The organism is Kitasatospora sp. GP82 (genome assembly GCF_029892105.1).
GTDB lineage: Bacteria > Actinomycetota > Actinomycetes > Streptomycetales > Streptomycetaceae > Kitasatospora.
In genome coordinates this window covers 1-57,671 of sequence record NZ_JARZAJ010000029.1, presented here as the reverse complement: position 1 = coordinate 57,671, position 57,671 = coordinate 1, and the positions used below count along the sequence as shown (strand labels likewise).

The 57,671-nt window shown below is 71.0% G+C and carries 42 protein-coding genes and 2 pseudogenes; 13 read left to right on the top strand and 31 right to left on the bottom strand.

Annotation, left to right across the window (positions count from 1 at the left end):
- Positions 1-345 precede the first annotated feature (345 nt).
- The 3 genes and pseudogenes from P3T39_RS26460 to P3T39_RS26450 form a co-directional block, all read right to left on the bottom strand.
- Positions 346-774 (bottom strand): annotated as a pseudogene (locus tag P3T39_RS26460) (class I SAM-dependent methyltransferase); the annotation flags it as partial.
- A 322-nt stretch (positions 775-1,096) separates the two neighbouring features.
- Positions 1,097-2,377, bottom strand: coding sequence for an MFS transporter (locus tag P3T39_RS26455; protein ID WP_280701459.1), 1,281 nt, complete (start codon positions 2,375-2,377; stop codon positions 1,097-1,099).
- A 38-nt stretch (positions 2,378-2,415) separates the two neighbouring features.
- Positions 2,416-3,498 (bottom strand): ParB N-terminal domain-containing protein, encoded by a 1,083-nt coding sequence (locus P3T39_RS26450; protein WP_280701458.1) that lies wholly within the window; start codon positions 3,496-3,498, stop codon positions 2,416-2,418.
- Positions 3,499-3,716: 218 nt separating this feature from the next.
- Here P3T39_RS26450 and P3T39_RS26445 point away from each other — a divergent pair, with 218 nt between their 5' ends.
- Positions 3,717-4,514 (top strand): SDR family oxidoreductase, encoded by a 798-nt coding sequence (locus P3T39_RS26445; RefSeq protein WP_280701457.1) that lies wholly within the window; start codon positions 3,717-3,719, stop codon positions 4,512-4,514.
- A gap of 7 nt (positions 4,515-4,521) precedes the next feature.
- Here the strand turns inward: P3T39_RS26445 and P3T39_RS26440 are convergent, their stop codons facing one another.
- On the bottom strand, positions 4,522-5,436 hold the full coding sequence (locus P3T39_RS26440; RefSeq protein WP_280701456.1) for a VOC family protein: 915 nt from the start codon (positions 5,434-5,436) through the stop codon (positions 4,522-4,524).
- A gap of 243 nt (positions 5,437-5,679) precedes the next feature.
- Here P3T39_RS26440 and P3T39_RS26435 point away from each other — a divergent pair, with 243 nt between their 5' ends.
- The 3 genes from P3T39_RS26435 to P3T39_RS26425 are packed head-to-tail and all read left to right on the top strand — an operon-like array spanning position 5,680 to position 9,655.
- A complete protein-coding gene (locus tag P3T39_RS26435; RefSeq protein WP_280701455.1) occupies positions 5,680-6,738 on the top strand; it encodes a ParB/RepB/Spo0J family partition protein in 1,059 nt (352 codons plus the stop codon).
- Positions 6,720-7,955 carry an NAD(P)/FAD-dependent oxidoreductase gene (locus tag P3T39_RS26430; protein WP_280701454.1) on the top strand — a complete coding sequence of 412 codons (1,236 nt, stop codon included), beginning with the start codon at positions 6,720-6,722 and terminating at the stop codon, positions 7,953-7,955. The genes P3T39_RS26435 and P3T39_RS26430 overlap by 19 nt, the downstream gene beginning before the upstream one ends.
- The gene (locus P3T39_RS26425; RefSeq protein WP_280701453.1) at positions 7,952-9,655 is read left to right on the top strand and encodes an AMP-binding protein; all 1,704 of its coding nucleotides are present in this window, start codon (positions 7,952-7,954) and stop codon (positions 9,653-9,655) included. Before P3T39_RS26430 ends, P3T39_RS26425 begins: the two co-directional genes overlap by 4 nt.
- Here P3T39_RS26425 and P3T39_RS26420 read toward each other — a convergent pair.
- Entirely contained in the window at positions 9,648-10,373 is a 726-nt protein-coding gene (locus P3T39_RS26420; protein ID WP_280701452.1) for an alpha/beta fold hydrolase, read from the bottom strand. The two genes, P3T39_RS26425 and P3T39_RS26420, sit on opposite strands and share 8 nt — an antisense overlap.
- 124 nt (positions 10,374-10,497) lie before the next feature.
- Here P3T39_RS26420 and P3T39_RS26415 point away from each other — a divergent pair, with 124 nt between their 5' ends.
- Positions 10,498-12,465 carry a KedN5 family methylcobalamin-dependent radical SAM C-methyltransferase gene (locus P3T39_RS26415; RefSeq protein ID WP_280701451.1) on the top strand — a complete coding sequence of 656 codons (1,968 nt, stop codon included), beginning with the start codon at positions 10,498-10,500 and terminating at the stop codon, positions 12,463-12,465.
- Between the two features lie 82 nt (positions 12,466-12,547).
- Here the strand turns inward: P3T39_RS26415 and P3T39_RS26410 are convergent, their stop codons facing one another.
- From P3T39_RS26410 to P3T39_RS26360, 11 genes are all read right to left on the bottom strand, one after another.
- Entirely contained in the window at positions 12,548-14,869 is a 2,322-nt protein-coding gene (locus tag P3T39_RS26410; protein ID WP_280701450.1) for an amino acid adenylation domain-containing protein, read from the bottom strand.
- Positions 14,866-15,159 (bottom strand): phosphopantetheine-binding protein, encoded by a 294-nt coding sequence (locus tag P3T39_RS26405; RefSeq protein WP_280701449.1) that lies wholly within the window; start codon positions 15,157-15,159, stop codon positions 14,866-14,868. Before P3T39_RS26405 ends, P3T39_RS26410 begins: the two co-directional genes overlap by 4 nt.
- Positions 15,110-21,553 (bottom strand): condensation domain-containing protein, encoded by a 6,444-nt coding sequence (locus tag P3T39_RS26400; protein ID WP_280701448.1) that lies wholly within the window; start codon positions 21,551-21,553, stop codon positions 15,110-15,112. Before P3T39_RS26400 ends, P3T39_RS26405 begins: the two co-directional genes overlap by 50 nt.
- A complete protein-coding gene (locus P3T39_RS26395) occupies positions 21,550-21,825 on the bottom strand; it encodes a hypothetical protein (RefSeq protein ID WP_280701447.1) in 276 nt (91 codons plus the stop codon). The genes P3T39_RS26400 and P3T39_RS26395 overlap by 4 nt, the downstream gene beginning before the upstream one ends.
- 42 nt (positions 21,826-21,867) lie before the next feature.
- The gene (gene mdlC, locus P3T39_RS26390) at positions 21,868-23,481 is read right to left on the bottom strand and encodes a benzoylformate decarboxylase (protein WP_280701446.1); all 1,614 of its coding nucleotides are present in this window, start codon (positions 23,479-23,481) and stop codon (positions 21,868-21,870) included.
- A gap of 61 nt (positions 23,482-23,542) precedes the next feature.
- Entirely contained in the window at positions 23,543-25,894 is a 2,352-nt protein-coding gene (locus P3T39_RS26385; RefSeq protein WP_280701445.1) for a xanthine dehydrogenase family protein molybdopterin-binding subunit, read from the bottom strand.
- The gene (locus P3T39_RS26380) at positions 25,891-26,364 is read right to left on the bottom strand and encodes a 2Fe-2S iron-sulfur cluster-binding protein (RefSeq protein ID WP_280701444.1); all 474 of its coding nucleotides are present in this window, start codon (positions 26,362-26,364) and stop codon (positions 25,891-25,893) included. Before P3T39_RS26380 ends, P3T39_RS26385 begins: the two co-directional genes overlap by 4 nt.
- On the bottom strand, positions 26,361-27,227 hold the full coding sequence (locus P3T39_RS26375) for a xanthine dehydrogenase family protein subunit M (protein ID WP_280701443.1): 867 nt from the start codon (positions 27,225-27,227) through the stop codon (positions 26,361-26,363). The genes P3T39_RS26380 and P3T39_RS26375 overlap by 4 nt, the downstream gene beginning before the upstream one ends.
- Positions 27,224-27,493, bottom strand: a complete 270-nt coding sequence (locus tag P3T39_RS26370) for a hypothetical protein (protein WP_280701442.1) — start codon at positions 27,491-27,493, stop codon at positions 27,224-27,226. The genes P3T39_RS26375 and P3T39_RS26370 overlap by 4 nt, the downstream gene beginning before the upstream one ends.
- A 24-nt stretch (positions 27,494-27,517) precedes the next feature.
- The gene (locus tag P3T39_RS26365) at positions 27,518-28,102 is read right to left on the bottom strand and encodes an aromatic-ring-hydroxylating dioxygenase subunit beta (protein WP_280701441.1); all 585 of its coding nucleotides are present in this window, start codon (positions 28,100-28,102) and stop codon (positions 27,518-27,520) included.
- A complete protein-coding gene (locus P3T39_RS26360; RefSeq protein ID WP_280701440.1) occupies positions 28,095-29,456 on the bottom strand; it encodes a Rieske 2Fe-2S domain-containing protein in 1,362 nt (453 codons plus the stop codon). Before P3T39_RS26360 ends, P3T39_RS26365 begins: the two co-directional genes overlap by 8 nt.
- 220 nt (positions 29,457-29,676) lie before the next feature.
- On the opposite strand from P3T39_RS26360, the gene P3T39_RS26355 reads away from it, so the two are divergent.
- Entirely contained in the window at positions 29,677-30,921 is a 1,245-nt protein-coding gene (locus P3T39_RS26355; RefSeq protein WP_280701439.1) for a cytochrome P450, read from the top strand.
- 47 nt (positions 30,922-30,968) lie between these two features.
- Positions 30,969-32,393 carry a gamma-aminobutyraldehyde dehydrogenase gene (locus tag P3T39_RS26350; protein ID WP_280701438.1) on the top strand — a complete coding sequence of 475 codons (1,425 nt, stop codon included), beginning with the start codon at positions 30,969-30,971 and terminating at the stop codon, positions 32,391-32,393.
- Positions 32,394-32,464: 71 nt separating this feature from the next.
- Here the strand turns inward: P3T39_RS26350 and P3T39_RS26345 are convergent, their stop codons facing one another.
- Both P3T39_RS26345 and P3T39_RS26340 read right to left on the bottom strand, forming a co-directional pair.
- Positions 32,465-33,250 (bottom strand): alpha/beta fold hydrolase, encoded by a 786-nt coding sequence (locus tag P3T39_RS26345; RefSeq protein WP_280701437.1) that lies wholly within the window; start codon positions 33,248-33,250, stop codon positions 32,465-32,467.
- 28 nt (positions 33,251-33,278) lie between these two features.
- Entirely contained in the window at positions 33,279-34,622 is a 1,344-nt protein-coding gene (locus P3T39_RS26340; RefSeq protein ID WP_280701436.1) for a condensation domain-containing protein, read from the bottom strand.
- A 220-nt stretch (positions 34,623-34,842) separates the two neighbouring features.
- On the opposite strand from P3T39_RS26340, the pseudogene P3T39_RS26335 reads away from it, so the two are divergent.
- Positions 34,843-35,466 (top strand): annotated as a pseudogene (locus P3T39_RS26335) (XdhC/CoxI family protein); the annotation flags it as partial.
- Positions 35,467-35,661: 195 nt separating this feature from the next.
- On the opposite strand, the gene P3T39_RS26330 reads toward P3T39_RS26335, so the two are convergent.
- Genes P3T39_RS26330 through P3T39_RS26315 form a run of 4 tightly spaced genes read right to left on the bottom strand, consistent with a single transcriptional unit; the run spans position 35,662 to position 42,298 of the window.
- Entirely contained in the window at positions 35,662-38,715 is a 3,054-nt protein-coding gene (locus P3T39_RS26330) for a condensation domain-containing protein (RefSeq protein ID WP_280701435.1), read from the bottom strand.
- Complete coding sequence (locus P3T39_RS26325; protein ID WP_280701434.1) at positions 38,712-40,406, bottom strand: condensation domain-containing protein; 1,695 nt, start codon at positions 40,404-40,406, stop codon at positions 38,712-38,714. Before P3T39_RS26325 ends, P3T39_RS26330 begins: the two co-directional genes overlap by 4 nt.
- Positions 40,403-41,449 (bottom strand): MupA/Atu3671 family FMN-dependent luciferase-like monooxygenase, encoded by a 1,047-nt coding sequence (locus P3T39_RS26320; RefSeq protein WP_280701433.1) that lies wholly within the window; start codon positions 41,447-41,449, stop codon positions 40,403-40,405. Before P3T39_RS26320 ends, P3T39_RS26325 begins: the two co-directional genes overlap by 4 nt.
- A 27-nt stretch (positions 41,450-41,476) precedes the next feature.
- Positions 41,477-42,298, bottom strand: coding sequence for an aminoacyl--tRNA ligase-related protein (locus tag P3T39_RS26315; protein WP_280701432.1), 822 nt, complete (start codon positions 42,296-42,298; stop codon positions 41,477-41,479).
- 272 nt (positions 42,299-42,570) lie between these two features.
- Between P3T39_RS26315 and P3T39_RS26310 the strand changes: the two genes are divergently transcribed.
- Together P3T39_RS26310 and P3T39_RS26305 are read left to right on the top strand one after the other, a co-directional pair.
- Positions 42,571-43,992, top strand: coding sequence for a condensation domain-containing protein (locus tag P3T39_RS26310; protein WP_280701431.1), 1,422 nt, complete (start codon positions 42,571-42,573; stop codon positions 43,990-43,992).
- 166 nt (positions 43,993-44,158) lie between these two features.
- The gene (locus P3T39_RS26305; RefSeq protein WP_280701430.1) at positions 44,159-44,299 is read left to right on the top strand and encodes a hypothetical protein; all 141 of its coding nucleotides are present in this window, start codon (positions 44,159-44,161) and stop codon (positions 44,297-44,299) included.
- A gap of 177 nt (positions 44,300-44,476) precedes the next feature.
- On the opposite strand, the gene P3T39_RS26300 is transcribed toward P3T39_RS26305, so the two are convergent.
- Positions 44,477-45,286 (bottom strand): LysR family transcriptional regulator, encoded by an 810-nt coding sequence (locus tag P3T39_RS26300; protein WP_280701429.1) that lies wholly within the window; start codon positions 45,284-45,286, stop codon positions 44,477-44,479.
- Positions 45,287-45,353: 67 nt separating this feature from the next.
- Here P3T39_RS26300 and P3T39_RS26295 point away from each other — a divergent pair, with 67 nt between their 5' ends.
- Together P3T39_RS26295 and P3T39_RS26290 are read left to right on the top strand one after the other, a co-directional pair.
- Positions 45,354-46,250: an NAD(P)H-binding protein gene (locus P3T39_RS26295; protein ID WP_280701428.1), complete on the top strand. Its 897-nt coding sequence runs from the start codon at positions 45,354-45,356 to the stop codon at positions 46,248-46,250.
- Positions 46,247-46,936, top strand: coding sequence for an SDR family NAD(P)-dependent oxidoreductase (locus P3T39_RS26290; protein ID WP_280701427.1), 690 nt, complete (start codon positions 46,247-46,249; stop codon positions 46,934-46,936). Before P3T39_RS26295 ends, P3T39_RS26290 begins: the two co-directional genes overlap by 4 nt.
- Positions 46,937-47,247: 311 nt before the next feature.
- Here P3T39_RS26290 and P3T39_RS26285 read toward each other — a convergent pair whose 3' ends face one another.
- The 5 genes from P3T39_RS26285 to P3T39_RS26265 form a co-directional block, all read right to left on the bottom strand.
- Positions 47,248-48,492 (bottom strand): wax ester/triacylglycerol synthase domain-containing protein, encoded by a 1,245-nt coding sequence (locus P3T39_RS26285; RefSeq protein WP_280701426.1) that lies wholly within the window; start codon positions 48,490-48,492, stop codon positions 47,248-47,250.
- A gap of 74 nt (positions 48,493-48,566) precedes the next feature.
- Positions 48,567-49,970: an SDR family NAD(P)-dependent oxidoreductase gene (locus P3T39_RS26280; protein ID WP_280701425.1), complete on the bottom strand. Its 1,404-nt coding sequence runs from the start codon at positions 49,968-49,970 to the stop codon at positions 48,567-48,569.
- Positions 49,967-51,577, bottom strand: a complete 1,611-nt coding sequence (locus P3T39_RS26275) for a terpene cyclase/mutase family protein (RefSeq protein ID WP_280701424.1) — start codon at positions 51,575-51,577, stop codon at positions 49,967-49,969. The genes P3T39_RS26280 and P3T39_RS26275 overlap by 4 nt, the downstream gene beginning before the upstream one ends.
- Before the next feature lie 52 nt (positions 51,578-51,629).
- Positions 51,630-52,583: a terpene synthase family protein gene (locus tag P3T39_RS26270; protein WP_280701423.1), complete on the bottom strand. Its 954-nt coding sequence runs from the start codon at positions 52,581-52,583 to the stop codon at positions 51,630-51,632.
- A 15-nt stretch (positions 52,584-52,598) separates the two neighbouring features.
- Positions 52,599-53,249, bottom strand: a complete 651-nt coding sequence (locus P3T39_RS26265; protein ID WP_280701422.1) for a hypothetical protein — start codon at positions 53,247-53,249, stop codon at positions 52,599-52,601.
- 504 nt (positions 53,250-53,753) lie between these two features.
- On the opposite strand from P3T39_RS26265, the gene gcvH reads away from it, so the two are divergent.
- Complete coding sequence (gene gcvH / locus P3T39_RS26260) at positions 53,754-54,134, top strand: glycine cleavage system protein GcvH (protein ID WP_280701421.1); 381 nt, start codon at positions 53,754-53,756, stop codon at positions 54,132-54,134.
- 523 nt (positions 54,135-54,657) lie between these two features.
- Here gcvH and P3T39_RS26255 read toward each other — a convergent pair.
- The 3 genes from P3T39_RS26255 to P3T39_RS26245 form a co-directional block, all read right to left on the bottom strand.
- Positions 54,658-55,386, bottom strand: a complete 729-nt coding sequence (locus P3T39_RS26255; protein WP_280701420.1) for a peptidase inhibitor family I36 protein — start codon at positions 55,384-55,386, stop codon at positions 54,658-54,660.
- A gap of 564 nt (positions 55,387-55,950) precedes the next feature.
- Positions 55,951-57,018 (bottom strand): hypothetical protein, encoded by a 1,068-nt coding sequence (locus tag P3T39_RS26250; RefSeq protein WP_280701419.1) that lies wholly within the window; start codon positions 57,016-57,018, stop codon positions 55,951-55,953.
- Between the two features lie 51 nt (positions 57,019-57,069).
- Positions 57,070-57,579, bottom strand: coding sequence for a hypothetical protein (locus P3T39_RS26245; RefSeq protein WP_280701418.1), 510 nt, complete (start codon positions 57,577-57,579; stop codon positions 57,070-57,072).
- Between the last annotated feature and the right edge of the window lie 92 nt (positions 57,580-57,671).

The following is a 57,671-nucleotide window of genomic DNA, read 5'->3' as shown; positions in this document are numbered from 1 at the left end:
GTTTGGGATGCCCTGGAGGCCGAACGGGGCGGGGTCGGCGTCGAGACGGTGGCCGATCCCGGTGAGCGTCATGCTCCCGCCGTCCTCCCAGGGCACGTCGTGGTCACCGGGCGGGCAGCCAAGGTGGAGCACCGCGTCATAGCGGAAGATCGTCATCTCGGTGGGCGCCGCGCCGCGCCGCGGTGCGGCCTCCACGCAGGACACCTGCGGAAAGAGCCGGGCCAGGCCGAGCACGTAGTCCGGGTCGAGGCTCAGCTCGCCGTCGCCGGTCAGCTCGCGGGCGACCCCGTCGCGGATCTGCCGCTCCGACAGCCGGTGGGCCGTGCCGAGGGCGTCGTGCTTCATCCAGGCGAACTGTTCCAGCAGACGGGAGTTGCGCAGATCTCCGAGGAAGATGTGCCCGCCGGGGGCCATCTGCGGGAGCAGTCCGGCCAGCACGGATTCCAGGTAGCCGGCGGAAGGGAAGTACTGCGCCACCGAGTTGATGACGGCGGTGTCGTAGCGGCCGCCGTCGGCGGGCGGCGGTACCGGTTCGTCCGCCGCGGCTCGGTGCACCGCCATGCGGATTCCCGGCCTGCCCTGCCGCAGTTGCCCGGCCAGGCGCCGCAGTATCGCCACCGACCGCTCCGAGAAGTCCGTCGCGGTGTACTCCTCGACCTGAAGCCGTTCGACGAGCGGCCTGACGAGCAGTCCGGTGCCCGCGCCGATCTCGATCACCCTTCGGGGAGCGAGTTGCGCGATCCGGACCACCGTGGTGTCCACCCACTCCGCCATGCCGTCGGCGTCGATGGGCCCGCCGGTGAAGCTGTCCGTCCAGCCGGTGATCGCCGCCGTCCACGCGCACTCGTCGGCGTCCGCGAGGTCGTAGCAGTCCTCGAACACCCACCGCCAGGACTCGACCTGCGTGTCGGGGCCGGCCCCGCCGGAGGGCGCCGTCCCGGCCAGAACCACGTAGGCGACCGGCCGCCCGTCTTCGGCGGTCGTGACCATCGCGGACTCGACCTCGGGCCGCGTGCGCAGAAATCCGGTGAACTCCTCGAGCATTCCGTCCCTCTGACGTGATGGAACCTTCGCGTCACGCGGTCGCGCGCGCGTGCTATGCCTCGGCCGAGACCGGCGTACCCTGCGAGCCTTCGGGTACGGCGGGAGCGGCGGGAGCTGCCACCGGCGCCGTGCGCACCGCCCGGTTCGCAGAGGTCACGACGGCCAGACCGACCATCCAGGCGCCGAGCACCAGAACCGTTCCCCGCGCGCCGAGCCAGGAGATCAGCGCACCGCTCGCGACGGTGCCGAGCGAGAGCGCGCCGGTGGTGAGCGTGGAAATCGCGCTCGACGTGCGGCCGCGAAGCTCGTCCGGGGTGATCGACAGCCGGTAGGCCGTCATGGCGACCATGTAGACGGGCGCCACCAGGGACTCGATCGCCGCCACGACGCCGATCAGGGTGACGTTCGGCGCCAGCGCGTACAGCGGGAAGCCGAGTGCCTCGATCCAGAGCATCGCCACGGCGATCCTACCCAGCGGATAGCGCTTGGTGACGCGGTCCGAGACGAGAGCTCCGAGCAGCGCGCCGACGGCGGCGGCGCTGAAGATGAGGCCGATCTGCACGCTGGAGGCCTTCGCCTGCTGGGCGAGCACGACGATGACCAGGTAGCCGGCGCCGTAGCGCACGTTGTCCGCCGCGTTGACCAACGTGAGGAAGCGGATCACGGGTTGGTGCCACAGCCAGCTGAGGCCCACCCGGATGTCGGTGGTCAGCTTCGGCCGGGCCTTGGCCCGCTCCTGCTTCTGGAACTCGGCGCGGATGAACCGCAGGGAGAGGCCGGACACGGCGAACGAGACGGCGTTCAGGGCGAACGGCACCACCCTGCCCAGCGCGTACAGCGCGCCGGCGGCCACCGCTCCGAAGATCCGTACGGCGTTGTAGAGCGTCTCGTTGTACCCGAGCGCGGTGGGCAGTTGGTCCGCCGGCACGACGTTCGGCAGCGCGGCACTGTTGGCGGACTGAAACAGCGTGCTCAGCACGCCGGTGAGGATCGCGAAGAGGTAGAGCTGGGCCACCGTCAGCCGCCCCCAGCACAGGGCGACAACCACGGTCGCGACCAGCACGGCACGCCCGATCTCGCACCAGATCATCGTGCGCTTGCGGTTCCACCGGTCCACCAGCGCCCCGGCCACCAGGCCGAACAGCAGGTACGACATGGTGCCTAGACCGCTGACCACACCCGCCTGGGTCGCCGATCCGGTCGCCGCCAGGGTGACCAGCGGCAGGGCGAAGAACTGCGCCTGGTCGCCCACAAAAGAGACCAGCCGTCCGCTGAGCAACAGCCAGAAGTCCCGGTTCAGCCGGACGTTCGCCGCCGGCCCACGCTTGGTCATGCCATGCCTTCCATCTGTCGGACTCGGGAGAGAAGCATTCAGAGCCGGTGCGGTTCGTTCAACCCGTTCAACCGGCGGCTCCCGGTCGGTTGAACGGCCTCCGGCTCGCCCGGCTGCCGGAGCTCCGTCGCGAAGGCCTCGAGGAGCCCGGCGAGTCCGCTGGCCATCTCGGCGGCCGCGACGGCGCAGTGCGGTGCGACACCCTCGACGATCTCGTGCTGCTGCCGGGCCGCGATCCGGCACACGTCGAACATGCGCAGCACGCTACGTCCCGTCTCGCTGAACCGAAGCGAGGGGTCCCGGCGCAGGGTGTCGAAGACCGACGCGAGTTCCGGCAGCGACCTGGGCCGCGGGGCGTTACGGTCCGCGGCCGAGGCGGCCTCGGCCCGATCGGCCTCCCGCTTCGCCTCGAGCTGCCCGAGCGGCACCGGGTCCTCGCCGCGGCGCAGCCGGTCGCGCACGTCGGCCGCCGTGGTGGGGGAGATTCCGGCGGCCCGCGCGATCTGCCGCAGCGACGCGGTGGGGTTGCTCCTGATCACCTCGCTGGCCCGCTCGCGTCCCTGCGACCAGTCGAGTGGCCTGCTGCGGCCATCGCGCCCGATCCGGCTGGAGAGCTGGGCGAGTTGGCCACCCAGGTCTCGTCGAAGCTCCGCGACCTTCCGCGAGGACAGCCCCACGATCGAGCCCACCATGCGGTCGGACCACTCTGGATGGTTCGAGAAGATCCGGTGGGCCGCGGCCGCCCGGTCCGCCGAGGAGAGCGGCAGGCCATGGCCGGTGTTGGCGGCGACGGACAGCAGGAAGACCTCGGTCTCGTCGCCGTCGAAGAACCGCACCTCGATGTGCTCCTGCCCGCGCAGCACCGCGGCACGTAACCGGTGCATTCCGTCGACCACCCGCATGGTCGGCCGGTGCACGAGGATCGGGGGCAGCGGTGCCTCCGCGTCCGCCAGGGCGGCGACGTGCTCGGCGTCCTCGCCGTTCAGCCGCGGGGAGTCCGCGTGCAGCAGGGAGCCGACCGGGACGGTCTGCGCCGGAGCGTGCCGAATCTGGTCCCGCCGCAACGAGATGCGTCGGGCCGGATCCTCCTGGGTGTGCGTCGGGTCGGCTGCGCGAGTCACTGCCTCTCCTTGCTAATCTGACGAACCGTCGCAAGCATTTTCACGATCTTCAGGTTCTTACCGCAAGCCTTTGCACATCGGGAGGACCGGCCGGCTCGGCACCGTCCAACTGCGTCCGCCCGCCAGTTGAACAGTCCTGCTCGCCGGTCTGGCCGGCCCTAGCGGGAAGTGGATATACGTACACCGCGCCCTGTCCGCCCCACCGTGATGGAGCCCTGATGGTCCAGCTATCGCCCGAGACGTCTCTCGGGAACACCGACAGTCCCCGAGTCGCCCTGGTCACCGGAGGGTCCTCCGGCATCGGACGGGCGGTGGTCGAGGATCTCGCCGCACACGGCCACCGGGTCGTGGTCCTGGATCGGTGCGCCCCGGCCGACCCGCTGCCGCCCGGCACCGATCTGGTGATCGGTGACGTCCGCAGCGCCGAGGACAACGACCGGGCGGTGTCCACCGCCCTGGACCGCCATGGCGCACTGCACGCCCTGGTGGGGAACGCCGGTGTGCACGACGGAGGGGTCGGGCTGCTCGACCGACCGGGAGAGGAACTCGCCGCGCTCGCACGACAGGTGCTGGATGTCGACGTGGTCGGCTACCTGCTCGCGGCCAGAGCCGCGGCGGACGCCCTGCTGGAGAGCCGGGGGGCCATGGTCTTCACGCTGTCGGACGCCTCGTTCGTGGTGCGCGGCAACGGCGCGGGCATCGCCTACGCGGCCGCCAAGCACGCGGCGTTGGGCGTCGTCCGGCATCTCGCGGCCGACCTGGCCCCCCGGGTCCGGGTGAATGCGGTGGCCCCCGGAGGCGTGGTGACCGGCCTGCGCTCGGTGGCCGGCCCCGACCCCCGGGAGGTCTTCGCGGACCCGGACGGGATCAGCGCCGTGATCCGCGAGTTCAACCCGCTCGGTGTCGTGCTGACGGCCACCCAGCTGGCCCCGCTGTACCGCTTCCTGGCGACGGACGCGGCCAGCGGGATGACCGGCGAGGTGCTCCGTCCCGATGGCGGACTCGCCGTCAGATAGTCGGCGGCTACACCGGCGGAGGCGACCAGAGACCCGGGTCCGGGCGGCCGATCAGCGTCGCGGAGACGGCCTCGTCCCGGGCGTTGGCCGTGCCCCAGACGTCCGTGGTCTGCGCGTCCGCCGGGTAGACCTTGGGAGTCCAGCCGTGTTCGTCGTCGATGAGCTGCGCGGCGGTGGTGTACTCGAGCACGAATCCCGAGGAGGGCTCCTGGAAGTAGGAGAACGTGTTCTGGCCCACTCCGTGCCGCCCGGGACCCCAGACCGGCGCGATGCCCGCGCGCATCAGCGATCCCGTCGCCCGCATGAATTCGTCCAGCCCGCGCATCTCGAACGCGACGTGGTTGAGCGAGGCGTGCGGAGCGCGGGTGAACGCGATGATGTGGTGCGCCCGACCGCTGCGCAGAAAGCACATGACGTCCTCCACCCAGTCGGTGACCATGAATCCGAGCACCGACTCGTAGAACTCACGAGCCCCTTGGAGATCGATTGTGTTGAGCACCACGTGGCCGATCGACTTCGGCCTCGTCTCGGCCTCCTCGACCGGCCGGAAAACGCGTCCCCGGACGTCGGCGGAGACTTCCACGGTGCGCCCGTCGCAATCCAGGAAACGTACCGCATAGCCCCCGCCGAGATCTTGCCGGACGCCGGGTTCCCCGATGAGCCGTCCGCGCGGATGGTGGGCCACCCGCTCGGCGATCCGGTCGACCTCCGACGGCGACTCGGCCGCGAAGGCGATGACGTCCACCCGGGCCTCCTCCGTCGCACGCAGCCGGAGCACGTGGCTCTCCGGGCATCCGGCGCCGAAGTACAGCCGGTCACCGTCGGCCTCGACCACCTCCAGCTTCCAGTAGTTCTCGTAGAAATTCCGGGCACTTCGCAGGTCCGGAACTCCCAGCCCGACATGTCGCACATGCAATACCATGACGCTCCTTTTGCATTCCGCAAAGGACGAACGGGAAATCGGCACAGCTCTCGGCTGCGCAATTCGTACCGCACGATACCCAGCCGGCATTCCCCACCAGAAGACCGCGCCCCGCTGTCGCGTCGGACAGCGGAGCTGCCACCCAATGCTCTTGACGGATCTTGAGGGCATCACGCATAGTTCCGCTGCCCACGGCCAAATCCCGACGCACCTTCAAATTTCATTCACAAACGGGGGAGAACGGTGGAACCCACCCCAAGCCAACGTTCCTCTGCCGACGGCGACCCAGCCTCGCTGCTCGCCCTCCGGCACGACCGCGCCCAGCGTTCCGCGGTCACCGTCGTACCCATCAGCTCACTGGTCGAGGCGGACTCCCCGCGGGTCGCGGGCGAGGACGAGGCGCACATCCGGCTCCTCGCCGACTCCGGTGCCACGCTGCCGCCGATACTCGTCCACCAGCCCTCGATGCGGGTTGTGGACGGCATGCACCGGCTGCGGGCCGCCGTACTGCGCGGCCAGACCGCAGTCCAGGTGCGCTTCTTCGACGGCAGCGAGGCCGACGTCTTCCTGCTGTCGGTCACGGCCAACACCGGTCACGGTCTCCCGCTCTCGTCCGCCGACCGGAGCGCCGCCGCCCTGCGGATCTTCGCCAGCCATCCCGAGTGGTCCGACCGTATGGTGGCCTCGGTGACGGGCCTGTCCGCGAAGAAGGTCGCGGAACTGCGCCGCCAGCAGCCGGCCCTCGTCCCGCAACTCGCCACCCGGGTCGGCCGGGACGGCCGGGCCCGTCCGCTGGACTGCTCCCAGGGGCGCCGACGGGCCAGTGAGCTGATCCGGAGCAACCCGCAGGCCTCCCTCCGGCAGATCGCGCGTGCGGCGGGGATCTCGCCGGCCACCGCCGCCGACGTACGGGACAGGCTGAAGCGCGGTGAGGACCCGTTGCCCGCCCCGCGGCGTACCCCGGCCGAACGGCCGGAGCGGCCCGGCGGCACCGAGACGGCCGTGGCCGACAGCCGCGCCCAGATCTCCTCGCCCCGCGACCTGGCTTCGGTACTCGACCAGCTCCGCAAGGACCCCTCGTTGCGCTTCAACGAGACCGGGCGGGCCCTGCTTCGCATGCTGGACGTCTGCCACACCGTGGTCCGCGAACAGCAGGAGATCACCCAGAACCTGCCAGCGCACTGCCTGGTGTCGGTGGTCGAGCTGAGCGCCGGCTGCGCGGACATCCTGCAGTCCTTCGCCGCCATGCTGCGCCGCGCCGGCACGTCCCAGACCGTCCAATCGTGGGAGAGCGTCAGTTGAACACCATGGCCCGGAACTCGGCGGACTACGACGTCATCGTGGTCGGGGCACGCTGTGCGGGCGCCCCCACCGCGATGCTGCTCGCGCGCCAAGGCCACTCCGTGCTGCTGCTGGAGCGCAACCGATTCCCGAGCGACACCCTCTCGACGCACTGGGTGCTGCGCCCCGGGGTCGAACGGCTGGCCCGCTGGGGCCTGTTGGACACCCTGACGGCCACCGGGTGTCCGGCGCTGGAGCGGATCAGCCTGGACTTCGACGGCCTCGCGCTCAGCGGGCAGCCGACCGGCGCGGACGGGCCGGCAATCACCTACGCCCCCCGGCGGACGGTGCTGGACGGGCTGCTCGCCGAGGCGGCCACCGCCGCCGGCGCGGAGCTCCGGGAGGGCACCGCCGTCCGCGGCGTCCTGTGGGAGGACGGAGCGGTGTGCGGCGTCGTCGGGCAGGCCGCCGACGGACGGGAGTTCACGGCCCGGGCGCGTCTCGTGATCGGCGCGGACGGCCGCAACTCCACCATCGCCCGTGCCGTGGGTGCCGCCGTACCGGTGGACCGCGGTCCGCTGGCCGCCACCGCCTACGCGTACTGGGAGGACCTGCCGGTCAGCGGCGTGGAGGCGTCCTTCCAGGTCGGTGCCGGCCTGTCCATGTGGCCCACGCACGGCGGCCGCACCGTGGTGTCGCTGACCCTGCGTCGCGAACGGCTGCGCGCCTGGGGCGGACAGCACGCCAGGGGCTACCGGGAGCAGCTCGAGGCGTTTCCGGCCGTCGCCGAGCGGCTGCGCTCGGCCCGGCCGGCCGGTCCGGTGCGGACCGCCGCCAACCTGCGGAACTTCTACCGGCAGTCGCACGGCCCCGGTTGGGCGCTCGCCGGGGACGCCGGACACCACAAGGACCCGATCGCCGCGCGCGGCATCAGCGACGCGTTCACCGACGCCGAGAACCTCTCCGGCGCGGTCCACGACGGGCTGCGCGGTGCCCTGCCGCTCGACCGGTCGCTCGCCCGCTACCAGGCGCGACGGGACACCGGGACGGCCGCGGCGTTCGCCTTCGCCTGTCGTCAGTCCGAACTGCGGTCCGTGGACCAGGACCTGGCGAGCCGGCTGCGCGCGGCGAGCGATGACCCGGCCGCGGTCGGCGCGCTGTTGGGCGTGTTCGCCGGAGCGCGCAGGCTGGAGGAGCTCTTCGCCGGGGCACCGCTCCGATCGGCCGACACCCGATGACCACGGGAACGCTGACCGGCTGGCTCACCCACCCGGACCCGCGGCGCGGCATCCGGTTCCTGGAACCCGCTGGCGGCTGGTCGTTCCACGCCTACCCGCAGCTGGCCGCTTCGGCGTTCGCGGTCGCGGAGCTGCTGCGCGAGCACGGCGTCGGGCCGGGCGATCCGGTGGTGCTCCTGCTCGGCTCCGGGCCGGAGTTCGTGGCGGGCTTCTTCGGAGCTCTGGCGGCCGGTGCCGTTCCCGCACCGATCGCTCCCCCGTTGGCCCTTCAGGACGATGCGGAGTACCGCCTACGGATGGCCCGTCAGGTGGCCGCGCTCGGACCGGCCGTGGTGCTGACCCGCCCCGCCTGGAGTCGTCTCCTCGAGGGCTCCGCCGGTGGCCGCGCCCGTGTGCTGCCCGTGACGGCAGCGGAGCTCGCCGCCCGCGCCGACGCACCGCGGTCCGTGTCGCCCCCGACCCGACGGGCCCTGGTCCAGTTCACCTCGGGCTCGACCGGGCAGCCCCGTGCCGTGGCCGTCTCCGCCGAAGCGCTGGCGGCGAACGTGTCGGCCATCGGCGAGTGGCTGCGCATGGCGCCGGACGACCCCACGGCCAGCTGGCTCCCGTTCCACCACGACATGGGGCTGGTCGGCTGTCTGCTCACCCCGGTCGTGCACGGTTCGGACCTCTGGGTGATGCGGCCCGAGGACTTCGTCCGCTCACCGGTGCAGTGGCTGCGCTGCTTCGGCGAGCAGGGCGCGCGACTGACCGCAGCGCCCTGCTTCGGCCTGGCGCATGTCCTGCGCCGGGTACGGCCGGAGGCGCTCGCCGGGCTCGACTTCAGCCGCTGGCGTGCAGTCATCACCGGTGCCGAGCGCATCGACCCCCGGGTGCTCGAGCGGTTCGTCGCACTGCTGGAACCGCACGGGTTCGACTCGCGGGCGCTGCTGCCGGCCTACGGCCTGGCCGAGGCCACGCTGGCGGTCACCGGTGTGGCGCTGCGCGAGGAACCGAGCACCGTGACGGTGGACCGGCGCACACTGCGCCCGGGACGGCCGGTCGGCCTGCGGGCAGAGGAGGTGCCGGAGGCCGACCGGCTCATCCTGGTGGGCTGTGGCCGAGCGCTGGTGGCGGGCAGCACGGTGGCGGTCGTCGACGCCGGCGGCCGGCCGCTTCCCGAGGACTACTGCGGCGAGATCGTGGTCAGCGGGCCCTCGGTCGCCAACGGCCGCCTCGGTACCGGCGCCCGGAACGGTCGAGCGGCCTTCGCCGGTGGATCCGTGCGCACCGGCGACTGCGGCTTCCTCCACGACGGACAGCTGTACGTCGTGGGCAGGCTGGGCGACAGCCTCAAACGCCGCGGGCGCACCGTGTTCGCGGAGGATCTGGAAGCGGAGCTGTCCCGGATCGCGGCGCTGCAACGTCGGCGCCCGGCGGTGCTGCTGGGCACGCTCGCCGGGGCCGACACCGCCGTGGTGGTGGTCGAAGGGCGCTCGGGCGGCTGGATCGCGGAGGTGGAGCAGCTGTTGCACCGTCGGCTCGACGGGATCGCTGTCGTGGTCGTCGTCGGTCCGCGGGGCACCGTGCGGCGGACCACCAGTGGCAAGCCCCGGCGGCGGCCGATGTGGGACGCCTTCGTCGCGGGCACGCTGGGCGGCACCGTGGTGGCGGGCGCGGCGCCACCAGCGCGGGTGCACGAGGACCACCAGCTCAGCTGAACACCGGCCGAACGGCCTCGGCCACCTCGGCCGAACGGTCCAGCAGCAAATTGTGGCCGCCCGGGATCAGCTCCAGTCGGAAGCCCGCCGTGGTCAACCGCGACCACGCCACCACGTCGTCCACCGCCACCGAGCGGTCCTGCGTGCCGGCCAGCGCCAGCACCGGGGCGCCGAGCGCATCCATGGCGCTGACATGGCACTCGATCGCCTGGTAGTCCGCGCGCAGGGCCGGCAGGACCAGCTCCCGCAGCTCCGGCTGGTCCAGGATCTCCCGCGGCAGGTAGCCGTCCCGGGCCACCTGCGCCAGGAACTCGTCCTCCGGCAGGCGCCAGGACTCGACCGGCGGGATCCGGTCGGGTGCCTGCTGGGCCGAGACGACGAGGTGACGCAGCGTCCGGGCCGGCAGCCGGCGCGCCGTCTCGTAGGCGATCACGCCGCCCCCGCAGTGCCCGTAGAGCACGATCCGCCGCTGCCCGGCATGGGCGGTGATCTGCTCGGCGAGGCGGTCGCAGAGCCGGGCCAGATCGGTGATCGGCTCCTCATCCATCCGCGACTCGCGCCCGGGGAGCCGGACCGCCACGGTCTGGCAGGAATCGCCGAGTGCCCGGCACAGCTTCTTCACCGCCGCGGCACCGGCCCCCGCGTGCGGAAAGGCATAGAGAACGTGTTCGGCGGCCGCAGATCCCGATATCTCGACCAGCCATCGATAATTCGGCATGCCTCGAATGATAGGCGATCGGGTGACTGCTGTCTGTACCGCCCGGAATCATCGCTTTACCTCTGCTGCGGCTCGTAGCAAGCTCTCTTCCGCTCCCGTCGACTACAGAGAATTGGAGAGCAGAATGGCTGCTCCGCAACTCAGGGTTACCCTGGTCCAGCAGGGGGTCTGGGACATGCCGCTGGAATCCATGCCGCTGGCCTCCGGATACCTCAAGGCGATGGTTCTGCAGGACCAGGAACTGTCCCGGAAAACCTCCGTCGAAATCTGCAACTTCCGCGGCCGGGTAACTCACGGGGAGATGGCCGGCAAGCTTTTCCATGGCGAGCTTCCGGACGTCCTGGCGTTCTCCGCCCTGGGCTGGAATGTCCGGGCGTTCGGCTCGCTGGCCGCCACCTACCGGCAGCTGCGGCCGCACGGTTGGGTGGTGTTCGGCGGCACCCACGCGAGCTGCCAGGCGGAACGCCTGTTCCGCCAGTACCCCGAGGTCGACATCATCGTCAACGGTGAGGGCGAGCTGACCTTCGCCGAACTGCTCAAGGCCCGGCTGGCGGGCCGCGCGAGCAGCGATCTCGACGACATTCCCGGGATATCCTTCAGGCGCGCCGACGGCACGATCGTCACCACCGAGGAACGGGCTCGCATCGAGAACCTGGACATCATCCCGTCACCGTTTCTCACCGGCGCGATCGAACTGCTCGACGAGAACGGCTGTTTCCGCTACGACGTCGCGCTCATCGAGACCAACCGCGGCTGCCCGTACAGGTGCTCCTTCTGTTACTGGGGCGGCGCGGTCGGGCAGCGCGTACGGGCGTTCTCCCGGGAGCGCCTGCGCGCCGAGCTCGAACTCTTCGCGAAGCTCGGCGTGCATTCGGTGGTCGCCTGCGACGCCAACTTCGGAATGCTGCCGATCGACCTGGAGCTGGTCGAGGACCTGATCGAGATCAACCGGACGTACGGTTTTCCCCGGGCGTTCGAGACCTCCTGGGCGAAGAACAAGTCGAAGGTGTTCTACGAAATCGTCCGCCGGATGAAGGACGCCGGGCTGCGCAGCTCGTTCACCCTGGCGCTGCAGTCGCTGAGCCCTGACGCACTCGACTCCATGCGGCGGCGCAACATGAAGGTGAACGACTGGCACGAGTTGGTGCAGTGGCTCAACCGGGAGGGCATGGACTGCTACGCCGAGCTCATCTGGGGGGCGCCGGGCGAGACGGTCGAGTCCTTTCTCCGAGGCTATGACGAGCTCTCGGAGCATGTCTCCCGCATCGCCGTCTACCCGATCATGCTGCTGCCCAACACGGAGTACTCCGAGCAGAAGGACCTGCACGGCATCATCGCGCTCCGCGGCGACCACGACGACTTCGAGTACGTGCTGGCGCACCGCACCATGTCCTTCGAGGACAACGCCGTGATGCAGCGCTTCCTCTTCTGGGCCCGGGTCGTCGCGGAGAACGCGGTACTGCGGCACTGCTGGCTGCCACTGCGGCGGCTGGCCGGCTGGTCGCAGTCCCGGGTGCTGACCAGTCTGGCCGACTGGGTGGACGGCACCTCGGCCCCAGAGGCCCAGCCGCTGCGCGAAGCGGCGGCCCGGGCCCACGGCGGAGGTGCGCCGGCCTACGCCGCGGCCATCGGTTACCTGTTCACCGAGCCGGCGGGACGCACGGCACTGGAACTGTGGTGGCAGGAGGCCGTCCGTCCGCTGCTGGACGACGAGGAGCGGGCGTTCCTGGACGAGGTGTTCCGCTACGACCTGCTGACCCAGCCGGTGTGCGCCGCCGAGGAGGGAGCCCACGGCCCGGCCGACGCTGTCGAACAGCTGCCGTTGGTGCAGCTCGACGGTGGTGCGTACTACTGTCGGGAGGGAGTGACGCTCAGTCACAACGTACCGGCCGCGCTCGCCCTGCTGCGGGCCGGGCACGAGGTGGACCTGACTGCCCAGCCGACCCGGATCGACCTCTACTTCCGATCCGGCGCGCTGAACGCCGTCCGCTCCACCAACCATGAGGAGATCGTGCACTTCATGGGGGAGCCGCGCCCCGCCGGCACCCCGTTCGACCTGACGCGCGACCTCACCGGGCGCACGTCCGGCTGAACCGGCCGGACAGACCGCCGGGGGAGGCCGCCCGAGCTCTCGGGCGGCCCCCCCCGGCACGACGCGGCGGCCTCTCCTCAGGTCACAGGGCGCCGACCAGAGCGGCCTTGTCGATCTTCCCGGTGTCCCGCAGCGGGAAGGCGTCCACGGCGACGATCCGGGCCGGGATCATGTGGGCCGGCAGCCGGGTGCGCAGGTGTTCCTGGACCTCCGCCGGAGACGGCGAGCCCTGCGGCGCGACGTAGAAGGCGACCAGGTCGCGGCCGCCGGGCAGATCGACCGCGACGACCACGGCCGCGCGCACCCCGGGGCACTGGTTCACCGCGTACTGGATCTCGCCGAGCTCGATGCGGTAGCCGCGGATCTTGACCTGGTCGTCCAGCCTGCCGAGGAACTCCAGGTTCCCGTCCTCGAGCCAGCGCGCGCGGTCGCCCGTCCGGTACATCCTCCCGCCCGGCCCCGGCGCCCACGGGTCCGGCCGGAAGGCGGCCGCGGTCAGGCCCGGCCGGCCCGCGTAGCCGAGTGCCAGGCATTCCCCCGCGATGTACAGGTCGCCCACCTGCCCGATCGGGCAGGGCTCCAGACCGGCGTCGAGCACATAGTAGCGGGCGTTGTCCATCGGACGGCCGTACGGAATGCTCGGCCACGCCGGATCGACGGTGCCCACCGGGTAGTGGTTGGACCAGACGGTGCATTCGGTCGCTCCGCCCAGTGCCACGACCTGAGCCGATGGAAAGGCGCCCTGAATCTCGGCGGGCAGCGACAGCGGCACCCAGTCGCCGCTGAGCAGGACCAGCCGCAGGCTGTCCCGCCCCCGGGCTGCGCGGAACGGCAGGAAGGGCGTGAGCATCGCCAGCGCGGCCGGGGCGGAGTCCCAGATCGTGACCGGCTCGCTCTCCAGCAGGTCGATCAGCGTCTCCGGTTCGGCGATCTCCGGCTGGCCCGCGACATGCACCGAACCGCCTGCCGCAAGGACCCCGAAGATGTCGTAGACGGACAGGTCGAAGCAGAACGACGCGACGGCCAGCAGCCGATCCTCCGGGCCCACCGCGTAGGTGCGGTTGACCCACTCGATCAGATTGACCACCGGACGGTGCTGGACCAGAACACCCTTGGGGCGGCCGGTCGAGCCGGAGGTGAAGATGGCGTACGCGATGTCGTCGGCACCGACCGCGGCGGGCAGCGGGGTGGCGGGCCGGGTCGCGATGTCGGCACCGGTTCGCACCCGGCCGCGCCGGTCCCGTGCGGAGGGCACACCGGTCTCCGTGACGTGCAACAACGCGTCGTAGCGGTGGGCCAGTTCGCCGGCGAAGGCGCTGGCGGGCCGACGCCGGACCTCGGCCCGGTCGATCCCGGGTAGTACCTCGGGCAGCCGGTCCAGCAGCGCGGGTGGGATGCGCAGCCCGGCGTGGTCCTCGATCCGCGGATCGATCAGGTCGGCCAACAGCACGGCACCGCCGGGCCGCAGCAGCGGCAGCAGCGAGTCGAGCGTCTCGAGGAAGTAGTCCATGTCAGGCAGGAACTGCACCGTGCTGGCCATGATCACCAGGTCGAACGGGCCCTGCACCCTGGTCCCGACCTCGTGCGCGAAGCAGACCTCGCCCTCGATCTCGAAGCCGGCGTCGGCGGCTGTCCGCAGGTTCCTGCCCACCGCGACGGCTGACGGGTCCACGGCGGTGTAACGGCGCGCGGTCGGGGCGAGCGCCTCCATGATCAGGCCCGAGCCGCAGCCCACCTCCAGGATGTCGGCCCCGTGGCCCACCCGTTCCAGGGCGAGCCGGGCCACGTGGTCCCGGTAGTCCGCCACGTCGGCGGGCCGGTAGGGGCGCTCCGAGCGGCGCAGGTTGAAGCCGGCGGCCTCCAGCGGATCCGGTTCGCCGGACAGGAAGTCGAAGAACTCCTCGACCATCTCCCGGTCCAGGATCTCCGCCCAGGTCTGCGTGGAGGGGAGGTCCGGGCAGACGACCTCGCGCACCGAGGGTGCCTCCCAGCGGAGTTCCTGCGCCGTCCTGAGCCGTGACCGCCCGGTCACCAGACAGCAGACCTTCAGGTCGTCGAGCAGCCCGAGCACCCGATCCTGGGGCCAGCCGGGGTCGATGGGCACGTAGGCGGCACCGGACTTGAGCACCGCCAGCAGGGCGGCGGCGGCCCAGGGCGTCCGGTCGCTGAACAGCGCCACGTACGATCCCCGGCCGATTCCGCGCTCGTGCAGCAGCCGGGCCAACCGGTCCGTCCACCGGTCGAGTTCGGCATGCGTCAGGACGGTGCCGTCGCTCGCCGACAGGGCTGGCCGGTCGGGATGCCGACGGGCCGCCTCCCGGACCAGCTCCGGTATGGTCGCCGACCGCCGGAACGGCAGGGCCGTGGCGTTCCACTCGGGCCTCGGCAGGCGGACGTCCGTCACAGCGCGTCCACCTCCCGCTCGCCGGGCCGGCCACCGGTACGGGCCTCGATCGCCCCTGTCAGCGCGGTGACGGTGGGGTGGTCAAAGAACAGTCGCAGCGGCAGCCGGGCGCCGACCTGCTGACCGAGTTGTGCCATGACGCGGGCCACCAGCAGCGAGTGACCGCCGACGGTGAAGAACTCGTCGTCGTTGCCGAAGTCGTCATGGCCCAACACCACGACCCATGCCCCGCGGACCAGTTCACGGACAACGACGGTGTCCGGTGCCGGGTCGGACGAACCGGATGACATTCCTACCTCCTGCGAGTTGATGAGCGTGGCCAGCCTCGATGTCGGCCACGATGGCCGACACACCGTCGAGTACCAGGCCTAGGAACTCTTCGATCTGCGACGGCCGGTACTCCGTGGCGCTGTGCCGCACCCGGAGCGACAGCCCGTCGTCGGCCAGCAGTGCGCTGACCTCCAGCGAGTAGGGCCGGCGGTTGGCCGGTCCGCGGTCGCCGGCGGCGTCCAGCGGCAGCGGCTCGAACAACTGCCCGTCGGGCACCGTCCGCGCACCGCCGTCGACGAGCCGGCCCATCCGGCCCAGGTAGTTGAAGTTCACCGTGGACTGCGGGAGCTCCGCCATGCGCTGGCGCATCGCGGGGTCACTCGAGGCGTAGCGGAGCAGCCCGTACCCCACGCCGCCGGAGGGCACCGCCCGCAGGGCCGCGCGCGCGGCCCGGTAGGCGCGGGCGGGATCATCGTCGGGCCCGAGGTCGAGCACCAGCGGGTGCATCGTGGTGAACCAGCCGACCGTCCGGGTGAGATCGACGCCGTCGATGAACTCCTCGCGACCGTGGCCCTCGACGTCCGCCCGCACCCGGCGCCGTCCGGTCCATCCGGCCAGCGCGTGCAGCACGGCCGCCAGCAGGACGTCCTGGATCCGGTGCCCGGGCTCCCGCCGGTCCGTGGCCGCAAGCAGCGCGGCCGTCCGCGCGGCCGGGAGCGTGGCCGAACCGGTGCGGCTGTCGCGCTCGGCCGAGGGCAGGGCCGGCGGCTCGTCAAGACCGGCGCAGGCGGTGGTCCAGTACCCGAGCTGTTCCGTCACCTCCGGCGAGTCGGCGTACCGGTGCAACAGCCGGGTCCACTCCGCGAACGGGGTGGCGGCGGGACGCAGCCGGGGCTGCTGTCCGGCCAGCAGCTGTTCGCAAGCCCGGGTCAGGTCCTCGATGACGATCTGCCAGGAGACGAAGTCCACGACGAGGTGGTGGGCCGCCAGTAGCACCCGGTGGCCGTCCGCCGAATCGTCCGCAAGGACGGCCGCGACGAGCACCGGGCCGGCCGCCAGCCCGGGCGCGGCGTGCACTGCGGCGAGCGCCTCCGGCAGTCCGCCCGGGTGGTCCAGGATCAGCACCGGCGCGGTGTCCGGGTCGACGCTCTGGTGCCAGCCCTGCGCCGTCCGGGTGTACCGGAAGCGGAACGCCGGGTGGTGGTCGGCCACCGCGCGCAGCGCCCGGTGCAGCGTGGCCCGGTCCAGACGTCGGTCGGCCCTGAGCAGCACCGCCTGGTTCCACCGGTCGCGCTGGGCGAGCTCCTGCTCCAGGAACCATCGCTGCACCGGCGCGAGCGGGACGTCGGCGGCCGCCCGGTCCGGCTCTGCCCGGGGTGGCTCGGCGGGCTCTGGCCGACGGGTCTCCTCGGCCACCGCGGCGAGTTCCCGCAGCGTCGGATGGGTGAAGACCTGACGAGGAGTGATCCTGATGCCGTGCTCGGCGGCCAGCGAGACGATCCGCATGCTGGTGATCGAGTCGCCGTCGAGGTCGAAGTAGTCGTCCTGCGGCCGGACGTGTGCGACGTCGAGGACCTCGGACCAGATCGCGGCGAGCCTGGCTTCCATCGGGGACAGCACCTCGGCGGGTGGCGCGATCCCGGGCTCGGCCGTCGCCGGGCCGGGCGCCGAAGCCGGCGGGCCGCTGCGGTCCGTCTTCCCGTTGCCGGCCGCCGGAAGGTGGCCGACCGGGACGATCTCGGCCGGCAGCTGGTACTCCGGCAGGACGGCCCGGAGTACCTCGCGCAGCTCGGCCGCCGTCGGAGCCGCCGCCGCGGGGTCCAGCGCGACATAGGCCACCAGCCTGCGGTCCTCCTCGCCCACCGTCATCGCGCGGGCGCCCACGACGGCGGGAAGGCGGAGCAGTTCCGCTTCCACGGCGGGCAGGGCGATCCGGTATCCGCGCAGCTCGACCACGTCGCCCACGCGCCCGGCCGCCACCACCTCACCGTCGGGCAGGTACCAGCCGAGGTCGCCGGTCCGGTAGAGCCGTGCTCCGGGGCGCTCGGCGTCGGGATCGGGGAACCAGTGTTCCGCGGTCCGGCCCGCACCGTGCAAGGGCCGGGCCAGCACGTCCGCGTCCACGCAGATCTCCCCGGGCACGCCCACCGGGGCGAGCCGGCCGGCCGCGTCCAGCACATAACGCACCGCCGCGCCGACCGGCCGCCCGCTGGACACCGGGCGCTCTGCGGCGAGCTGCTGGGGCACCTCGTGGGCGGAGACCGCGAGGGCGGTGTCGGCCCCGCCGTAGCTGTGCACCACGCGCGCCGGACCGGCCAGTTGCCGCCATCGCCGTACCAGGTCACCGGGCAGCGCGTCGCCGGACACCAGCAGGGTGTCCACCGAAGGTCGGCGGCCCGCCTCGGCCAGCGCGGCGAGCAGACCGGCCAGTTCGGCGGCGGTCACCTCGACCAGGCCCAGCCGGCGACCGCCTGTGAGCAGTCGGACGAGGCCCGCGGGGTCGGCCCCGGCGTCGGTCAGAACGGCGGTGCCGCCTCCGGCCAGTGCGCCGAGCAGCCGGGCCAGCATCCGGTCGGGCCGAAGGCCGCCGTGCACCAGCGATCCGCCCGGCCCGGTCCGGAGCCCGGCGAGCCAGGTCGCCCAGGTGGTGAGGGCCCGGTGCGTGTGCACGTACGCGGTCGGCCGACCGGTCACGCCCGAGCTGCGCAGGACGAGGGCGCCGTCCTCGGGTCCGACGGCCGCGGCGGGAGCGTCCTGCGCCGCGGCCGGCACGTATTCGCCGAGTCGGAGCACCGCACGGTCCACCGCGCCGACCCGGCTCTGGCCGGAGGCGGTGGTGACCAGCACCCGGACGTCGTCCTCGGCCAGTACCGCCCGCAGCTCCCGCACATCGGTGTCGAACGGCAGTGCGTCGCAGACTCCCCCGGCCACGAGGACGGCGAGCCCCGCCACGGCCAGCTCCGAGGAGCACGGCAGCCAGAGCACCGCCCGGTCGCCTGCGCGCAGCCCGGCGGCCCGCAGCGCGGCCGCCAGCCGGGCCGCCCGCTCCCACACCTGCCGGTAGGTCAGTTCGGCGTCCTGCGCGACCACCGCCATCCGGTCCGGCCGTAGGCCGGCCTCTCGGCGGATCACCTGGACGAGGGTGTCCGCCGGGTGGGCCGCAGCGCTGCCGCGTGAGGCGTCAAGCAGGGTGCGGCGGATCTCGCCGCCGACGGCCTCAATCCCGCCGACCGGGTGCCCCGGACGCTCCAGGAGCCGCGACAGCAGGTCTCCGTACTGGTCCGCCATCCGCTCGACGGTCGACGGCCGGAACAGGTCGGAGTTGTACTCCCAGGCGATCGAGACCGAGTCCGCCGCCTCGTACACCGCGCCGGAGAAGTCGTACACCACGCCTCGCTGGTGCAGCTCGATCGACTCCATGACCAGGGCGCCGAGCCGGAGTTCGTGACCGCTGCCGCCGGTCAGGAAGCGGCTCAGTGCGAGCAGCCCGGCGTCCTGGGCCTTGTTCTGTCCGAAGGCGACCTCGACCAGCGGGGCACGGCTGCGGTCGCGTTTGAGGTCGAGCCGCTCGACGAGCGTCTCGAACGGCAGCAGCTGGTGGTCCAGCCCCTGGTGCAGCTCGTGCCGTACGGTCTCCAGCAGCTCGGTGAACGACCGCTCCGGATCGAGCTGGGTCCGGCAGACCACCGGATTGACGAAGTAGCCGAGCACGTCGCGGAATTCGGAACGCTGGCGATTGGTCGTGATGGCGGCCACCGCGATGTCCCGCTCCGCGGTCATGCCGTGCAGGAACACCTGGAATACGGCCAGCAGCACCGTGTAGACGGTGCAGCCCCGGGCCCGGGCGAACTCCTGGAGGGCCTGCACCCGGGCGGTGCCCAGCTCCTGGAAGAAGGTCGAGCCGCGCTGGGACTGCACCACGGGGCGCGGTCCGTCCACCGGCAGTTCGAGCGCCGGCGGCCGCGGGGAGAGCCTGGTGCGCCAGTACTCCCAGTCCCGCCGCCCGGCAGGTCCGGCCACGGCCTCGGCCTGCCAGCGGACGTAGTCGGTGTACGCGTGGCGGGGCGCGGGGCGGTAGAGCTCCGCGCCGGCCGCCTCGGCGGCGTGGACGGCCTCCAGCTCCCGCAGCATGGCCACCATCGACCAGAAGTCGGTGGCAATGTGGTGCAGCGTGACCAAGAGGACCGGGCCGTCCGCCGCACCGAGGTACAGGCGGACCCGCAGCGGCGGTTCCTGCGTCAGGTCGAACGGCCGGAAGGCCTCCGCGCTCAGCTCCGCCGAGCGGTCCGCCCACTTCTCCGGCACCTCCACCACGGCGAAGTCGACCGCTCCCGGGCCGGCGACCCGTTGGAAGGGGCCGCCGGCCCGCACGCCGAAGGTGGTGCGCAGCACCGGATGCCGGTCCACCAGGGCCTGGAAGCTGCGGCGCAGGACCTGCGGATCACACCGGGAGGTGATCCGGGCGGCGAAGCTCTGGTTGTAAGCAGCGTTCTCCGGTGCGATCTGGTCCGCGTGCCAGATGGACAACTGATTGTGGGAGAGCGGGAATTCGCCGGTCAAAACGCCCTGGGCGACGAGCGGTTCCACCGCCTCCTCGGGCTCCTGGGCCAGTCGGCGGGCCAGCGAACCCGCGGATGCCGCTCCGAGCAGCTCGGGGAGCCCGACCACGCGCCGCAGGTCGTCCTGGACGGCCATCTTCAGCCGCAGCGCACCGAGGGAGTCCAGGCCCTGTGAGCGCAGGGGAAGCTCGGGATCGACCGCGCCGGGTGCGCAGCCGAGGATCTCCGCTGTACGCCAGAGCAGCTGATCGGTGATCAGCCGTTCCCGTGCCGCGGGATCGGCCACGTCCCACACCTCCGGGGGACGGACCGGGCCCGGCCCCGGTGGCGCCAGGTCTGCCAGCCGGGACGCCAGCTCGGCTCGGCGGATCTTGCCCAGCGCCGTGCGGGGCAGGTCGTCGGCGAACTCGAACCGGCTCGGCACCTTGTGCTCGGCCAGCCGCTCGCGGCAGTAGGCCCGCAGTCGCTCGGCGTCCGGCTCGCCCGCCGGAACGACCACGGCCACCAGGAGGTCTCCGCCGCCGTCGACGGGAACCCCGACGACAGCGGCGGAGCGGACGTCGGGGTGGCTCTCCAGGAGCTCCTCGACCTCCACCGGATTGACCTTGTGCCCGCCGGTGTCCACCAGGATCCGCTTACGGCCGGTCAGGTACAGCCGGCCGTCCTCACCTAGCCGGCCGAGGTCGCCGGTGAGATAGCGGCCGTCCGCCCGGACCAGTTCCCCGTCGGGCGCGGCCTCGCCCAGCATCACCGAGCCACCGGTCACGGCGATCTCGCCGACGCTTCCGGCCGGCAGTGCCTCGCCGTTCTCGTCCAGGATCTCGACCGTCACTCCGGCCAGCGGGCGCCCGACGGACTCCGGTACCACCTCGTCGGGGTCGCAGTCCCACGCCACGCTTCCGGCCTCGGAGCTGCCGTAGGTCTGCCGGACCGGCACCGCGAAGCGATCCTGGAACCGCTCGCGAACCGTCTGTGGCAGGAAGTTGCTGCCGGAGAGGCACAGCCGCACCGAGGAGAGGTCGGCGGCCCGGTCGGCCGGCCAGTCGGCGAGCGCGCCCAGGATGTAGGGCACGGATGGGAAGACCGTGACCCGGTGCTCCTCGATCAGCGACAGCACGGCCTCGGGGTCGAGCCGGCCGGCGCCCTCCCGGGCGTCCTCGTCCCGCGGTTCCAGCAGCACCAGCGTCGCCCCGGCCAGGACGGACACGATGAGGCAACAGAACTGCCCGAGTGCATGGAAGAGCGGCACGGGGCACAGCACCACGTCGTCCGTAGTGATCGCCGCGCTGGTGATGATCTGGGTGGCCTCCGCCACCTGGTTGGCCTGGCTGCGGCAGATCCGCCGCGGCTCGCCGGTGGAGCCCGAGGAGTAGGTGTGGACCCAGGGATCGTCGGCCTGTGCCGGGTGCATGGGCACCGGCGTCCCGTCCCGGACGAGGTCGTCGAAGGCGTGGTGGGAGCCGGACCCGCCACCCACCACGACCACTTCGGGTGCCGGCTCCAGCGCGCCGGCCAGCCGTGCCAGGACCGGCGCCAGGCCGGCGGTGGTGACGACGGCGGCCGGCCGGCCGCCGGCCAGGCGGGAGCGGAGCTCGTGCTCCGTCGACCGCGGGTCCACGGCCAGCACTGCGGCACCGAGCCCGGCGGTGGCGAAGTACGTGATCACGAACTCCGGGCAGTTGGGCAGGGCCAGCAGGACGAGATCACCCGGTGCCACGCCGATGCCGTGCAGGCCGGTGCGCAGTCCGGCGATCCGCCGGCCGAGCTCCCGGTAGCCGATCCGCACGTCGCCACAGACGATCGCGGTCCGTTCTGGATGCCGTGCCAGGACGGCGCCGAGATGCCGCTCGATCACGCGGCTCCCCCGTCCACGGCCCGCAGCTGGCCGACGACGTAGTCCTGGACATCGCTGACGCAGCGGATGCGCCGGGCGATCTCCTGGTCGATCGCCGGCAGGCCGTACTCGTCCTCCAGGGCGAACGCTAGCTCCAGCAGCGCGAGCGAGTGGTAGCCGAGATCCTCCACCAGGGCCGGGTCCGCCTCGGCGGCCCCGCCCGGGTCGGGCGCCATGGCGACCACGATCTCTCGGATGTCCTCGCGGGTCTCTTGCTCGGTTCGCTGGCTCATACGACTCTTCCTGTGAATGGTTGTCCGGCAGTGCAGCGCCGGTCAGCTCTCGACGGCGATCTCAAGCAGATAGGGATGGGGCGAGGCCAGGGCGATGCGCAGCGCGCTGGCCAGCCCGCCCGGCAGGTCCACGCGGGCGGCCGCGCAGCCCTGGCCGCGGGCCAGAGCGACGAAGTCGAGCCCCCCGAGCGCGGTGCCCACCGGCTTGTCGATGCCGAAGCGGCGGGCGAAACGGTCCACGGTGCCGTACCCGCGGTTGTTCACCACCAGGACGGTGAGCGGGAGTTCGAGGTGCGCCGCAGACCACAGCGCCTGGACGGAGTACATGGCCGAGCCGTCGCCGACCACGGCGATCACCCGCTCGGCGGGCCTGGCAAGAGCCATGCCCACGGCTGCCGGGAGGGAGTGTCCCAACGAGCCGCTGGCGCAGGTGTAGAAGCTCTCCGAGTGCTCGTTGGGCAGGTACTCGCACATCACCGGGCGGCTGCTGGGCGCCTCCTCCACGATGACGCTGCGCGCCGGGCGCAGCCGCGCCAGGGTCTGCATCAGGTACTGCTGGGTGATGAGACCGGAAGGCTCGACGCGCGCCGGCGCCGGGCGGACGGGCGGCGCCGGGCGGACGGTGACGGGCTGGTACGCCAGCAGGTCGCGTACCCCGAGGCGGATGCTGGTGAGCACCGCGTCGCCGACCGGGGTCCAGGCCGCCGTCGCCGGGTCGTCGGTCAGCTGGTACAGGGCTGTCGCCTCGGGCAGGTAGGGGCCCGTCCCGGCGACGTGGTAGGTGAACACCGGCGCGCCCAGGGAGAGCAGCACGTCGTGATCGCGCAGCCGTTGGACGATCTCCTCGCGCACCGGCGGGAGGAACCCGGCGAACAGCGGATGGGACTCGGGGAAGCTGCACCGCGAGGACATCGGCGCGGCCCACACCCGGGCCTGGTGCAGCTCCGCGAGCGCGACCACCTCGTCGACGGCCAGGTCCTGGTCGACTGCCGCGCCCACCACGAAGGCCGGGCGTTCGGCGCGGGCGAGGGCCGTCCCGACCCGTTCGAGCGCGTCGGGAGCGGCCCGGAGCGCGGTACTCACCGTGCGCGGCGCCACCGGCTCGGCGGGCTGGTCCCAGTCGTCGGCCGGAACGCTGACCAGTGTCGGGCCCTGAGGCGGCGTCATCGCCAGGTGGTAGGCGCGGGCGATGGCCGCGGGGACGTCCTGGGGCCGGGCGGGTTCCCGGCTCCACTTGACGTACGGCTTGGGCATCTCGGCCGCCTGGTCGGAGAACAGATACGGCTCGCCGCCGAGCAGCGACCGTGCCTGCTGGCCCGCCACGATCACCAGCGGCGTGCGGTTGCGGTAGGCGGTGAACAGGCTGCCCATGGCGTGGCCAACCCCGGCCGCGGAGTGCAGGTTCACCAGCGCGGCGTGGTGCCGGCCCTGGGCGTAGCCGTCCGCCATCGCCAGGACGACGGACTCCTGCAGGCCGAGCACGTACCGGAAGTCCGCCGGGAAGTCGCGGAACATCGGCAGTTCGGTGGAACCCGGATTGCCGAACACCGTGGTCATCCCCAGCGATCGCAGCAGGGCGAAGGTCGCTTCGCGCACGCTCGCCCCGCCGGCCGCCGGCCGGTCGGCCAGCTCGGCGTTGTGCAGTCGGTCGGACACCCTCGTGGTCCTCCATCCTCAGAGCTTCGTGCGGTGTGTGTGCGGTGCTGCGGGCCGGAGTTCAGGCCCGGCCCGCCTCGGTGGCGGACAGCGCGTCCCAGACCCGGGCGGGTGACAACGGGGTCGCCGTCAGACATTCGGCGATGTCGGGAACCGCCGCCGCGACGGCGTTGGCCACCGTGGCCGGCCCCGGGATGACCCCGCCCTCGCCCAGTCCTTTGAAACCGCCTGGGATGACGGCGCTCGGTGTGCTGCGGTGCTCCACGGTCACCGGCGGGACGTCGGCGCTCGCGGGCAGGATGTACTCGGTGAAGCCGGTGGTCAGCGAGTGCCCGGTGACCGGGTCGTGGACGACCTCCTCGGTCAGCGCGATCCCCAGCCCCTGGGCGACCCCGCCGATGATCTGTCCCTCGGCGATCAGTGGGTTCACCAGCACCCCGCTGTCGTTGACGGTCCAGTAGTCCTCGACGGCGATCTCGCCGGTCTCCAGGTCGACGGAGACCGCCGCGCCGTGCGCGGAGTAGGAGAAGGTGATCGCGGGCGGATCGAAGTCCGCCGTCTCCTCCAGCCGGATGCGGCCGGGCTCGCTCCTGCCCCAGCCCTTCCAACCCCGGCTGGTCACCTCCTGCCAGGCCAGCGAGGTCCGGCCGGCCGGCCACCGGAACTCAGCCCCCTCCAGGACCACTTCCTCGCGGGGCGCCTTGAGGTGGTACGCCGCCAGCTCGAACATCCGCTCCCGCATCCGGTCGGCCGCCTGCATCAGCGCGGCGCCGGCGAGCGTCAGCGAACGGCTGGCCTGGGAGGTGAGGTCCGAGTACGGCGCGGTGTCGGTGTCCCCGAGCTCGACCGCGACCCAGTCGATGGGCACGCCGAGCCGGTCCGCGACGATCTGGGCGAGCGTGGTCTCGATGCCCTGGCCGATCGCGATGACGCCGGCGAAGACGGTGACGGTGCCGTCCTGGCTGACCCGAACCCGGACGCTCTCCCAGCCACTCCAGTCGATCTGGAACATCTCGAGCAGCGCGGACGGCGCGAACCCGGTGATCTCCACGCTCGGAGTCACCGCCACGCCGCGCCGGACCGAGTCACCGGAGGGCCGCGCCCGCTCCTCGGCCAGCGCCGCGGCCCGCCGCAGCGCGGCCGGATAGTCGCCGGAGTCGTAGCCGAGCCCGGTGCGGGTGGTGTAGGGCAGTTCCTCCGCCTGGATGAGGTTCAGCAGCCGGAGCTCGAGCGGGTCCCGCCCGGTCTCGCGGGCCGCCTCCTCGATCAGCCGCTCGCGGATCCAGGCGGCCTCCTGCATGCCGTATCCGCGGTAGGCGCCGGTTGGCACGGTGTTGGTGTGGACGGCGGTCACCGTGGCACCCGCCCGCTCGAAACGGTAGGGGCCCTCCAAGGCGAGACCGGTCACCTGGAACGGCCCGGTGCCGGCCTGGATCGGGAAGGCTCCGAGGTCACCGGTGATGTGCGCGGACAGAGCGAGGAAGCGCCCCGAGCCGTCCAGCGCGAGGCGCGCCCGGGCCCGCTGGCCGCGGCCCTGGTAGCTCGCCGTCAGGTTCTCGGTGCGGTCCTCGATCCACTTCACCCGGCGGCCGAGCGACACCGCGGCCAGGCAGACCATCACCTCGTCCGCGTAGGTCGTCACCTTGCCGCCGAAGGAGCCGCCGATATCCGGTGCCACCACCCGTACCTGGTCCACACGCAGGCGCAGCGCGGTGGCGAGCTCCTGACGGACCACGTGCGGCGACTGGGTGCTGCTCCACACGGTGAGCCGTCGCGTCGCGGGGATCCACTCGGCCAGCAGGCCGCGCGGCTCCATCGGGCTGTGGCAGACCCGCTGGATCGTCAACTCGCGCTCGACGACGTGCGCGGCCGAGGCCATTACCCGTTCCAGCTCCTGGGGTGCGTCGCCGAAGTGGATCTCGCCGACCACGTTGGTGCCGTCCTCCGGGTAGAGCAGCGGAGCTCCCTCGGCCAGTGCCGCGTCCAGCCCGAGCACCGCCGGCAGCGGCTCGATGTCGATCCGCACCAGCTCGGCGAGGCCCTCGGCCTCGGCCCGGCTGGAGGCCACCACCAGGCCGACAGGCTGGCCCACGTAGCGGACGGTCCGGGCGGCGACCGCAACGGTGCGCGCGCGCTGGCCGGGAATCCGCCACGCGGTGGGCAGCTCGTCGGTCAGCAGTTCCAGGTCGTCCGGTCCCAGCACGAGCAGCGCCCGGCCGCAGGCCAGCGCCGCGGCGCAGTCGACGGCCACGATGTGCCCGTGCGGGACGGGGCTGCGCAGGACGACGGCGTGCAGGGCGCCGGAGTCGTCGATGTCGTCGACGAACCTCCCGTGGCCGACCAGCAGCCTGGGGTCGTGGATGCGCGGCATGGAGCGCCCGATGAACGGCCCTGCGTGGTCGGTGCGGCTCACCCCGCGGCCTCCTCGGTCTTCCAGTGGCGCTCGATCGCCCGGCGGATCCCGACGTAGCCGGTGCACCGGCACAGATGTCCGGCGAGCACCTCGGAGACGGTCTCCTCGGCGGTGAGCCGGGCCCGCTCGGCGTAGGCGAGGCTCATCAGCACACCGGGGGTGCAGAATCCGCACTGCAAGCCGTGCTCGGCCATCAACGCCTGCTGCATCGGGGCGAGGGCGCCCTCGGTGGCGAGGCCCTCCACCGTCTCGATCCGGCAGCCGTCGGCCTGGACTGCGAGCATCAGGCAGGAGCGCACCGGCTCGCCGTCGACCAGCACCGTGCACGCACCGCAGACGCCCTGCTCACAGCCGACATGGGTGCCGGTCAGACGAAGCCGGTGACGCAGCACGTCGCACAGCGGTGTACGGTCCTCCGTCTCGGCCGTGTAGGGCCGTCCGTTGACGACGAGGCTGACAGCTCTGGTCATGGGGCACTCCCCTCGGTGGCCAGCCGGGCGGCGGCCCGGCGGATCACGGTGCGCAACAGGTGGCTGCGGTACTCGGCACTGCCGTGCAGGTCCGACGACGGGTCCGCTTCGGCCGAGGCCGCGTCGAGCACCTCGGCCAGGTCGCCGTCGAGACGGCGTCCGGTCAGCGCGCGCTCCGCCTCCCACAGCCGCCGTGGCCGGTCGGCGATGCCCGAGGCGGCGAGCCGGGCGTCCGTCACCACGGACCCGGCCAGGCTCACCGCGAGACAGAGGCCGATCAACGGGAAGCCGGCCCGGCCACGCCGGGTGACCGCCTCGAAGCGGCAGTGACGGCCGGGGGTGCGCGGGAACTCCACCCGTACCAACAGCTCGTTCCGACGCCGCGCGGTCGTCCGGGCGCCCGCGAAGAAGTCCTGGGCGAGCACGCTCCGCTCGGCCCGCGCCGAGCGCAGCCACAGCCGGGCCTCCAGCGCCACCGCCACCGCGGGCAGCTGCGCCGTCGGATCGGCATGGCACAACGAGCCGCCCAGGGTGCTGCGATGGCGAATCTGCCGGTTCGCCACCTGCGCCGCGGTCTCCGGCAGGACCGGCAGGGCGGCGCGCAGCGGCGCACTCTCCACCAGCGCCCGCAGCCGGGTCAGCGCGCCGATCCGCACCACCTCGTCGGTGATCTCGACACCGGCCAGCCCTGGCACCCGGTTGAGGTCGAGCACGGTGGCCGGGCGCACCTGACGCAGGGCGAGCAGCGGCAGCAGGCTCTGGCCGCCGGCCAGTGGCACAACGTTGGCTCCCGGCTTGCCGAGCAGGGCCAACGTCTCCTCCAGCGTGGCCGGGGCCCGGTACTCGAACGGGACGGACTTCACCGGGCCGGCTCCCGGTCGAGGCCGGCCCGGCCGCCCTCGGTCCGCTCGCGCACCAGCTCCGCCGCGCGCGACGGGGTCAGGTGGCACAGCGCCTCCAGCACCGTCGCGTCGAGCAGCGCGACGGCACCGGATCGCTCCGAGACCAGCTTGAGCCGCAGTCCGTTGCCGGTGGGGTACGTCGAGACCGTGACGGCCGCCGATTCACAAAAGATCCTGCAGAGTTCGGTTTCCTGCCGCTGCGCCGCGGTCCAGGCCAGCCCGCTCATGCGATTGCCCCACTTCCCGGATTGCTAGAAGATGACGGAGAGTTGCTCGTGGGTCGCGACCTCGGCGTCGAGCAACACCCGGCGCCGCAGCAGGCGGTAGCCGCCGCGACCGGAGCAGTGGACGAGGTCCTGGCGGCCCGCCGTGACGACGACGGCCTCGTCCCGCCCTCTACTCCAGGTGACCAGGACGTTGCAGTCGACCCGCCAGGTGTCGGGCTCCGCGGCCGAGAAAACCCGGACGGCTCCGAGGAAGTGGCGCATCACGCCGCTCGGCCGGTCGGACCAGGCGTACTGCAGCCCGACCCGGCCCAGCTTCATGGCCAGCACCTGCTTGGTCGCCTCGAAGAGCAGCGCCCGGTCGCTGTGCCGGGGCAGGCTCGGGTCCTCGCGCAGCAGCGGTACCGGCAGCTGGTAGATGAACCGCTCGTCCAGCAGGTCCAGCCAGTCCTGGTACCGGCATTCGTCCAGGGCGGCGGACTCCTCGGTGAGAAAGGCCGCGAACGAGTTGTCCAGTTCGGTCCTCCGAGCGCCGCGGGCCGGGAACGGCCGCAGCTCGTACGGGAGGTCGGTCGGGTCCAGACGCGCTGTCAGCGCGGCGGCGTCAGTCACGGGTCCCCTCCTCCATAAGTTCGGCCCAACGGCGGTAGAACGCCCGCTGGTTGTGTTCCGACAGGGTGAGGTACTCGGCCCGGCCCGGCCCGGGGAAGTCGGGTACGGGTGTTCCCAGCCCCAGCCCGAGCGACAGGTCAAGTGGGGCCGTATCGGCCACGGTGCCGCTGATCGCCGCATCGATCCGGGCGAAATTCTCGAAGTCGTCCATCTCGAAGAGGATTCCGCCGGCCGACTGCGACCTGGCCTGGAAGGCGTAGGAGCGCCGCTTCCAGTCCTCGTCGAGCTGCCGGGGCACCAGGGTCCAGTAGGTGCACTCGGTGCGGCGGGCGTCGATCGGGTTGTGCACCCGCCAGACGACGTACTTGGTCAGCGGGTCGTTCTCCCGGCCGATGGCCCGGTCGTGCGAGACGCTGAGGAACGCAGCGTTGGGGAAGACCACACCGTGCACGACCTCGCAGTGCGAGTTGAAACGGACCTGCTCCGGCGTCTGCGCCGCGGTGAACTGCTCCCACACCTCGCGCGGGTAGCCGATGTAGGCCGGGTCGGTCACCGTGCTCGGCAGCGTGCGCCGCCCCTTCTGCACCACGTAGCCGGCCCGTACCGCGTGTCCCTGCGGGGTGCCGATGTTGATGCCGATGAGCTCCAGCTCGCCCTTGCCCAGGGTGCCGTCGGCCAGGCTGTCGCCGTAGATCCCCTGCTCGAAGGCAGCCTGGTGGGTGGTGCCCATGTGGTAGCCGTCGCCGGCGAAGTTGTCGGTGACGACCTTCCAGTTGCCCTTCATCACCGAGCGCTGCGGGGGCCCGTAGACCTCCCACTCGCCGCCGGCCAGGTCCAGCATGGCGTCGAGGTACCAGCGGAAGTCCCCGAGGTGCTCCTCCAGCGGCGGAGCCTGGTCGCTCCAGGTGGCGAAGATGAAACCGCGGTAGCAGGTGACCCGGGCCCGGGGCAGGTCGTGGTCCTGCTTGCGGAAGTCCTTCGGGTAGTTGCTGCGAATGCTGGGCACGCCCACCAGGCGTCCGTCGTTGGCGAAGGTCCAGCCGTGGTAGCTGCAGCGGAAGTGCGCGGCGTTGCCGAAGGTGGCGCGGCACAGCTGGGTGCCGCGGTGGCTGCAGGAGTTCAGCAGCACGCTGAACCCGCCCTGCTCGTCCCGGGCCACGATCACGCTGTCGTTGCCGAGCCGGCGTACCAGGTAGTCGCCGGGGTCGGGCAGCTCGGAGGCGAAGCCGAGCAGCTGCCAGGACTCCTTGAAGACCTGACGGAATTCCCGGTCCAGAACCACGTCGTCGAAAAAGGCTCGGCGATCGAGCGGAAAACCCGGCAGGGATTCCTGCCGGCGCAGTGCTTCGGCCATTCAGTGCTCCGCGGGAAAGAGGAGTGGCGATCCCATCAACGAAAGGGAGGCTAGGTGCCCACGGCCCCGTCTGACCAGTGTTCGGGCAGCGGAGGTCGGACACCCCCGCAAACCTGCGCACTCCCGATCCGAGGCGTTCAGCGACTGCGCCTTGTCGATACTCCCGGGCCTTTGCTCTAGTAAGCGCATCCACTCCGTGAAACCCATTGGGGGTAATTCCGTGCCCACTCGCGAGCTCGCCGCCGAAGATTTCTCCCACAACGACTTCGAGTACATTCCCAATCCGTTTTCGTTCTACGCGAAGATGCGGGCGGACAGCCCGGCCTACCGGTCCGAGCGGATCTTCGGCGGCGCCTGGCTGTTCTTCGGGTACCAGGACTGCCTCGCCCTCATGAAGGACGAGCGGCTCTCCAACGCCCGGGCCGCGGTGCCGCTGTGGTTCCTGCCCGAGGAGCAGCGCACCGAGTACGCCGAGATGATCAGGGTCTACGAGCGCTGGCTGGCCTTCCACGACGGCAAGCAGCACACCAAGAACCGTCGTCAGGCCAACCGCAGCTACACCCCGTTCAGCGACGAGGTGCTGGAGCCGCGGATCCAGGGCCTGGTCGACGGGCTGCTGGACGCGGTGAACCCGGCCGGGTTCGACCTGATGACCGAGTTCGCCTTCCCGCTGCCCGCCATGGTCATCGCCGACATCCTCGGCGTCCCCACCGAAGCGCACGCCGAACTGAGCCGCTGGACCGACGACATCGCCTACCTCTTCGGCTCGACCCAGGTGACCGTTGAGCACCTCAAGCGGACCCAGGTCAGCACCCGTGAACTGACGGACTTCCTGTCCTCGCCGGAGTGCATGCGGATGTCCGAGAAGCAGGGCGGGCTGCTGCACCAGCTCCGCACCACCGAGGTGCACGGCCACCGGTTCTCCGACGAGGACGTGGTGGCGCAGGCCGCCCTGCTGCTCTTCGCCGGCGTCGCCTCGATCCGCTACCTGATCGGCAACAGCGTGCAGGTGCTGGACCAGCGGCCGGCCGGCGAGCGCGGGCTGCTGCTCGACCCGCAGACCGTCGCGCCCGCGGTGGAGGAGCTACTGCGGTTCTGCACCCCGGTGCAGTTCGTCGGCCGGGTGGCCCGGGAGGACTTCGCGTACACCACGGCCGCCGGTGAGCAGATCGTGCTGCCCGCCAACCGCCCGCTGATGCTGTACGTCGCCTCTGCCAACCGCGATCCCGAGCAGTTCTCCCAGGCCGACGAACTCGTGCTGACCCGGCCGCTGCCGAACCGGCACCTGACCTTCGGCGCCGGGCGGCACCTCTGCTTCGGCGATCCGCTGGTGCGTCAGACCCTGCGGATCGCGCTGGCCACGCTCTACCGCCGGATGCCGGGCCTGCGGGTGCAGGAGCACAGCCTGAACTGGAACAACAACCTCGGCTTCCACGGCTTCACCTCGCTGCCAGTGTCCGACTGAGGTCCGGCAGCGGGCCGTCCACGTCGAACACCCACCTTGGAGTCCTGATGACCGATCCACGACTGACCAACTTCATCGACGGCAAGCGCGTCGCCCCGCTCGACGGCGGCTACACCGAGCTCCTCGACCCGTGCACCGGCGCCGGGTACCAGCACGCCCCCGACAGCGGCCCGCGGGACGTCGACCTCGCGATGCAGGCGGCCGCCACCGCCTTCGAGGAGTGGCGGTGGACCACGCCGACACAGCGGCAGCAGGCACTGCTGCGGATGGCGGACGCGCTGGAATCACGCATCCCGGAGTTCGCGGCGGCGGAGGCGCTCAGCACCGGAAGCGCGGCGGCGGCGGGCGAGGCACCGTTGATGGTGGACCAGCTGCGGTTCTTCGCGGGTGCGGCACGGATCCTGGAGGGTCGGTCCGCCGGGGAGTACTCCCCCGGGCACACCTCCTACGTGCGCCGGGAACCGCTGGGGGTCTGTGCGCAACTGGCACCCTGGAACTTCCCGCTGCTGATGGCGGTGCTGAAGAGCGCGCCCGCGCTGGCCGCGGGCAACACGGTGGTGCTCAAGCCCGCCGAGACCACGCCGCAGACGGCGCTGCTGTTCGCCGAGCTGGCGGCCGAGTTCCTGCCACCGGGCGTGCTCAACGTGGTCTGCGGAGGGCGCGCCACGGGCCGGCTGATGGTGGAGCACCCGGTGCCCGCCATGGTCTCGCTCACCGGCTCGGTGGCCGCCGGCATGGACGTCGCCCGGGTGGCGTCCGCCGGCCTCAAACGGCTCCACCTGGAACTGGGCGGCAAGACCCCGGTCATCGTGTGCGCCGACGCCGACCTGTCCGACGCGGCCGCCAAGATCGTGGAGGCGGCCTACGGCAACGCGGGCCAGGACTGCACCGCGGCCACCCGGGTGCTGGCCGCCCGGGAGATCCACGACGAGCTGGTGGCGGCCCTGGCCACGGCGGCCCGCTCGGCCCGCCCCGGTCCGCCGCGGGACGCGGGCGCGCTGTACGGCCCGCTCAACAACGCGGACCAGCTGGAGCGGGTCGACGGGTTCGTCCGGCGGCTGCCGTCGCATGCCACGGTGGTCACCGGCGGCCGGCGGGTCGGCGACGAGGGCTACTTCTACGCGCCGACAGTCATCACCGGGGTCCGGCACGACGACGAGATCTCCCAGCAGGAGGTCTTCGGCCCGGTGATCACCGTCCAGTCGTTCGCCGACGAGGACGAGGCCGTCCGACTGGCCAACGGCGTGCCGCAGGGGCTGGCCTCGGCGGTGTGGACCACCGACCACGCCCGCGCCATGCGGCTGACCCGGCGCCTGGACTTCGGCTGTGTCTGGGTCAACACGCACCTCGGTTTCCCCACCGAGATGCCGCACGGCGGCTTCAAGCACTCCGGCTACGGCAAGGACCTGTCACTGTACGGCTTCGAGGACTACACGCGGATCAAGCACGTGATGCATCACGTCGGCGAGTAGCGCCGGAAAACGCCGCGGTGCGGAGCGTTCCAACGCTCCGCACCGCGGCGCTTTCCGGCCCACTCGGGCGCTCAGGCGACCAGGTGGGTGCTCAGGGCTCGCGCGATCAGCGAGCGGACCCGGTCGCCCTCGGTGACCACGAACAGATGGCCGCCCGGAAGGTCGACGGCGCGGAACGCGCCGGCGGTACGGCTCTCCCAGGCCAGCAGGTCCGATCGGCTCACCAGTGGATCGTCGGTGCCGCCCAGTGCGTCCAGCGGACAGCGGAGCGGTCCGGCCCGGAGGTCGAGATGGGTCTCGCCGGCGGCGAAGTCCGTCCGCAGCGTGGGGAGCAGCAGCTCCGCCAGCTCGTCGCCGTCCAGGGCGCTCTCATGCTCCGGCTGCAACCTCCGGACGGCGACGAGGAATTCGGCAGTCGGCAGTCGGTGCAGAGCGGGCCCGCGCAGCGGGCGGTGGGGCGCCCGGGAGCCGGACACCACCACTCGTACGGGCTCGGCGCCGAGCTCGCCGAGCCGGCAGGCCGCCTGATGGGCGACCAACGCGCCCATGCTGTGGCCGTAAAGGGCGTACGGGCGGTCGATGTCCGCGAACAGCAAGGGCACCAGGGCGTCCGCGATCGCGGAGACGCTCCCCAGCGGCGGCTCGTTCAGGCGCCGCTCGCGGCCCGGCAGGGCCACCGGGACCACTTCGATCTCCGGCCCGAACGCCTCGGGCCAGGAGCGGAAGACGCCGACTCCCGCACCGGCCCAGGGCAGGCAGTACAGCCGCATCCGGGCCTCCGGGCGGGGCCGCGGCACTGCCAGCCAGCCGCCCCCGCGCATCACCGGGCCTCGAACGCTCCGGGTTTCCGATCCCACTGCCGACTCCGTCTCCCGTTCCGGCCGATCAACTGCTGCCACGGCCCGGTTGGACACCACCGCTGGCCCGTGGCAGCAGCTGCGCCACCGCGCGTTCCGGTGCGCGCACCGCCGCGGTGGCCAGCTCGGTGAAGTCGGCCACCAGCCTGGACACCCACTGCGGGTCGAACCGGCGCCGGTCGTACCAGACCTGGCCGAGGACGTCGTCCGCCCCGGGCATCAGCACGAACTCCAGGTCGAAGCGGCTGACCATCCCACCCGGCGGGCTGATCTGGGTGACCTCGAGGCCGGTGAGCCGTAGCGCGTACTCGGGGCCCGCGGCGACCTGGAACAGGATGTTCTCGAGCCCGGCGCCACGCTCGCCCTGGGCCTGCGGGACGAGGTGGTAGGGGACCTCCTGGAAGTCCAGCGCGTCCAGCACCGAGTCGCGGGCCGCGGCCAGGACGTCGAGGTAGCTGGCCTCCTCGTCCAGGCCCAGGCGCAGGACCAGCAGGTTCGCCAGGAAGCCGACCGTACCGGCCAGTTCGGGGCGGGTCCGGTTGGCGAACATCGACGCGAAGGCGAGATCGGTTTCCCCGGTGCGGGTGTGCAGCACGGAGGCGAAGAGCGCAAGCGTGGCAACGAAGGTGGTGACCCGCTGCCGCTGGCACAGCGCCTGGAGGTCGGACATCAGCCCGGGGCCGAGGGTGAACTCCGCCAGGCCCGGTTCCTGCCCGACACCCGCGCGGATCGCCGAAGTGCCGGGCAGGGCGGGCGGCTGGGCACCCTCGAGCCGCCGGCGCCAGAACCGCTGGCTCTCCGCCAGCACACCGTTTCCAAAGCGCTCCTGCTGCCACTGGCTGAAGTCTGCGAACTGCCAGGCCGGCGAGGCGGCTCCGACGGCACCCGGGCCGGCCGCCGAGGACGGCCGGTACAGGCCGCCGAGTTCCTGCGAGATCACCCCGCCGGACCAGCCGTCGGTGGACAGGTGATGGATGTTGAGGATCAGCACGAACTCCTCCGGGCCGACCTCCAGCAGGGCCGCATGGAGCGGTGAGACGCCCAGGTCGTGCCGGGTCCGGGCATGACGCAGCATGGCGTCCGCCAGCTCGGCCGGATCGCCGTCGGCGATCCTCTCCTCGGCAAGCGCGACCGGGCCCGGCGAGTGCACGTGCTGCAGCAGCCGGCGTGCGGTGAACTCGTACGAGGTGCGCAACGCCTCGTGGCGAACGACCAGTTCCTCCAACGCGGCCCGCAGGGCCGCCCGGTCGAGCGGGCCGCGCAGCCGGTAGCACGCGTTGACGTTCAGCGGCGCGTCCGCGCCCCGGTAGTGCTCCATGAGCCAGAGCAGCCGCTGTCCGGCGGTTGCTTCGACGGTCCGTATGACGGTCATGTCCGGTCCTTGTCGGCGAGGTGGGATGGCCCGCACGGGCCAGGCACCGACAGGACCCTAGTCAGCGGCATTCGATCGCGACAGGCGCCGCCCGCCGTGCCCTGACAGCCGCCCGACAGCTCTCCGGGTGCCGGCGCGCCGCGGTTGCCAGCCGGCCGGCCGGCCGCCGACGATCATCGTCCGACCACCGAACCGCCCCCACCCGCAGAGGAGTTCCTCCGTGCAGGACATCGCCGACCAGCTGCGGAGCTGGAGCGCCGCCGGACGCGCGTTCGCGCTCGCGAGTGTGGTGTCCGTTCAGGGCAGCGCGCCGCGCCGGGCGGGGGCCGCCCTCGCCGTGGACTCCGACGGCGAGGTGGTGGGCAGCGTCTCGGGCGGCTGCGTGGAGGCCGCCGTGTACGAGCTCTGCCAGGAGGTGCTGCGCGCCTGGCGACCCAACCGGGTCACGGTCTGCGACGCCCGGCCGGTCTTCGCGACGGCCCGCCGCTTCCCCGCCGCCCACGAAGTGGTGGTCGACTGGGCGCATCGCTATCTGGACGCGGAGGAGGCCGCCGGCCGCCTCGACGCCCGGACGGTGCTGTGCTGTGCTGTGCTGTCTGACCCACGACCCGAAGTTCGACATCCCCTGCTGGAGCGGGCCCTTCGGCTGCCGGTCGGCTACGTCGGCGCCATGGGGTCGCGGCACGTGCATCGCGAGCGCCTGGAGCGGCTGCGCGAGGCCGGCCTCGCCCGGCAGCGCTCGCCCATCGGCCTGGACCTGTGCGCCGGCACCCCGGAGGAGACCGCCGTCTCCATCGCCGCGGAAATCGTGGGCCTGCAGCGCGGCGGCACCTTCCGTCCGCTCGGCGCGACCAGCACATCGATCCGCCACGGCGGTGCCCGGGCCGACCGGCGGGCGGCCGCACCACCCCGCCCGCCGAGCCGGACTCCGCCCTCGCCCACCGCGGGGGACGAGGGCGAAGGAGCCGTCCACGACGGCCTGAACCGCCGCCCGCGGCAAGAGCCGTCGTCCGGTCCGGCAGGGCCGAACCGGACGGGCTCAGTCGTCCAGGCCTCGGGCAGCGCGCAGGAGCCCGGCCACGGTCGGAGTCTCGAACAGCGCTTCCAGCGGCACCTCGACGCCCAGGGCGTCACTCGCCTGCGCGATCATCCGTAGCGCGTCCAGCGACCGGCCACCCAGGTCGAAGAACGAGTCGTGCAGGCCGACCGGCGACACCCCCAGAACCTCGGCGAAGATCCCGGCGAGCACGATCTCGTCCTCGGTGCTCGGCAGTCCGGCGGCAGCGTCGCCCCGGTCCTGGACGTCCGTCGCGGCAAGCGCGGCGAAGTCCACCCGCCCGGACGGGGTGACGGGGAGCCGGTCGACGGCGGCGAAGCGGACCGGCACGCCGGAGACCGGCACCAGCGGACCGACGCAGGCCCGCAACTCCTCCTCCCAGGCGTCGCCGACCGGGCCGTTCCCGGCGTCCAGGACGACGTGGGCGGCCAGACCGTCCCGTCCGCCAAACGTGCGGGCCTCCACCACCGCGTCGGTGACCAGCGGGTGCGAACGAAGCCGGGCGGCGATGTCCGCCAGGCCGACCGGACGGCCGCCGAGCACGACATGGTCGGCGGTGCGCCCCATCAGCGTGATCGTGCCGTCGGGCGTGCACCGGCCGAAATCGCCCGTCCAGTACAGCCGTGCTCCGGGCACCTGCTCGTCCGGATCAGCGGTGCGGCGGACCTCCGCATCGGCGGGCTCTGCGGACCATGTCGAGGCCAGCCCCACGCCCCCGACGTACACCGCGCCGACGCCGTCGACCGGTACCGGATTCAGGTCCCGGTCGAGGATCAGGAGACGATCCCCGGCAGGTGCCGAGACCGCGCCGCGCCGCCGTTCGGCCGGTCGTACCGACCAGGCCGAGGGCAAGTAGCGGTCCACGACCCGCGTGTGCGGGCCGAACAGCGTGGCCACGCCGTCGGCGTCCCGGTCATCCAGGCCGTCGCCGTCGCAGACCACGGCCCGCACCGCGCCGAAGGGCCGCGGCGGCAGGCTGCCACCGGACCATCTGCGCAGGTCATGCGGGGTCATGCCAAGCACGCAGGTGACCCCGCGACGCTCGAGAGCCTCGAAGACCGCCCGGCTGTCGACCCGTTCCTCCGGGGGAAAGAACGCGACCGTCGCTCCGGCGGCCAGACTGCCCAGGACGTACCCTGTCGACACGGCGGAGGACAGCGGGGCGAGCATCAGGACCACGTCGGCAGCGGTCAGCCCACAGGTCTCGACCACATCCGCGGCGGACTGCGCCACCGCGCGGCGGGTGGCGACGACGGTGTCCGCCACCGGGCCGGACGAGACCGGCCAGACGCAGGCGGGATCGTCGGGGCGCACCTTCACGTCCGGCGGTGTCGTCGGCTGCCCGGCGAACACCACCGGGTCCATGAGACGCAGCACCGGCACGTCCGCCGGGCGGGTGCCCGAGCCGGCGGACTCGGGGGCGACGAACGCGAGCGGGTGCCCGGACCTGAGCACTCCGAGCACAGCGACAACGGTGTCCGCGGAGCACGACAGGCCCACCGCGACCGGCTCCCGAGCCGGGACGTCGCGCGCCGACAGCCACTGGGCGACCTGGTTGGCGCGGGCGTCGAGTTGCCCGTAGGTGAGCTGCCGGTGCCGACAGGTCACGGCCGGCCGGCCGGGGTCGTGCTCGGCCGTCGGCACATCCGACAAGGTGTCGTTCTGCTCACTGGTCGCCGTGAGGGAGCCCGCGGACAGCAGGATCGCCCGCTCCGACGCCGGGACGGTGGCCAGCTCGGCCAGCTTGCGGTCCGGACCCTCCGTCACCGTGTCGAGTGTGTGGACGACGTGCCCCAGCAGTCGCCGGGCGAAGTCGTCGGCGTACCTCTCGCGATCGTGCGAGAGCACGAACTCCAGGCCGGGCCCCTCGACCGCCATGAGGGCGAGGGGGTCGTTGGTGCGCTGGAAGTATTCGATGTGCTCGATCGCGATCGACGGGCGCTGCCAGCCGGACTGGTCGATCGGGTAGTTCTGCACCACCACCGATGTCTCGAACAGTGCCTGTCCCCCTGCCACGCCCGTGGTGGCGAGCGCGGCGGACAGCGGCAGGTAGCCGTACTGCTGGAGCTCGAGCTGCCCGGAGTGGACCTCGGACAGCCAGCTCCGGACGTCCTGCTCGGGGTCGGTGCGGATGCGTGTGGGCAAGGTGTTGAGCAGCACTCCGACCATCTTGTCCACTCCGGCCAGTTGCGGCGGGCGCACGGCCAGCGTGGTTCCGAAGACGACGTCGCGACTGCCGCTGAACCGGCTGACGGTCAGGCCCCAGGCGGCCTGCACAAGGGTGTTGATCGTGACCCTGGCTCGCTGTGCGGCCGTCCGCCATTCGTCCGTGTGCTGCGGAGAGACGGCGAGCCGCTGGTTCACGTGCCGTTCCGGTGCGGCGTGGACGGTGCTGCGGACAAGATCCGGCAGCACCGTGGCCGCCCGCACGTCACCCAGCCGGTACTGAAAGCACTCCTCCGCTTCGGCCCGATCCTGCCGGCTCAACCACGCCACGTAGTCCCGGTACGGCCGACGGCGGGTCAGGTGCACGCGGCGCCCCCGGCTTGCCGCGTCGTAGGCGTCGAGCAGGTCGTTCAGGACTAGGTGCGTGCTCCACCCGTCCAGCAGCAGATGGTGGAACGTCCAGACCAGAACATCGCGTTGCCCGGGCAGTCTCAGGTGCGCGAACCGGGTGAGCGGTGGCCGCTTAAGGTCGAAACCCCGTCGGCGGTCAGCCCGGACCAACTCGGTCAGAGCCGCCTCGGGGTTCTCGTGCCTCGAGAGATCGTACGAGCTCGTCGGTACGGGTACGCCCCGGTGCACCACCTGCAGCGGATTGTCGGCCACGCCGGTGTGGACCGAGCCGCGCAGGACGGGATGGGCGTCGAGCACGGCCGCGCAGGCCTGCCGGAGGGCGGCGTGGTCGAGCCTGGCGGAGAACCTGCACACCAGCTGGTTGACGAAGAGCTCGGGATCCTGGTCGCGCAGGTAGTGCAGCAGCACGCCTTCCTGCAGGGAAGTCAGGCGGTAGACGTCTTCGACAGCGGGTTTCATCGTTGCGTCGTGTCCTCGTCGGTGGTCAGGCCGCTGAGCAGCTTGGTGAGCTGTTCCGGGCCGAGGCCGGACAGCGGGAAGTCGTCCGGCGTGTACGTGTGCGCCGCACCACGCTCCAACTCGTCGACGGCCTGCCCGATCCGGGCCACGATCGCGTCCGCGAGCTCGCCGACGAGCTCGCCGGCCGCCGAGTCGCAGCGGCCGCTGACGGATACCCGCAGGTGTCCGGAGTCGATCCGCCCGGTCACGGTGAGCACATGCCGGTCCGGCGACTCTTCGGTCGTGACCTCGTCGAACAGCGAGGGCGGTGTCGACCGGAAGCGCACACAGATCTCCGCCGCGGGTTCCGCCGCCAACTGCTCGCGAACAGCCGGGTCGAGGCTGAGCCAGCGCAGCGCACCGTAGCCCGCTCCGCCCTGCGGCACCGCGCGCCGGGCGGCCCGCACCGCCCACACCTGCTCGGCCGGGGAGTCGGCGCCGCTCAGGTCGGCGACGAAGGGGAACAGCGTCGTGCAGGCACCGGCCGTCGCCGAGAAGTCGTGGTCCGCCGCCGACCCTCGCCGACCGTCGCACTCCAGGTCCACGAGGGCCCGGCTGCCGCCGGTCCACGTCCCGGCCGCGCCCGCGACACCCGCGAGCAGGACGTCCAGGACGTCGATCAACGGCTGGCCCGCGAGCGTGTCGAGCAACGCGGACGTGCGTTCCTCGCTCAGGTCGGCCCGCGCGGTCAGGTGTGCCTCCGGTTGCGGATCCGCCGACGAGGACGGGCTGGTGCCCCACGGCTCGCCGTCCGCCCGTGGCAGTCCCAGCCAGTGGGAGAGTTCGCGGCCGGCCTCGTCGCTGCCCAGCCAGTCGTTCAGATGCGTGCTCCAGCGGCTGAACGGGGCGGCGGGCTGCGGGAGGGTGAGGCCGACGCCGTCCTCGAGTTGCTCGTAGGCGAGCGAGATCTCGTCGATGAGCAGTTCCAGGGCGTGGCGATCGGCGACCAGCGGATGAGCGGCCACGAGGAGGTGACCGGCTTCGTCGGTGTCGAGCAGCGCCGCGACGAGGGTGGGGCCGGATGTGATGTCCAGGCTCTCCGCAAGGGACTCCCGGAGGCGGCGTACGGATCCGCCGGACGCTCGCGCCGCCGAGCCACGCAGGTCGTGATGGGCGAAGGTGCTCGATCCGTCGGGCTCGGCGACGGTCTGGATCCACCCCGCGGGCCCGCGGACGACCCGCAGTCGCAGCGACTCGTGGCGCTCGGACACGGCGGCGAGCGCGGCCTGGAGCAGATCGGGCTCGAGCCTGCGCACCGCACGCAGCTCGATCATGTGCGGACCCGACCGCCGTTCGAGGAACCCGCGCTGGAACGGCGAGAGCGGGACGGTGCTTCCCGCGGCCCACGCGCCGACCGACAGGCCGGGGTTGGCTTCGAGCAGGGCGGTGCTCAACATGCGGATCGTCGGGTTGTCGAACAGCAGACGGGTCGTCATGGGGACACCGAGATCCCTGGCCCGGCCACCTATGATCACGTTGGTGATGGAGTTCCCGCCGAGGTCGAAGAAGTGATCGTCCAGGCCGATCGAGGCGGCGCCGAGGGCATCCCGCCAGATCTCCGTCAGCAACGACCGGAGTTCTTCGGTCTGCCGGCTCCTGCTGTCGCGCGCGGTTCCGTCCGGAACGGTCATGGCGTCTCCGTAGCTCGTCACTGAGACTCTTTCAGGCGGTCGAGGTGTTCGAGTCCGGCCAGCACCTTGTCCGTGGGCACACCGAAGTCGATGAAGCAGGCCAACTCGTCGACGCCCGCTGTCCGTGCCTGCTCCACGATCGCGCCGGCCTGCTCCACCGTGCCGAAGAGTCCGCTGGTGCGGTAGTACCGGTCGAACGAACGGCGGACCAGGAAGTCCACGTGGGCGTCGCTGAGTTTGCCGAGATCCAGGCCCTTCAGGGTGTCCGGGGCCGACCTGGTGATCAGGTTGAAGGAACTCTTGAGATAGGCGATGAAGGGTTCACGTACGGTTTCGAGCACGACGTCCGGGTCTTCTCCCACGAAGGCGTGCAGCATGAGGGCGACATGGCCGGGCCACCCGTCGTGATCAGGCCGCTCGGCGAGCGCCTTGCGGTAGACGGCGGTCTTCTCGGCCAGTTCGTCCATGGACTGCCCGAGCAGATGGGTGAGCACGCCCGCACCGGCTTCGCCGGCCGCGCGGAAGGTGTCCGGACTCCCGGCGCTGGTCAGCCAGACCGGGAGTTCCGGCTGCACCGGTCCCGGATAGACCCGTACGTCGACCTGGTCTCCGTTGCCGTCGAGCGCCTGCATGCGGTCACCTCGCCACAGGCCGCGCACCTGCCGCATCGCCTCGAGCACAGCGTTTCGGCGGTCGGCGTACGCCTCCGGGCTCAGTACGAAGTCCACCGGATCCCATCCGGAGGCGAAGGAGATCCCGGCCCGGCCGTTGGACAGGTTGTCGACGACCGACCACTCCTCGGCGATGCGCAACGGGTGGTGCAGGGCGGGCACGACGCTGCCCGCCCGGATGGCGATGCGCTCGGTGACCGCCGCCACAGCGGCACCGGTGACCGACGGATTGGGGTACAGGGCGCCGATCCGGTGGAAGTGACGCTCGGGCGTCCACACCGCGGCGAAACCATGCCGGTCGGCGTACTTCGCGCCCTCGAGGAGGAGTTCGTAACCTCCCCGCGCCCCGGTCTCGAATTCGTTGTCGGCGAAGTAGAAGAGGCTGAATTCCATTCCGATCCCCAGTCCGGCTCGGGCCGATCAGAGCGCGAGGTTCGCCCGCACCGCTAGCGGCCAGTCAGAGGTATCCACGCCGTGCGCGTGCCGGAGGGCCAGAGTGATGCGGTCCAAACCGAATGCGAGGCAGGCGCTGTGCGTTTCGGAACCGTCGGTGTTGGTTATTTCGAACGCCTCACCGAAGTATTCCTTGTGGTAATTGGCCGAGGCGATGGCCTGCGACAGGTCCTCGGTCAGCTCCGCAGTGATCTCCCACTTGAGCTGCTGCTCCCGCTGGGTGCGGGCCAGAAAGTCGCCGGTGCGCCCGAAGAACGGGTCGCTGGCCTGGACGACCCGGGTGGACAGCCCCAGGCCGGAGAGCCACTGGTCGGCGGAGCGCAGCGCACGGTCCCGCCATTGCTCGACCGCGCCCGCCTGACCGAACCGGACCACCTCGTACATGCGGAACGAGCGCAGTCGTCCCGTCTCGTAGGTCTTCTCTCCCCGATAGCAGGTGGCCTCGACGCTCAGGCAGGTCGGGGCGCCCAGCACCTTGCCGGCCAGCAGCGGGTAGAGGTGATGGCACGCCGCCGACGTCAGCACCAGGTCGGTGGCGGTCGGCTCGTCGCCGTCCTGGGAACCGTGGACGGCGCCCAGGAGCTGAGGAAAGGTCGTGGGGTAGCCCGCACGCTCCGACGTCCGCCGGGAGATCACCGGCGTCGCGACGAAGTGCTCCTCCCGATCTCCGGCGAACAGCGCGCCGATCCCGCGACGCAGTCCGTCAACGATCTTCTCGTTCGCACTGGAGGAAAGTACGACACCCCGAATTTCGGAGGTGCCGTCCTCCAGCCCGCGAATGTGCGACAAGGCTGCCATCATCGCCTCCAAAACAATTTCCGATCATCTGCCGCAGGTCACCGTAGGGGCCATCGACGGTGTCTGACCAGCCGTGTCAATGGGGAGGTTCGATACACGGCCGGCCGTGCGATGTTCAACTGATGCCGATCCGCAGTTGAGCACCACTGCGCCCGATTACCGCTTGTTCCCAGGATTGCCGTCGGTTAGCTTTACGTCGGCTGTGTCATCCGCTGGTCGCCTGCCACCACCAGCGCTCAACGGGATGTGAAAGGCGATATGGCGTGACTGATTCCTCCACCTTTCACGACGTGCGTTTTTCCGGGCTCCGGTCCAGGACGTCCGGCCTGAGCTGGGGGCAGCGGTGGATCTGGGAGGAGGCGCAGTGGTTCGCTCCGCGGCACGAACACCTCAATGTGCCGCTGGTCGTCGACGTGCCTCGAGGCACCACGCTGGCCGGGGTGCTCGCCTGCGTACGGACCCTGGTGGAGACGCGTGAATCCCTCCGCACGACCTACCGGACGTTCGAGACGGGCACGCCGTGGCAGAGTGTCGCCGCGGACGGCAGGATCACGGTGGAGGTGCGGTCGGCGGCCGTCGGCGACAGCCGTGCGGCCGCTGAGGCGCTTGCCGCGGACCTGCGCGGCGTGCCGTTCGCTGCGGAGGAACTACCCGTCAGGGTGGGTGTCGTGGGGGACGGGACCGGGCCGCGCCACCTCGTTGTGGTCGTCTTCCACCTGTCGGCCGATGGCTGGGACATCGCCAATCTCTCCACGGAGACGTACCGGCTTCTCGCCGGACCCGACCGGCATCCGATGCCGACGCCCGACGACCGGCTGCACCCGTCGGACCAGGCGGAGTGGGAGCGCGGCCCGCAGGGCACGCGGACGTCCGAGCGATCGATCCGGTACTGGGAGAGGCAGCTCGCCCGGGCTCCCGTCGTGATGCTTCCCGACCGCGCCGGCGTTCCCGAGACACCGCGGTTCCAGGAGGTGGTGTGCGAGTCGGAGGCCATGGCGGTCGCGCTGCACGCGCTCACGCAGCGCTTTCAGGTCAGCCAGACGGCGATCTTCCTGGCCATCGCCGCGATGCTGCTCGGCCGGCGCTCCAGCCACTCCACCTGCTGCTTCACCGTGTGCTGCCGCAACCGCATCGGCCCGGACGAGGAGGCGGCCACGGGCACCTTCGTCCAGGACGTACCCGTGACGATCGAGGTCGGCCGGGCGACGTTCGCGGAGCTCGTGCAGAGGACGTGGCGGGCGCTCCTTCCCGCGTACGCGGCGGGGAAGTACGACCCGGTCCAGGCCGCCGCGGCGGTCGAGGAGGCCGTCCGCGGGCGCGGAACGGACATCGACCTCTCGTGCACCGTCAACGTCATGCTCGATGCGAGCGGTGCGGGCTCCGGCTCCGGCTCCGGCTCCGGCTCCGGCTCCGGCGAGTCGGCCGTCACGGCCACGCGGGATGTCGTCGAGGCGTTGCGGCCGAGGACCCGGATCAGCCGGAAGCCCGGCCGCGCCCAGGACCGCTTCGGGCGGAAGTTCTACCTCAGAGCCCACAACTTCTCCGGCGACGTGCTGATGTCGCTCAGGGTCGACACGCTGGCCATGTCCGCAACGGACGCTGCTTCGTTCCTGGAGACCATGGAACAGATCGCGGTCGACGCGCTGGCGGACGACAGTCGATCAGACGCAGAGACCGGTCCGTGACGACCGTTCGCCCGGGTCTACCGCGCGTCCGTCAGGACGCCGGGTTCGGCATCCGCCACGCCGCCATCTGCTCGCGGAACCTGGGGCAGCCGACGATGTCTTCTCTGCTGCACTGAACGTGGCCGCCTGCCGCCGGGCCCAGGCCCGCTTCTCGCTAACCATGCGGATGAACCCGCACCTGGCGGCCGCGATTGCGGCCATCGCCGAGGTCGCTGAGACCGCCTATGCCGCCTTCACCGGCCGCACGAAGACGGAGCAGGTCACCGCGCGAAACGCAGGAATCGTCGACTGCATGCCCACACGCTAATCACGCCCAATGGCCGCCCACCCGGAGGGGCGTGTGGAGGGCCTGGTCTTCGATCGCGCCGACGGCACGCCGCTACGGCCGCAGGGGGTCCTCGACCAGCTCCGCAAGCGCACCGCCGAGGCCGGCCTGCCCAGGAAGTCGTCGCCGCCGCTGGCCGTGGCCTCGCGCACTGACCGCTCAGGCGTGCCGCAGTGTCGCGGTGGCGATCTCCAGGAAGTCGCGCAGTAGCTTGTCGCGCCGGTCCGCGGCAACGGCCAGGCAGGTCTCGATCTCCGGGGCGTCTGTGACGGCGATGTTGGCGAGGTCGGGGCGGGAGTAGGAGCGCGCGACGCTCAGCGGGATGAGCGCAATGCCGTGGCCGGAGGCGATGAGCTCGAACTTCTCTTCAAGCGACGACGTCCGCCGATTTGGCACGTCGAGCATCCGCTCGCCGTCGAGGTCTGCGGAGGTGAGCTCCTGACGACACGCCAGGGGGTGCGCCGCTGGCATGCAGGCAACCCTGGGGTCGTGGCCGATGGGAATGATGCGAAGGCCCGATTCGTCGAACGGCCTTCGCAGGTAACCGACTTGGGCGCGACCGTCCCGTAGCGGCTGGTCCTGCTCCCACCAGCGCGCCGGGACGACGTCGATCTCGACGTCCGCGTGGCGCGACGTGAACGCCCGGATCGCTTCCGAGACAGGCAGCCCCGGGGAGAATGCGACCACGAGCCGTTGGACGCCCTGATCGACGTCGTGGACGCGCCGGACCGCCGCGGCGATCGACGGGAGGATCTGCTGGGCCTCCTCGTAGAGCTGTTTGCCGGCGGCGGTCAGCTCCACGCTGCGGGTGGTCCGCACGAGCAGCGCGCACCCCAACTCCTGCTCTAATGACTTGATTTGACGGCTGAGCACCGGCTGGGCGATGTAGAGCCGTTCCGCCGCCCGGCCGAAGTTCCGGTGCTCGGCCACCGCGGCGAAGTAGCGGAGCTTGCGCAGATCGAGATCCATGCCCTGAAGGTATCAATGGTCGGGAAGGGTATTGGACGCCGCGGACGGCCGGCCCGAGACTCGACGCATGATCGTCATCACCACTCCCACCGGCCAGATCGGCGGCCGGCTCCTGGAGATCCTCCTCGACGAGACCCGCACGCGCGGCGAAGAGCTGCGCGTCATCGTGCGTGACCCCGGGAGACTCCCCGACAGGGTCGGCGCCCGCGTCGACGTCGTCACCGGCTCGCACGGCGACGCCGAGGTCGTCGACCGGGCCTTCGACGGCGCGGACGCCGTCTTCTGGCTGGCTCCGTCAAACACCCAGGAACCGAGCCTGGACGCCATGTACTCCGGCTTCACCCGCGCCGCCGCGAAGGCGTTCACGACCCATGGAGTCGGACACGTCGTCGGCGTCTCGGCGCTCGGCCGCGGCACCCCCGTCGCCAGCCGCGCCGGGCATGTGACGGCGTCGCTGGCCATGGACGACCTCATCGCGAGTACAGGGGTGGCCTACCGGGCGCTCGCCAACCCGACGTTCTTCGACAATCTGCTGTGGCAGGTGGCTTCGATCCGCAACGACGGCGTGTTCACCGACACCGTCGCCGCCGACCGCAAGGCGCCGACAGCCGCCACCCGGGACATCGCCGCGGCCGCCGCCGGCCTACTGCTCGACCGCTCGTGGACGGGGACAGGCGAGGTCCCGGTGCTGGGCCCCGAGGACCTTTCGCCGAACGACCTGGCGCGCATCATGTCCGAGGTGCTCGGCCGCCCGATCCGCTACGAACGGCAGACGCTCGACGAGTTCCGCATCGCACTCGCCGGACACGGCGTCGGGGACGCGCTCGCGCAGGGCTACCTCGACATGATGCGCGCCAAGGACGACGGCCTCGACGACGGGGTGCGGCGCACCCCGCGGACCGCGAGCCCGACGACCTTCCGCGAGTGGTGTGAGCAGGTCCTCAAGCCGGCGGTCCAGGCATGAGCGCCGGGACCGCTCTCATCGTCGGGGCGTCCCGGGCCCTCGGGCTCGGCCTGGCCACCGAGTACGCGGACCGGGGTTGGGACGTCATCGGGACCGTCCGGGGCGATCGGCGCACCGGTCTCCACGAGCTGGCCGAGGCATCCGGTGGTCGCGTCACCGTCGAGTCGCTGGACATGACGAAGCCGGAGGAGATCGATGCGCTGCGCGAACGCCTGGCGGAGCGCACCCTCGACCTGCTGTTCGTCAACGCCGCCGTCACGAGGGGCAACATTCCCGTCGGCGAGGTCCCGACGGAGATGTTCGTCGAGGTCATGGTCACCAATGCGCTCAGCCCGATGCGCGTGATCGAGTCCTTCCGCTCGCTGGTCGCGCCGACCGGGACCATCGGCGTCATGTCCTCGCGCCAAGGCAGCCTGGCCTTGAACACCCGCGGCGGTCAGGACGTCTACCGAGCCAGCAAGTCCGCCCTGAACCAGCTGATGCGCAGCTACGCCGCCCGGTACGCCGACACCTCGCACACGCTGCTGCTCATGTGCCCCGGCCATGTCCGCACCGAACTCGGCGGACCGGACGCACCGTTGACCATCGACCAGTCCATCCCGGGCGTGGCGGACACGATCGACCGCCACGGCGGCGAACCGGGCCTGAAGTTCCTCAACTACCAGGGCCAGCCCGTGCCCTGGTAGCAGTCGTCGGAGTGACGTCCCCAGCCAGGAGACGACCACAGCCCGGTGTTCCGTTCCGGCTGGACGACGAGGAGGCGGGCGGCGTACACGAGGCGTCTACGGCATGGGCATGATCAGGCATCTGCTCCCCGGGCCGGCGTCGGAGCGGATGCCGTGCTGGTTTCGCCGGCCGTGCCGGCGGATACCAGGTGTCGTCAGGCCTGGCTGAGTATCAGCCGCTGCTCCCCCGATCGGCCGCGAGATGCCCCGCGTTTCATATCCGCAGGAGGAGGGCCCCGGCATGGTGATCGACCATGAGCGCCTCAGAACGCTTACACGTCCTCACGGTTCGGGTGGCAGAGCTTGGCGGCGGCTTGGCTCCACAGCGCTGGAAGTTGGTGGAGTTCTGGCAGGGAGGCATCGGTGACGAAGCAAACGCTGGTGGTGTCGTTGTAGCTGCATGCGATGACTGATGCAGGCTGATTGTGTGGGAGCCAGTTGAAGACCTGGACGTGGCTGACGGGGTTGCCCTGGTGGCTCAGGGGTTGGCGGATAGCCACGCAGGAAGTGGTGATGACCGCTCGCGCGGGGGTGGTGAGTCGTGTGGCCAGTGCGGAGAAGGGCCGCGCGGGGGTGAGGTCCATCAGAACTCGCATGGCGTGGCGCCGTGCTGGGTTCTTGGCGCCTCGGGTGATGGCGGTGATCTCTTCGAGATGGCTGGCAGGGTTCGGCTGATGGCACGGGAGGGGGACGGGGATGAACGAGCAGTGGTTGCCGGGCAGGTCGGCTTCCTCGGTTCGGCGCAGGTCCACCATGGCTACTGCGGGCAGTGGCCTGTTGGCTCCCTGGGGCCAGTGGACGGAGCTCCAGGTCCGCAGGGCTCCGGTCAGTGCGGCCAGGAATGCGTCGTTGGTGCTGCCGCCGCGGTTCGCGGCTGTGGTGCGTAGGTGGTCGGTGGGGATGTCGGCCCAGTTGGTGATGCGAGCGCCCGTCAGTGGTCGTTTGGGGTCGTTCCAGACGTTGTTGACAGCGCAGGCGTCGAGCGTTGCGCGCAGGGTGCTGGCGTAGGCGCCGATCTTCGCTGTGGGGGCTGGTCCTGTGGTGGGGAGCGTGGGGGCGGTGCCGAAGAGGTGGTGGAGGGTGTTGAGGAAGCCGCCGCCGTCCTGCGTGCTGTGGTGCGCTCGGTAGCAGATGACGTAGCGGTTGGGGGCGTGGCCGTGTAGGAGCCACATGTCCCAGAGCGGGCCTTGGTCGGGGAGCGGGTGTTTCACGAGGTCTTGCAGGGCTGCGTGAAGGTGGTCGTCTCCGGGTTGGAGGCGGCGTTCCCGAACGCGCGTTTCCAGGTCGGGGGTTGGGTCGTGGGCCCAGTGCGCTTTGAGGCCCGGGCCGTGGAGGTAGTGGGTGAGGCGGGGCTCGTGGTCCAGGTGGGAGGCGAGGTGGCCGCGGAGTTCGTCCAGGGGCGGAGCGGCTCCGTCCAGGTGGAGGAAGGCCCCGATCGTCTGGGAGATCGATGGCTGGATCTGGGCCATCCTGTGCATGGTCAGGTCCATGGGGGTGGGGCGTAGGCGGACGGTCACGGCCTCTTCTCCGGGCAGGGTGGTGGGGCAGAGCGGCTTCGGGCTCAGGTCGGGTGACCTGCTGGGGGTTCAGCTCATTGGGGTGAGCTCAACCGAGGGCGGTCAGAGCGCGTGAGGCGGAAGATCCGCAGGTGGCGTCCCGAGCGCTGGGCGAAGGACTCGTAGGGCGGCCAGACTTCCACCAGGTGGTCCCAGGCGTGGCTCCGGTCAGGTCCTTCGAGGAGGGAGGCGGTGGCTGTGAAGGTGCGTCCGCCGCGGGTGACCGCCGCGTGGGGAGTGGCCAGCAGGTTGTGGGACCAGGCGGGGTGATGAGGTCGGCCGAAGTTGCTGTCGACGACGAGGAGACTGCCGTCTGCTTCGTGGTGGCACAGCAGAGGGACCTGATGAGGCCGTCCGCTGACGCGGCCGGTGGTGGTGAGCATGAGGGACGGGAGCATGAGGGGCATGAGAAGCTTCCGGCCGCCGGTGAGCCGGTGGGCAGTGCGGTCGATGCCTGGCGCGATCACGGACATGGCACGCACGAAGCGGGCGTTGTGCCCGGCCTTCTTCAGCGCCCGCAGCGCGATGCTGTCGGCGTTCGCCGTGCCGTTGGGGCTGGCGGCCGGCTGTATGGGGGCGGCGTGGCGTGACGGGGACGCGAGCGCGTAGTCGCGGCGGCTGTTTCCACCGATGGCGGCCGCCTTGCGGATGAGTCCGGGGACCATGGTGTACACGCGGTGGAACGCGGGCAGGTAGCCGGGGATGTCCACTGCCGGGCGTCGTCGGCCGATCGCCTCGATGACGGCGGCCGCGACCTTCTCCGGTGAGGTGGGAGGCAGGAAGTCGGCGATCCTGGGCATCCGTTCGGACGGGACGTGCAACCAGAAGTCGGTTCCGGCGACGGTGCCGGGCCGCACCAGCGTCACGTCGATACCCGAGCCCGCCAGCTCGATCCGCAGCATCTCGGTGTACGCCTCGATGGCTGCCTTCACGGCGGCGTAGGAGGCCGACGGCCCTTTGACGAAGATCCGCCCCGCCGCGGAGCCCATGGCCACGATCTGTCCACCGCCACCGGATCGCATCCAAGGCAGCACCGTCTTGACCGAGCAGACCAGTGCGTCGTACCCGGTACGCATGGACAGCTGCGCCTGCTCGACCGTCATCTCCTCGACGTCCGTCCAGTTGACGTAGGCGGCGTTGTGGATCAGGACATCGATCCTCCCGCGTTCGGAACAGGCGGTGGTGATCCACTCCTCGAGGGCCGTGCGGTCGCATACGTCGACCTCGCTGAACGTGACAGACGCCGGCGCGTCCCCGCCGGCGAGGTCGGTGGCGGCGCGATCGAGGTTGGGCTTCGAGTTGTCGCACACGTGTACGTGGGCGCCGGCCACGGCCAGAGCGCGGGTCAGGGCCCAGCCGATACCGGCCGCGCCACCGGTGATCAGGCAGACGCGCCCTTTCAGCGGTGAGGAGATCGTCCCGGGACGGGTGCGGGTCATGTTGCTGTCCTTTCGACGAGCAATGCGGTGCCGTGGCGCCGGTTCGCTGCGATGGTGGGCAGGGGGCCGATGCGGCGGGTGAGATGCCCGAGCGCGAGCAGGGCGAAGATGTCGGCGAGCACCGGGATGCGGTAGGGGAAGGGGCGCGGGCCGAGCATGTCCGGGACCGAGACGATGCTGCCGTCGGGGCGCTGCTGATCGAGCAGGTACCGGGTGGCGCGGGCGGCCGGGCCGGGGTCAGGCAACCGGGCCAGGACGATCAGGGCGTAGGCGGTGCTGATCGCGTCGCTGGGGGCACCGGCCTGCTGCCCCCAGCCGCCGTCGTCGTTCTGGCTTGAGTGCACCAGCTTGACGATGCGTCGGTTCATCGCACGAACTCGGGGTGAGGACTGGTACTGGGCGGCGAGGTGAGCCCTGAACAGGGTGTGGAGGCGGCTGCTGCTCCAGCCGGGCGGGAAAGTACCGTCCGCGCGCTGGCGGTCGGCGAGGAAGTGCAGGGAAGAACGGATGAGGTCCCTGTACCGGAGGCCCTGGGTACTCAGCGCGTTGACGGCGGCAGCCGTCATGCACGCCTCGGAGGGGGTGCCCGCGCCGTAGGTGGGGAATCCGCCGTCCGCACCGCGTACGGCGATCAAGGCGTTCAGGCCACGCTCGACGGATGTGCGATACGCGCGGGCGTCCAGCTGGTGCAGGAACTCCGTGGCGACGGTGGTGCAGTCCGTGTCCGGCAGCTGGGCGTTTTCGCTGTAGGACCATCCGCCCTCGCTCTGCTGAATGCGCACCAGGTGATCGGCAACGTGCCGCACGGTTCGCTCGGGTGCGCCGGCGGCATGCATCGCGAGCCCAGCGGTGATGGCGCACCAGGTGTCGGTGTCCGAGACGAACGGCAGGCCACCGTCGCCACGTTGGTGCATGAGCGCGGTGTTGATGCCCTCGGTCACCACCGTGGCCTGTCCGGGCAGCGCGGCCAGCGCGTGCAGGACCGACAGGTGGATGAGGAGGTTTCCCTCCCATACGGTTCCAGGGCACTGGGTTGACAGCAGGAGGGCGAGGTCGTCGGCGCTTGGCGGCTCGCATCGGCCTGCGGCCCGGGCCAGGATCACCTTGACCGCGGTGACCTGCACGGTTGCCCAGGGATGGAGTGCCGTCACATCGAAGGCGTCCGCACCGGGGTCAACGTACGCGCCTTCAGCGCCGAGCATGGTGAAGACGGCCTGGGCCAGGGCACGTTTGCGGGGCCCGGTGAAGTCCGGTGCCCGGACTATGAACTCCTCCAACGCCCGGTTGTCGGCGCCATGTCCCTCATGCCGGTGGAGGGCGGTCTCGGCCACCGCCGCGTCCCAGGGATCGGCGCAGCCGCGGTGGCGCTCCAAGTAGTGCCTCAGGCGTGCGCCCGCGCTGTGGTGCGCGTGCTTGGATCGGTCCAGGAGTGCCAGGGTCAGGGCGGACTCCGTGACCCGGCTGCGGCAGGGGGCGCGCAGAGCGCCGTCCGGTCCGATCCGTGCCGACAGCCGCGCCAGGAGCCGGAGCCGGCCGGCATGCAGGTCGGCGGGGAATAACGAGGGAGACCAAGCAGTAGTCAGCTGCTCGGCGGAGGGCGGTCTCATCGGTGTTCTGTTCCTTCAGAGGCGTGACGGACACGACGCGGGGAGGTGCCGGTCAGGTGGAGTCCGGGAGCCATCGCGTCTCGAAACGCCCCGTGCCGTGCAGCCAGTGCAGCGTCGCCTCGACGAAGCAGCCGAGTGCGGCCACACAGCGCCGCACCTGCTCACGCTCGCCCGGCGGGACATCAACGCCCTCGGCGAGCTCGGTGGCGAGGAGATGGAAGTCCCGCAGTCGGTTGTCCCGCATGCTCACAGCCTGTTTTCGCGCTTGGTCGGCGGAGCACCTGTGCTCCCGTGCCAGCACGCTCAGCAGGTTGTCTTGGCCCCTGTGCAGGTCCGTCGCCGCCGAGGCCAGGTCGTTGGTCCAGCCCGCGACGTCGGCCGCGGCCAGCCGCAACGCCCGTACTCGGGTTTCTCTCGGCAACAGGCCGGGCCAGGAGGCATCGGCGGTGCACTCCACGATGTCCGCCATGGGCAGAGCGGTGATGGTGCTCCGCCGCTGTACGAGGTAGTCATCCAGCGACAACCGGACGTGGTCCCTGCGGGCTTCGGCCTCACGGCGGGTGGCTTGAGCGAAGTCACGGTAATCAGCAACGAACCGGGCCCTCCACGCTGCCGACATGCGGGGAGCTGTGCGCCGCCACAAGTCGGCCAGAGCCGCCTCGACCCCTGTCTCGTGCCGGACCGGCCCGTCCTCGGTCAGCACCCCCAGCAACCGGCCGAACATTGCACCGACTTCATCGGGACGGGTTCCGAACTCACTGCGGTCAAGCTGGTCGTCGACCAGACACACGAACGCGGCCCATTGCGCCGTCAGCTCCGTATCCACTGCGGCGGCCTGCGGCACGATCAGAGCGGCGAACGCCCCGAGCCGCATGGCTGTCAGACGCTCTTCCTCGCAGAGGCCGGAGATCAGGCCCACCTCCCGTGCCCAGTCCAGTATCTGCTCGCCGGTCCGGGCTTCCCATAGGCCGCCCGGCAGTTGCCGGCGGGCAATGCTGTCGTTCACGCCCCGCGATCCGCGCTAACCCAGTACGGAAGCCACGTCGACGCGGCCCTCGATCGTGGCCAGACTGTCCCCGCTGGGTACCGGCGGAGCGCCGAACGCTCGGGCGAAGGCGACCGCTCCGCTGTCGGTGAGCAGTGTGTCGAAGGGCTTTCCCTCGACAGCCCCGGCAGAGCTGAGCGAAGGAGGAATAACCGTGATGTTCCTCATGTCCAGGGTGTATGTCGTCAAGTTCACCGTGCGGGACGGTTCGTCGTCGACTCCCACGTCGGCGTAGACCTTGCGGGCTGTCAGGTCACCCGAGGCCTGTGTGAGGCGCAGGCTCCGTCCGTCTGCCGACTGGGTGAAGGAGATCGAACCGTCGAACGTCCCATTTCCCGAAGACGCGTCAAGGCTGATCTTTCCCTTCATCGGCAGCCGCACACACGGCGTCGCCCCGGAGGAATCGAGGGTTGCCGGGGCAGCAGCCGACATCGTGACACCGATGGTCTCCAACTGCTTTGCGGCAGCAGGAGACAGACACCACATGACGGCACCGTTCACGGGAACCTCAGCCCCCACAGCCACGGCAACGGACACGCTCACAACAGCAGTGGACACAGCGGCGATGGCGGCAATCGCCACGGTACGACGACGCATGAGGGACCCTTCTTCGAAGGACATCAGCATGGACTCCCACCACGCCAGTCCCCGCAGCGATCTGACCCAAGTTCACTCGAATGGTTACCGATCCCACGGTGGCATTGGCAGCCACTCCACCAGCAGTGCGAGTGCCGATAAATCATCCGACCAGGCCACGGCCTTGATCGCCAGTCTCCGGCTCCGCCCGACGCCCACCCAGGGTCTTCATCTGCACTGGGCAGCGGCGGCATCATGATCTGTCGTGCTGCTGCACCCGGCCCATCTCACTGCGACCAACACCTTCGCGCTCCTGCGCCTGCGGCCCATGAGCGACCAAAGCAAAAACAAGGAGCTATTCCTGGTGGCCTACGGACATATCTGCTCCAACCGGGGTGCGATGACGCCGGGGTCACCGCGGAGACGGTGGACGGCAGCGGGTCAAATGAATCACCGAATGCTGATTTTTGCGAGTGCCGGATGCAACTGGTGGGCAGGACATCCGGGGCGGCACCGGACGCCCTTCGAAGAGCAGATGAAAATACAGGGAGACGCATGTCGCAGGTCAAGTACACCGTGGACCACGAGTGGCTGCGAATGGAAGACGACGGGATGGTCACCATCGGTCTCACGGATTTCGCCCAAGCCCACCTCGGGGACCTGGTGTTCGTCCGGTTGCCCGAGGTCGGAGCCTGGCTCGCCAAAGGCGATGAAGCGGTTGTCATCGAGTCGGTCAAGGCGGCGAGTCAGGTCATGATGCCGATGGCCGGCACGGTTACCGAGATCAACGAGACCTTGGCCGACGATCCGGGCAAGGCCAATGAAGACCCCTTGGGGGCTGGGTGGATGTTCAAGATGAAGGTGAACGACGCGGCAGAGCTCAACAGCCTGATGGACGAAAGTGCATACGCCGCCATGATCAAGGGGCAGGCGTGATCGAAGCGTAGGGCGCTCGGCATCGGGGAGGCCGCCACTCCGTCGGAGCCGGCGGCCTCGGCGTACAGTCCTTACCTGCCCTGAGCGCGAGCCCAGCCAACAGGTCCAGCAGAAGAGCCCCAATTCTCACGCTCACTGGCCATATAAAGCACTAAATCGCGCACGCACCAACCCGTAAGATGCCAACCGCACAAACCTTGCCGTCTACGGGGCTAGGGCCGTCGCCGGGATCGCTCAACCAGTAAGAAGCCTGCGAAGCGGGCCGGCTGGTCCCGAATACTCAGCGGAGGCCGCACGTGAGTCGTGCCGCTGCGCCTTCGATACCTGACCTCCGCCCGGCTGCCGAGTTGGTTCGTGCTGCTCAGCTGCTCCTCAACCTTCAAGGAGATCCGGCTGCTGGTGGTGTGCCACATAGCCTTCGAGGTCGAGCAGCGTCTACGGCAGGTGCGGCTACCGAGGGTTGCCGCACAAAGTCCTCGGTAGCCGCACCTGCCGGCCGCGCGTGACGGGATGCCCCTCCGACTCAGCCGAGGTGCTGGGCGTTCAGGCTCGTGAGGTGTTCGTGGGCGGGGTCTTGGTCCGGGTAGAGGACCTGGATGTCGATGAGGAGGTCGGCGGCGGGGTCGATGGTGTGCCCGCCGCCTTCGGGGGAGGCGAGCAGGACGCTGCCGTCGGTGCCGTCCTGCAGGATCCGGCCCCAGAAGACGTCGGTGAAGCCCTTGTACAGCGAGGTCCCCTCGGGCAGGTCACCGAAGCCGAGGGCCCATTTCACGACGCGCGTCTCCTCGGCACGCACCGTGATCCGGTAGGAGTAGATCCACTTCTGGGTCTCCCAGTCCTGCCACTTGCTGAGGAAGGACTGCTCGACGACCAGCTTCCCCAGGAATGGGGCCGCGAGCGCCGACTGGGCCTGGTCGTTCCAGCTGCCGTTCGGACTGTCGGCCATGGCAATCCGCGCCAGGTTCGCGATCGAGGACCTCCGGTCCACCGGCAGCGAATGCCCCCGCTGGTCGGCGGCCGAGAAGAGCGCGTTGTCCTCGTCGGTCTTGTTGACGACGCTGCTCACCCCGTCGCCGCTGTGGTCGAAGCCGTACACGGAGAAGTCGTTGACGTACGTGCCCAACGGAATGGCCAGGATCTTGTCACCACCTCCCCCGGCGTTGAAGTTGACGTGACGGTAGAGGCAGAAGCTTCCCTCGGGGCACGCCTCTTCTCCCTTGCCGTGGATCAGCTGCGCTTTCTCGTCGCTCACGTGTCTGCCTTCCTGCTGACGACTGATGTGTCCGGACAGGTGCGGCCGGACCTCTGCCTTCGCTCGAGTCCCCGGGCCGCAGCCGTACAGGTGTCGCTCGAGGATGGCGCCCGGCAAGCCGCGACCATGGGAACGACCACGAACGCCCCGCCGATAACCTTGCGCGACCTTACTATCACCAACCGTAGTCAATCGGGCTGATTTCTACACCGCTTCGCTCCCGACTGGCCAGTCCTCACCGATCGATTGACGCAGCAGAGCCGCCCGAGCACGGCGCCATACAGGGCGAAAGGCGGCGGGTCCGACAGGAGGCAGAGCGCCGCAGCCGGCTGGTGAACGCGGCAATGCCGCGTGGTCGCACAGGTAGCGCAGGACTGCTTCCGCATGGGGCATGCCAGCGGGATCGAGCAGGTGCACGACCAACTCAGGGCAGAGCCTGCAGTAGGCGCCGGACCGGTCGCTGTGGACCCGTCCCTCGACTGGTTCACAGCAACCGCAACCTCCCCAGGTGCAACCCGCGCGTCGTGTGCACCACCAGCAGGCCGCCATAGGCTGCGTCACCGCTTACCAGTGGCCATCGGCGGCAGCAGCGCTCTGGTGCAGGTCGAGGCCGATCGCCAGGAGGTAGGTCAGGGTCGGGACGTCGCAGCGCACATAGAGGTAGTCGAGTTCGGTGACGGCCCGGGCGAGGTCATCCGGCAGGTGCCCGGAGACGAGGTCGGCGCCGCCCTCGGGGCGGTCGGCGGTCGCCGAGACACCCAGGTCCGGAAGGGTCACACCGGCCGTCATGGACACCGAGGTGCCGACGCTAAGGCGGGCACCGAGTCCGCCCGACACGGTGGGCGCACCGTCCGGGCCTGGTGCCAGCTGGAGCCACGCCGAGAACTCGTCGAGCGAGAGGAGACCGTCGAGCAGAGTCCACCCCCCGCGGGTGTCCAGCGCCAGGTCGACGCTCACCTGGGAGAACGCGGGCGCCGACCAGTCGAACATGGCGCTCATGTCCTTGACCAGTACGCGCGACAGCGCCGACCGCACCGGGTCGGGCAGCACGAACCGGTCCATGACGCCGGACCCGATGAACGGCAGTTCGGCGAGCGCGCTCAAGGAGTCGAAGCTGAGCCCGTCCCCGAACTCCCCGACCACGGTGGCCCGGTCCGGCTCACCCTGGTCGAGGAACTTCACGTAGGCGCCGTCCACGGCCAGTCCGGCGCCCGGCACGGCCATCGGGACGAGTCGGCCGAAGCCATCGGGTGCTGCCTCCAGTACGACGTAGGCCGAGGCGAAGCCGAGGCTGCCGAGAAGGCCGAGGCCCCGGTCCAGGAACGGCGTCTTGATATCCCAGGTCGGCCATGCCACGGCGATCTCCAGGCCGGTCACCACCGTGTCGTCGTCGTCAGTCGCGAAGCGGACCACAGCGGGCAGACCAGTCAATTCGGCGGCGTCCGCCGAGAGTTCGCCTCGTACGGTCAGCCGGTCTGGGTCGCCCTGCGCCGTATCCAGTACGAGGTCACCGCCGAGGAAGTCGGTGAACAGGGGTTCGGCCTCTGCCACGGCGAGCTTCTCGGCGGACAGCTCGAATCCGTCCGGGGCCGAGGCAAGCATTTCCTTCAACTGCTCAACAGGCAGGGTCATGGCTGTCCTTCTCGACACGGCTCGGCACCGGCAACGGCGGCGCGGGCCCGGCTACGGACGGGTGGGCGACCCGTTGCGGGCCTGGGAGAAGACGTCGGTCTCCTTACGCCCGAGGGCAGTGCTGAGCTTGGCCGTGGGGTCGCCGAAGACCGCAGCGGCCAGAGCCGGGTTGACGTTCGCGTAGTAGCCGCGGTGGGCGGCCACGTACCGCTCGACCTCCGCGCTGAACGCGGCGTTGCCCTTGGTGATCCCGAGCCGCTGGCAGCCCACCTGGATCTGCTCCAACGACGGCACTGGGAGCCCTCCGGGCACCTGATCGGCGGCTTTGTCCCACACGAAGGCGGCGCCCATCTGGAGGTAGTCCGCGACCTTCGATCCACCGCCGGGTGGAGGCTCGGGCGATGGGTGTCCGGCGCGGGCGTCCCTGATCAGCCGCCTGCGGCTGTTCTCCTTGTCGTCCTTGAGCTTGACGCGCTCGGCGAAGTCGGCCTTGGCGGTCGCCGCCGAGTGCGCCTTGCGTGCCAGCCCTGCGAACTGCTCGATCTTCCCGCCTAGGAGCAATACCAGTGACTTAAGGATCTTTGCTGGTAGGCTGCCTGTCCAGGAGGTGCCTGGATGCCACGCCCTGGGCAGGTCAAGCCGTCGACGGACGA

Excerpts from the sequence above, each read along its gene's own strand:
- P3T39_RS26455 (WP_280701459.1), bottom strand. The coding sequence starts at position 2,377 with ATGACCAAGCGTGGGCCGGCGGCGAACGTCCGGCTGAACCGGGACTTC.
- P3T39_RS26445 (WP_280701457.1), top strand. The coding sequence starts at position 3,717 with ATGGTCCAGCTATCGCCCGAGACGTCTCTCGGGAACACCGACAGTCCC.
- P3T39_RS26440 (WP_280701456.1), bottom strand. The coding sequence starts at position 5,436 with ATGGTATTGCATGTGCGACATGTCGGGCTGGGAGTTCCGGACCTGCGA.
- P3T39_RS26425 (WP_280701453.1), top strand. The coding sequence starts at position 7,952 with ATGACCACGGGAACGCTGACCGGCTGGCTCACCCACCCGGACCCGCGG.
- P3T39_RS26420 (WP_280701452.1), bottom strand. The coding sequence starts at position 10,373 with ATGCCGAATTATCGATGGCTGGTCGAGATATCGGGATCTGCGGCCGCC.
- P3T39_RS26415 (WP_280701451.1), top strand. The coding sequence starts at position 10,498 with ATGGCTGCTCCGCAACTCAGGGTTACCCTGGTCCAGCAGGGGGTCTGG.
- P3T39_RS26405 (WP_280701449.1), bottom strand. The coding sequence starts at position 15,159 with ATGTCATCCGGTTCGTCCGACCCGGCACCGGACACCGTCGTTGTCCGT.
- P3T39_RS26395 (WP_280701447.1), bottom strand. The coding sequence starts at position 21,825 with ATGAGCCAGCGAACCGAGCAAGAGACCCGCGAGGACATCCGAGAGATC.
- P3T39_RS26380 (WP_280701444.1), bottom strand. The coding sequence starts at position 26,364 with ATGACCAGAGCTGTCAGCCTCGTCGTCAACGGACGGCCCTACACGGCC.
- P3T39_RS26370 (WP_280701442.1), bottom strand. The coding sequence starts at position 27,493 with ATGAGCGGGCTGGCCTGGACCGCGGCGCAGCGGCAGGAAACCGAACTC.
- P3T39_RS26360 (WP_280701440.1), bottom strand. The coding sequence starts at position 29,456 with ATGGCCGAAGCACTGCGCCGGCAGGAATCCCTGCCGGGTTTTCCGCTC.
- P3T39_RS26350 (WP_280701438.1), top strand. The coding sequence starts at position 30,969 with ATGACCGATCCACGACTGACCAACTTCATCGACGGCAAGCGCGTCGCC.
- P3T39_RS26340 (WP_280701436.1), bottom strand. The coding sequence starts at position 34,622 with ATGACCGTCATACGGACCGTCGAAGCAACCGCCGGACAGCGGCTGCTC.
- P3T39_RS26330 (WP_280701435.1), bottom strand. The coding sequence starts at position 38,715 with ATGAAACCCGCTGTCGAAGACGTCTACCGCCTGACTTCCCTGCAGGAA.
- P3T39_RS26320 (WP_280701433.1), bottom strand. The coding sequence starts at position 41,449 with ATGGAATTCAGCCTCTTCTACTTCGCCGACAACGAATTCGAGACCGGG.
- P3T39_RS26305 (WP_280701430.1), top strand. The coding sequence starts at position 44,159 with ATGAACCCGCACCTGGCGGCCGCGATTGCGGCCATCGCCGAGGTCGCT.
- P3T39_RS26300 (WP_280701429.1), bottom strand. The coding sequence starts at position 45,286 with ATGGATCTCGATCTGCGCAAGCTCCGCTACTTCGCCGCGGTGGCCGAG.
- P3T39_RS26295 (WP_280701428.1), top strand. The coding sequence starts at position 45,354 with ATGATCGTCATCACCACTCCCACCGGCCAGATCGGCGGCCGGCTCCTG.
- P3T39_RS26290 (WP_280701427.1), top strand. The coding sequence starts at position 46,247 with ATGAGCGCCGGGACCGCTCTCATCGTCGGGGCGTCCCGGGCCCTCGGG.
- P3T39_RS26280 (WP_280701425.1), bottom strand. The coding sequence starts at position 49,970 with ATGACCCGCACCCGTCCCGGGACGATCTCCTCACCGCTGAAAGGGCGC.
- P3T39_RS26275 (WP_280701424.1), bottom strand. The coding sequence starts at position 51,577 with ATGAGACCGCCCTCCGCCGAGCAGCTGACTACTGCTTGGTCTCCCTCG.
- P3T39_RS26265 (WP_280701422.1), bottom strand. The coding sequence starts at position 53,249 with ATGCTGATGTCCTTCGAAGAAGGGTCCCTCATGCGTCGTCGTACCGTG.
- gcvH (WP_280701421.1), top strand. The coding sequence starts at position 53,754 with ATGTCGCAGGTCAAGTACACCGTGGACCACGAGTGGCTGCGAATGGAA.
- P3T39_RS26250 (WP_280701419.1), bottom strand. The coding sequence starts at position 57,018 with ATGACCCTGCCTGTTGAGCAGTTGAAGGAAATGCTTGCCTCGGCCCCG.